This window comes from Parapedobacter sp. 2B3, assembly GCF_041925275.1.
Classification (GTDB): Bacteria; Bacteroidota; Bacteroidia; order Sphingobacteriales; family Sphingobacteriaceae; genus Parapedobacter; species Parapedobacter pyrenivorans_A.
Genome location: NZ_JBHEUZ010000005.1, coordinates 172009 through 229679, shown reverse-complemented (window position 1 = coordinate 229679; position 57671 = coordinate 172009). Strand labels below are relative to the sequence as shown.

The 57671-nt window shown below is 50.8% G+C and carries 51 protein-coding genes (2 of these 51 only partly in view); 34 read left to right on the top strand and 17 right to left on the bottom strand.

What is annotated here, in order from left to right; genetic code table 11:
• Both ACEVG1_RS08130 and dnaN read right to left on the bottom strand, forming a co-directional pair.
• Positions 1-243, bottom strand: partial view of a DedA family protein gene (locus ACEVG1_RS08130; RefSeq protein ID WP_374743137.1) — the 5' end (the start) only. 414 nt of this gene lie to the left of the window's left edge; only the first 243 of its 657 coding nucleotides appear in the window; it begins with the start codon at positions 241-243; its stop codon lies beyond the left edge, outside the window.
• 5 nt (positions 244-248) lie between these two features.
• Complete coding sequence (dnaN, locus tag ACEVG1_RS08125; RefSeq protein ID WP_374743136.1) at positions 249-1373, bottom strand: DNA polymerase III subunit beta; 1125 nt, start codon at positions 1371-1373, stop codon at positions 249-251.
• Between the two features lie 206 nt (positions 1374-1579).
• Here dnaN and ACEVG1_RS08120 point away from each other — a divergent pair, with 206 nt between their 5' ends.
• The 5 genes from ACEVG1_RS08120 (at position 1580) to ACEVG1_RS08100 (ending at position 3909) form a co-directional block, all read left to right on the top strand.
• Positions 1580-1780, top strand: a complete 201-nt coding sequence (locus ACEVG1_RS08120) for a hypothetical protein (RefSeq protein ID WP_374743135.1) — start codon at positions 1580-1582, stop codon at positions 1778-1780.
• Positions 1781-2045: 265 nt separating this feature from the next.
• The gene (locus tag ACEVG1_RS08115; RefSeq protein ID WP_374743134.1) at positions 2046-2408 is read left to right on the top strand and encodes a hypothetical protein; all 363 of its coding nucleotides are present in this window, start codon (positions 2046-2048) and stop codon (positions 2406-2408) included.
• Between the two features lie 18 nt (positions 2409-2426).
• Complete coding sequence (ruvX, locus tag ACEVG1_RS08110; RefSeq protein WP_374743133.1) at positions 2427-2846, top strand: Holliday junction resolvase RuvX; 420 nt, start codon at positions 2427-2429, stop codon at positions 2844-2846.
• Between the two features lie 33 nt (positions 2847-2879).
• Positions 2880-3317: an rRNA maturation RNase YbeY gene (gene ybeY, locus ACEVG1_RS08105; RefSeq protein WP_374743132.1), complete on the top strand. Its 438-nt coding sequence runs from the start codon at positions 2880-2882 to the stop codon at positions 3315-3317.
• 40 nt (positions 3318-3357) lie between these two features.
• A complete protein-coding gene (locus ACEVG1_RS08100; protein ID WP_374743131.1) occupies positions 3358-3909 on the top strand; it encodes a cupin domain-containing protein in 552 nt (183 codons plus the stop codon).
• A 25-nt stretch (positions 3910-3934) separates the two neighbouring features.
• Here ACEVG1_RS08100 and ACEVG1_RS08095 read toward each other — a convergent pair whose 3' ends face one another.
• Positions 3935-4357, bottom strand: coding sequence for a nucleoside-diphosphate kinase (locus ACEVG1_RS08095; protein ID WP_374743130.1), 423 nt, complete (start codon positions 4355-4357; stop codon positions 3935-3937).
• Positions 4358-4478: 121 nt separating this feature from the next.
• Positions 4479-4907, bottom strand: coding sequence for a hypothetical protein (locus ACEVG1_RS08090; protein WP_374743129.1), 429 nt, complete (start codon positions 4905-4907; stop codon positions 4479-4481).
• A gap of 124 nt (positions 4908-5031) precedes the next feature.
• On the opposite strand from ACEVG1_RS08090, the gene rmuC reads away from it, so the two are divergent.
• Positions 5032-6399, top strand: coding sequence for a DNA recombination protein RmuC (gene rmuC / locus ACEVG1_RS08085; RefSeq protein ID WP_374743128.1), 1368 nt, complete (start codon positions 5032-5034; stop codon positions 6397-6399).
• On the opposite strand, the gene fabF is transcribed toward rmuC, so the two are convergent.
• Positions 6396-7634 (bottom strand): beta-ketoacyl-ACP synthase II, encoded by a 1239-nt coding sequence (gene fabF, locus ACEVG1_RS08080; protein WP_374743127.1) that lies wholly within the window; start codon positions 7632-7634, stop codon positions 6396-6398. The genes rmuC and fabF overlap by 4 nt on opposite strands.
• A gap of 274 nt (positions 7635-7908) precedes the next feature.
• Here fabF and ACEVG1_RS08075 point away from each other — a divergent pair, with 274 nt between their 5' ends.
• Both ACEVG1_RS08075 and ACEVG1_RS08070 read left to right on the top strand, forming a co-directional pair.
• The gene (locus ACEVG1_RS08075; protein WP_374743126.1) at positions 7909-9006 is read left to right on the top strand and encodes a VWA domain-containing protein; all 1098 of its coding nucleotides are present in this window, start codon (positions 7909-7911) and stop codon (positions 9004-9006) included.
• Between the two features lie 136 nt (positions 9007-9142).
• On the top strand, positions 9143-10621 hold the full coding sequence (locus tag ACEVG1_RS08070; RefSeq protein WP_374743125.1) for a sigma 54-interacting transcriptional regulator: 1479 nt from the start codon (positions 9143-9145) through the stop codon (positions 10619-10621).
• A 77-nt stretch (positions 10622-10698) separates the two neighbouring features.
• On the opposite strand, the gene ACEVG1_RS08065 is transcribed toward ACEVG1_RS08070, so the two are convergent.
• Positions 10699-11175 carry a DUF6702 family protein gene (locus ACEVG1_RS08065; protein ID WP_374743124.1) on the bottom strand — a complete coding sequence of 159 codons (477 nt, stop codon included), beginning with the start codon at positions 11173-11175 and terminating at the stop codon, positions 10699-10701.
• A gap of 213 nt (positions 11176-11388) precedes the next feature.
• Between ACEVG1_RS08065 and ACEVG1_RS08060 the strand changes: the two genes are divergently transcribed.
• Positions 11389-11964: a HupE/UreJ family protein gene (locus ACEVG1_RS08060; RefSeq protein WP_374743123.1), complete on the top strand. Its 576-nt coding sequence runs from the start codon at positions 11389-11391 to the stop codon at positions 11962-11964.
• Positions 11965-11974: 10 nt separating this feature from the next.
• On the opposite strand, the gene ACEVG1_RS08055 is transcribed toward ACEVG1_RS08060, so the two are convergent.
• Positions 11975-12745, bottom strand: a complete 771-nt coding sequence (locus tag ACEVG1_RS08055) for a LytR/AlgR family response regulator transcription factor (RefSeq protein WP_374743122.1) — start codon at positions 12743-12745, stop codon at positions 11975-11977.
• A gap of 13 nt (positions 12746-12758) precedes the next feature.
• Positions 12759-14195, bottom strand: a complete 1437-nt coding sequence (locus ACEVG1_RS08050; RefSeq protein ID WP_374743204.1) for a sensor histidine kinase — start codon at positions 14193-14195, stop codon at positions 12759-12761.
• Between the two features lie 141 nt (positions 14196-14336).
• On the opposite strand from ACEVG1_RS08050, the gene ACEVG1_RS08045 reads away from it, so the two are divergent.
• Both ACEVG1_RS08045 and ACEVG1_RS08040 read left to right on the top strand, forming a co-directional pair.
• Positions 14337-18293, top strand: coding sequence for a two-component regulator propeller domain-containing protein (locus ACEVG1_RS08045; protein ID WP_374743121.1), 3957 nt, complete (start codon positions 14337-14339; stop codon positions 18291-18293).
• 117 nt (positions 18294-18410) lie between these two features.
• A complete protein-coding gene (locus ACEVG1_RS08040) occupies positions 18411-20681 on the top strand; it encodes a response regulator (protein WP_374743120.1) in 2271 nt (756 codons plus the stop codon).
• A 7-nt stretch (positions 20682-20688) separates the two neighbouring features.
• Here the strand turns inward: ACEVG1_RS08040 and ACEVG1_RS08035 are convergent, their stop codons facing one another.
• Positions 20689-20928: a hypothetical protein gene (locus ACEVG1_RS08035; protein ID WP_374743119.1), complete on the bottom strand. Its 240-nt coding sequence runs from the start codon at positions 20926-20928 to the stop codon at positions 20689-20691.
• 296 nt (positions 20929-21224) lie between these two features.
• Here ACEVG1_RS08035 and ACEVG1_RS08030 point away from each other — a divergent pair, with 296 nt between their 5' ends.
• The 14 genes from ACEVG1_RS08030 (at position 21225) to ACEVG1_RS07965 (ending at position 38376) form a co-directional block, all read left to right on the top strand.
• Entirely contained in the window at positions 21225-21746 is a 522-nt protein-coding gene (locus ACEVG1_RS08030; protein WP_374743118.1) for a hypothetical protein, read from the top strand.
• Between the two features lie 304 nt (positions 21747-22050).
• Complete coding sequence (locus ACEVG1_RS08025) at positions 22051-22569, top strand: hypothetical protein (RefSeq protein WP_374743117.1); 519 nt, start codon at positions 22051-22053, stop codon at positions 22567-22569.
• Positions 22570-23027: 458 nt separating this feature from the next.
• The gene (locus ACEVG1_RS08020) at positions 23028-23894 is read left to right on the top strand and encodes a DUF4412 domain-containing protein (RefSeq protein WP_374743116.1); all 867 of its coding nucleotides are present in this window, start codon (positions 23028-23030) and stop codon (positions 23892-23894) included.
• Between the two features lie 16 nt (positions 23895-23910).
• Positions 23911-24261 (top strand): hypothetical protein, encoded by a 351-nt coding sequence (locus tag ACEVG1_RS08015; protein ID WP_374743115.1) that lies wholly within the window; start codon positions 23911-23913, stop codon positions 24259-24261.
• A 113-nt stretch (positions 24262-24374) separates the two neighbouring features.
• Positions 24375-24620, top strand: a complete 246-nt coding sequence (locus tag ACEVG1_RS08010) for a hypothetical protein (protein WP_374743114.1) — start codon at positions 24375-24377, stop codon at positions 24618-24620.
• A gap of 46 nt (positions 24621-24666) precedes the next feature.
• On the top strand, positions 24667-25269 hold the full coding sequence (locus ACEVG1_RS08005; RefSeq protein ID WP_374743113.1) for a hypothetical protein: 603 nt from the start codon (positions 24667-24669) through the stop codon (positions 25267-25269).
• A gap of 38 nt (positions 25270-25307) precedes the next feature.
• Positions 25308-25844, top strand: a complete 537-nt coding sequence (locus ACEVG1_RS08000; protein ID WP_374743112.1) for a hypothetical protein — start codon at positions 25308-25310, stop codon at positions 25842-25844.
• Positions 25845-25890: 46 nt separating this feature from the next.
• Positions 25891-26487: a hypothetical protein gene (locus ACEVG1_RS07995; protein ID WP_374743110.1), complete on the top strand. Its 597-nt coding sequence runs from the start codon at positions 25891-25893 to the stop codon at positions 26485-26487.
• Between the two features lie 174 nt (positions 26488-26661).
• On the top strand, positions 26662-27210 hold the full coding sequence (locus ACEVG1_RS07990) for a hypothetical protein (RefSeq protein ID WP_374743109.1): 549 nt from the start codon (positions 26662-26664) through the stop codon (positions 27208-27210).
• 148 nt (positions 27211-27358) lie between these two features.
• A complete protein-coding gene (locus ACEVG1_RS07985; RefSeq protein ID WP_374743108.1) occupies positions 27359-27910 on the top strand; it encodes an outer membrane beta-barrel protein in 552 nt (183 codons plus the stop codon).
• Between the two features lie 45 nt (positions 27911-27955).
• Positions 27956-28504 (top strand): hypothetical protein, encoded by a 549-nt coding sequence (locus tag ACEVG1_RS07980; RefSeq protein WP_374743107.1) that lies wholly within the window; start codon positions 27956-27958, stop codon positions 28502-28504.
• A 164-nt stretch (positions 28505-28668) separates the two neighbouring features.
• Positions 28669-30384 carry a hypothetical protein gene (locus tag ACEVG1_RS07975; protein WP_374743106.1) on the top strand — a complete coding sequence of 572 codons (1716 nt, stop codon included), beginning with the start codon at positions 28669-28671 and terminating at the stop codon, positions 30382-30384.
• Positions 30381-36326 carry a carboxypeptidase regulatory-like domain-containing protein gene (locus tag ACEVG1_RS07970; RefSeq protein ID WP_374743105.1) on the top strand — a complete coding sequence of 1982 codons (5946 nt, stop codon included), beginning with the start codon at positions 30381-30383 and terminating at the stop codon, positions 36324-36326. The genes ACEVG1_RS07975 and ACEVG1_RS07970 overlap by 4 nt, the downstream gene beginning before the upstream one ends.
• Before the next feature lie 37 nt (positions 36327-36363).
• Positions 36364-38376, top strand: a complete 2013-nt coding sequence (locus ACEVG1_RS07965) for a fibronectin type III domain-containing protein (RefSeq protein ID WP_374743104.1) — start codon at positions 36364-36366, stop codon at positions 38374-38376.
• 19 nt (positions 38377-38395) lie between these two features.
• On the opposite strand, the gene ACEVG1_RS07960 is transcribed toward ACEVG1_RS07965, so the two are convergent.
• Positions 38396-39400, bottom strand: coding sequence for a virulence RhuM family protein (locus ACEVG1_RS07960; RefSeq protein ID WP_374743103.1), 1005 nt, complete (start codon positions 39398-39400; stop codon positions 38396-38398).
• Positions 39401-39735: 335 nt separating this feature from the next.
• Here ACEVG1_RS07960 and ACEVG1_RS07955 point away from each other — a divergent pair, with 335 nt between their 5' ends.
• The 5 genes from ACEVG1_RS07955 (at position 39736) to aat (ending at position 45196) form a co-directional block, all read left to right on the top strand.
• Complete coding sequence (locus ACEVG1_RS07955; protein ID WP_374743101.1) at positions 39736-42087, top strand: M1 family metallopeptidase; 2352 nt, start codon at positions 39736-39738, stop codon at positions 42085-42087.
• A 62-nt stretch (positions 42088-42149) separates the two neighbouring features.
• Complete coding sequence (locus ACEVG1_RS07950) at positions 42150-43250, top strand: Ldh family oxidoreductase (protein ID WP_374743100.1); 1101 nt, start codon at positions 42150-42152, stop codon at positions 43248-43250.
• Positions 43247-44077 carry a polysaccharide deacetylase family protein gene (locus ACEVG1_RS07945; protein WP_374743099.1) on the top strand — a complete coding sequence of 277 codons (831 nt, stop codon included), beginning with the start codon at positions 43247-43249 and terminating at the stop codon, positions 44075-44077. Before ACEVG1_RS07950 ends, ACEVG1_RS07945 begins: the two co-directional genes overlap by 4 nt.
• Before the next feature lie 96 nt (positions 44078-44173).
• Positions 44174-44545 carry a 30S ribosome-binding factor RbfA gene (gene rbfA / locus ACEVG1_RS07940; protein ID WP_374743098.1) on the top strand — a complete coding sequence of 124 codons (372 nt, stop codon included), beginning with the start codon at positions 44174-44176 and terminating at the stop codon, positions 44543-44545.
• 9 nt (positions 44546-44554) lie between these two features.
• Entirely contained in the window at positions 44555-45196 is a 642-nt protein-coding gene (gene aat / locus ACEVG1_RS07935) for a leucyl/phenylalanyl-tRNA--protein transferase (protein WP_374743097.1), read from the top strand.
• Here the strand turns inward: aat and ACEVG1_RS07930 are convergent.
• Positions 45180-45692 carry a DUF6252 family protein gene (locus ACEVG1_RS07930; RefSeq protein ID WP_374743096.1) on the bottom strand — a complete coding sequence of 171 codons (513 nt, stop codon included), beginning with the start codon at positions 45690-45692 and terminating at the stop codon, positions 45180-45182. The genes aat and ACEVG1_RS07930 overlap by 17 nt on opposite strands.
• 141 nt (positions 45693-45833) lie before the next feature.
• Complete coding sequence (locus tag ACEVG1_RS07925; protein WP_374743095.1) at positions 45834-47699, bottom strand: PQQ-binding-like beta-propeller repeat protein; 1866 nt, start codon at positions 47697-47699, stop codon at positions 45834-45836.
• Between the two features lie 207 nt (positions 47700-47906).
• Between ACEVG1_RS07925 and ACEVG1_RS07920 the strand changes: the two genes are divergently transcribed.
• Positions 47907-48434 carry an outer membrane beta-barrel protein gene (locus tag ACEVG1_RS07920; protein WP_374743093.1) on the top strand — a complete coding sequence of 176 codons (528 nt, stop codon included), beginning with the start codon at positions 47907-47909 and terminating at the stop codon, positions 48432-48434.
• 63 nt (positions 48435-48497) lie between these two features.
• Here ACEVG1_RS07920 and ACEVG1_RS07915 read toward each other — a convergent pair whose 3' ends face one another.
• On the bottom strand, positions 48498-49121 hold the full coding sequence (locus ACEVG1_RS07915) for a response regulator (protein ID WP_374743092.1): 624 nt from the start codon (positions 49119-49121) through the stop codon (positions 48498-48500).
• 108 nt (positions 49122-49229) lie between these two features.
• Between ACEVG1_RS07915 and ACEVG1_RS07910 the strand changes: the two genes are divergently transcribed.
• On the top strand, positions 49230-51188 hold the full coding sequence (locus ACEVG1_RS07910) for a tetratricopeptide repeat protein (RefSeq protein WP_374743091.1): 1959 nt from the start codon (positions 49230-49232) through the stop codon (positions 51186-51188).
• 20 nt (positions 51189-51208) lie between these two features.
• Here the strand turns inward: ACEVG1_RS07910 and ACEVG1_RS07905 are convergent, their stop codons facing one another.
• The 4 genes from ACEVG1_RS07905 to ACEVG1_RS07890 form a co-directional block, all read right to left on the bottom strand.
• Positions 51209-52531 carry a hypothetical protein gene (locus ACEVG1_RS07905; protein ID WP_374743090.1) on the bottom strand — a complete coding sequence of 441 codons (1323 nt, stop codon included), beginning with the start codon at positions 52529-52531 and terminating at the stop codon, positions 51209-51211.
• Between the two features lie 48 nt (positions 52532-52579).
• Positions 52580-54355, bottom strand: a complete 1776-nt coding sequence (locus ACEVG1_RS07900; RefSeq protein WP_374743089.1) for a tetratricopeptide repeat protein — start codon at positions 54353-54355, stop codon at positions 52580-52582.
• A gap of 31 nt (positions 54356-54386) precedes the next feature.
• Positions 54387-55205, bottom strand: coding sequence for a hypothetical protein (locus ACEVG1_RS07895; RefSeq protein ID WP_374743088.1), 819 nt, complete (start codon positions 55203-55205; stop codon positions 54387-54389).
• 139 nt (positions 55206-55344) lie between these two features.
• Entirely contained in the window at positions 55345-55974 is a 630-nt protein-coding gene (locus ACEVG1_RS07890) for a response regulator (RefSeq protein ID WP_374743087.1), read from the bottom strand.
• Positions 55975-56056: 82 nt separating this feature from the next.
• On the opposite strand from ACEVG1_RS07890, the gene ACEVG1_RS07885 reads away from it, so the two are divergent.
• Both ACEVG1_RS07885 and ACEVG1_RS07880 read left to right on the top strand, forming a co-directional pair.
• On the top strand, positions 56057-57340 hold the full coding sequence (locus tag ACEVG1_RS07885; RefSeq protein ID WP_374743086.1) for a tetratricopeptide repeat protein: 1284 nt from the start codon (positions 56057-56059) through the stop codon (positions 57338-57340).
• Positions 57291-57671: the 5' portion of a sensor histidine kinase gene (locus tag ACEVG1_RS07880; protein WP_374743085.1), read on the top strand. It continues 345 nt past the right edge of the window; only the first 381 of its 726 coding nucleotides appear in the window; the start codon lies at positions 57291-57293; its stop codon lies beyond the right edge, outside the window. Before ACEVG1_RS07885 ends, ACEVG1_RS07880 begins: the two co-directional genes overlap by 50 nt.

Genomic DNA, 57671 nt, shown 5'->3' with positions numbered 1-57671 from the left:
CGCGGCAATCAGTAACAAGATGATCATTACCCCCACATTTAGCTCATTGGGTTGAGCGGCAAGCATCCCTGCGGCAAACAGTAAGGAATCACCCGGAAGGAAAGGCATCACCACAATACCGGTCTCTATAAAGATAATGAGAAATAGGATTAAGTAGGTCCATGTTTGATACTCGTTTACAATTTCGACCAAGTGCTGGTCGATGTGGAGAACGAAATCAATCAGTGAGTAGATAAGGTCCAACGTCGTTAACCCAGGTTATTCAACATGACGGGCATAACCAGCATCAGGATGTCCTCGTCTTCTTCCGACACGGCAGGGATCAGCAGCCCCGCGCGGTTGGGGGTGCTCATTTCGATGACAACCTCTTCACTATCGAGGTTGGTCAGCATTTCCACCAAAAATTTGGCATTGAAGCCTATTTCCATGTCGTCGCCTTCAAATTGGCAGCTTAGGCGTTCATGTGCTTCGTTTGAAAAGTCAAGGTCTTCCGCAGAAATATGGAGCTCGCTGCCCGAAATCTTTAGCCGCACCTGGTGTGTGGTCTTGTTGGCAAAGATGACGACCCGGCGCAATGAGTTGAGGAACGTGTGCCGATCGAGGGTCAGCTTATTCGGGTTGACCTGTGGAATCACCGCTTCATAGTCGGGGTAGCGCTCGTCAATAAGCCGGCAGATGAGGTGTATATTGCCAAACTTGAAAAATGCGTTGGTGCTGTTGTATTCCACCGCTACGGCCGAGTCTTCGATGGGGAGTGATGATTTCAGCAGCGACAACGCTTTTTTCGGCAAAATCAGCGACGTGGGATTCTCGGTGCTGATATCCTTGCGCCGGTAGCGCACCAGCTTGTGTGCATCCGTTGCCACGAAAGTGGCGGACTGCGCGGCCAATTGTACCAATACGCCGGACATAGCGGGGCGTAACTCGTCGTTGCTGACAGCAAATATCGTCTTGTTGATGGCCTCGGCCAATATCGAAGCCGGAATGGACACGGAGGAGGCATTGTCTACCACGGGAATCTTCGGAAAATCATCCGCATTTTCACCGCTGAGCTTGTATTTTCCATCGCCGGCACTGATTTCGATGGCCAAAGTGGCCGTATCTACCGAAAATGCAACGGGTTGGTCGGGGAGTGTCTTGAGTGTCTCGATCAATATTTTGGACGGCATGGCCACGCGCCCCTCTTCCTTGGCCTCTATGGGAAGAGAAGTAACCATGCTGGTTTGCAGGTCGGTCGCTGAGATGGTCAGCACGTTGTCCTTGATCTCAAATAGGAAATTTTCCAATATCGGGAGTACAGTGCTACTGCTGGAGGCTCCGCTAATAGCTTGTAGTTGTTTTAATAAAATGGAAGTAGAAACAATGAATCTCATGTCCGAATAATATTACGTGCAATGATAAGGAAAAGATTTGGGATTCGGCAAATGAGATTGTGATTTGATGTGCTGGAAACAGGATGCGGATAGCAATGATTCAGTAGGTGGGTACGGATTTTAATCCAGGGCCGGTACCTGGTTTGGTAGGGCCAAACAATACCTTGTGGTCTTTGTTATATGGTAAGAACCAAAGGTTTTAAACGATGGAAACGCATAGCCACCGAACGGACAAGGACGGGAAGCCGCAGGCGGAAGAGAACTACGCCGCGCACCAGGAAGATCCGGCGCCCTCGCCGGAGGCCATCAATGAGCCGAACGACCGCCCCGCAAGCAACACGATTTGGGTAGCGGTAATCGTTGCGATTATCATCATGGCCCTTATCTATTTCTTTTTTATTTATTAGGAAACGGCTTTTTTAGTCCAAAGTTTCTAAAGTAACGTAGCGAGCTCCTACCTTCGGGTTTTTCCCCCGGAATGGCAACGGGCGTTCGCGTTGCTGCCTATTGCAAAATACCTATTTTGGTGTATTGCCGCTCTCTTTCGAACTTTCGATATTGGTCTACATAAAGGATGAACGTCTATGAAGACAGTCTTATTTGCCTGTGGTTTTTTCTGCTGCTCAGTGATGCCGATACGAGCGCAGGAGCTTGTCCGGCAGGTTGTGGCTAATGCGGGCCACAGTGCTGCGGTTGGTTATACGGTTTTCCAGTACTCTATCGGGGAGCCGTTGGTTGCCACGGTGGGGGTGGGTATATGCCACCAAACCGGGTGTGCTGCTCACCGAAGAAACGATCGATACGGACATTTCGGACAAAGTACCGATGGGTGTCGTCGGGGTCATTCCTACCAAGGTCTGCCTCGAAGGTGGCGCTATCAAACGCGGTGATTTGTTGGTTACCTCCTCCCGGCCCGGTGTGGCCATGAAGGCAGACCCCGACAAAGTGAAGGTTGGCCAGGTGATTGGCAAAGCCCTGCAGGAATATGGCAGTGACGGAGTAGGTAAAATAAAGGTGCTCGTGAATGTCAAATAGCGTACCTTTGCCGGTACGATGCGCATCCTAGCTTTTGATTACGGAACCAAAAGGGTTGGCATGGCTGTGACCGACCCGCTACAGCTTATCGCCACGGCACTGGACACGGTGCATGCCAAAGACGTACTGGACTATGTGAAAGCGTATCTCAACCGCGAGACGGTAAGCACGTTTGTGGTAGGCGAGCCCCGCCAGCTGGACGGTTCCGAATCCGAGTCGGCCCAGCACGTACGGGGTTTCATCCGGATGCTGCGGCGCACGTTCCCGGCCATTCCCGTGGAAACGGTCGATGAGCGTTTTACCTCCAAGATGGCATCGGCGAGCATTGCCCAGAGTGGCATGGCGAAGAAAAAACGGCAGGACAAAGCGCTTATCGACAGCGTTTCGGCGGTGCTCATCCTCCAGTCATACCTTGAAAGGCGCGACTTTCAGGGATAAACTTCCTACCTTTGACCGACAATCAAAAGCACCATGGGCTATATCCATTTTTTCGCGGAAGACACGACGTATCAAATCAAGCAGAAGTTAGTGCTGAAGCGCTGGATAAAAGCGACGATCGCTTCCGAGGGCTTCAAGGTTGGCGAAGTCAGTATTGTCCTCTGTAGTGACGCTTATCTGTTGGCAATCAATAGGCAGTACCTTCGCCACGACACCTACACGGATATCGTTACATTTGATAACAGTGGACGGGACGATACCATTGCGGGCGATATTTTCATCAGTATTGACCGGGTACAGGAGAATGCGTTGAAATTCGGTGTGGCTGAACGAGACGAACTCCATCGCGTCATCATCCACGGCATCCTGCACCTCTGTGGCTACGGAGATAAGAAGAAAGAGGAGAAAGCACGGATGACCGGGAAAGAGGATTTTTATTTGGGTAAAAGAAGGGCGTCGGACCTCGATTGAAACCAAAGTGAATATATATTAGTGGTAAAAATAAATCGCCATGCCAAGCAACGGACAATTGTTGACCAATTCGATAACGGGCGACACGTACGAGTACCTTGAAACGTCCAAGGACAGTGACGGAGCTCGCGTTGTGATTAAAGCAACGGTAAAAAGCCGTGGGCAGCTAGTCCCCAACCATTTCCATACGGTGCAAGATGAAACGTTTGAGGTTATCGATGGACAATTGACGGTTTGGGTGGACGGCGCTGCGAGGGTCCTTTCTGCGGGCGAACGGATAACGTTGCCTAAGAACAAGCCACACAACCATTACAATGGCCACAGTATACCGGTTACCTATCTCCATACCGTGACACCCGGCTTGGATTTCGACTACCTGATTGAAAATTTAGTTGGCTTGGCTACCGATGGAAAGAAAGGGGGTGGTGGCCTGCTTCAGCAGTTGGTTACACTTCGTTACCTCGACAGCAAATCGTTCCTCGCCGACATACCGTTAACTGTACAAAAAGTGCTGATGACAACCATCGCGCCTATTGCACGGCTGTTGGGCTATCGGGCGATTTACAAAAGATACTCGGGCGTGGAAAAATAGCCGATTACCGAAAAAGGCCTCCGGTTTAGAACCGCTCGAACTGCGAGAAGAAGAAATTGCCTTCTATTTCAGCATTTTCGTCCGAATCGGACCCATGGATAGCGTTCGCGTCGATGGATTTCGCATATTTGTTGCGGATGGTTCCCGGCTCCGCCTTGCTCGGGTCGGTGGCACCGATCAATGTACGGAACTCCTCAACAGCGCCGTCTTTTTCGAGGATCGCCGCTACGATGGGGCCGGAAGTCATGAACTCGACCAGCTCGCCGTAAAAGGGACGCTCATTATGCACGGCGTAAAACGCACCGGCAGTTTCTTTGCTCAAACGTGTGTACTTCATTGCCACCAGTTTGAATCCGCCGGCTAGGATGTCGTTGAGTATAGCACCCGTGTGGCCATTACGCACGGCATCGGGCTTAATCATGGTGAATGTTCTATTCGTTGTAGCCATTTTGAAAATTTTGCGCAAACATAGGTAAAGTTGTCTGGTTGTGCAAATGGCAAAAGGTTGTAGGAGATGATTGTATTTGAGTATCTGCGAAAGAATACGACGCACCAATTAATCAGGTAGGTTAATCGATACGGTAGACATAGTCAAACCGGTGTTTTTTAGCGGCATTAATAAAATCCTTAATGGGAATGTGTTTCCCAGCATAGGAAATTTGCAGGATGTGATCTACATACGCCTTATTGGCCGTGCTTTCTATCTTAGCGGTTGACGACGGTGGGATGAAAAAACTTAATGTGGAGTCCGAGCGGTGCGTTATCTTGAGTGTCTTTTTTCGCTCGTCCTCGCGGTATTGTTTTGGATTGCAGATTCGCTGCACGTATTCCATGTGGTTTGTCTTTACCGCGAAATCAGCTGCGGGGATTTTATAGGTAACCGTGACGAATATGCTTTTTGTTTTAGAGCGGTTTTGGATAAAAAGTTGGGACAGAAATGAACAACCCGAAAGCATCAGGCTTATCGCCAAGATTATAAGGTATTTGATGACGGTCATCGTTTTACCCGTTGATACACTTTTTGCACGATTGGTAACCCTAATTATCGGCCTGAACGACGAAAAGGCTGCGAGGGGGAATAAAAATTAAGGAAATCAATAATTTATTTAAGTTTGTCTAACCATGGAAATTTACGTTGTAGCCATTGCGCTGGTCGTTCTCCTTATCGCGGTAGTCATCCTGTTCGCTCGGCGCCCACGGGCGGGATACGATACGCAAGAATTGGCACGATTGCGCGCGGAAAAAGAAGCCATAAGCATTGAGTTGGCCCGTGCACAGCAGCAAGCCGAGAGCGTAGTCGCCGAAAAAGACCGCGTGACGGCCCTGTTCAAAGAAGAGCAGCAGCGCCTGCGGGATGAACTGCAGCAGACACGACAGCAATTGGCAGAGGCGGATAAGTCGATCGAAAGCGGGCGCGCGTATTACCAATCGCAGCAGCAGCAGCTCGAAGCGCAGAAAGAAGAGATCGAGGCTATCAAAAAACAGTTCAATACGGAGTTCCAGGTCATCGCTAACAAGATTCTCGAAGAGAAGACCCAAAAATTTACTGAAATTAATAGTAAGTCACTCGACCAAATACTAACGCCACTCAAAGACAAAATCAAGACGTTTGAAGAGAAGGTAGAAAAGACCTATCAGCATGAAGCCGCTGAGCGCAACTCCCTGAAGGGGGTGGTGCAGCAGTTGATGGAACAGAGCCTACGCATCAAAGACGAAGCCAACAGCCTGACACGTGCGTTGCGCGGCGACAGCAAGAAGCAGGGCAACTGGGGCGAGGTGATTCTTGAACGGGTACTGGAGCGCTCGGGATTGGTGAAGGACCGCGAATACCGCCTGCAGGCCTCGATGACGGATGAAGACGGGCGGCGCCTACAGCCCGACGCCATCATTGACCTACCCGATGAGAAGCACCTTGTGGTCGATGCCAAGGTTTCGCTGGTGGCTTACGAACGTTGGGTCAACGCCGATACGGACGAGGAGCGTGAGCTTGCTGCCAAGCAGCATGTACAGTCCGTGGAGAACCACGTGAAAGGGTTATCGGCCAAGAACTACCATGACCTCTACCAAATCAATTCGCCCGATTTCGTATTGCTGTTCATGCCCATCGAATCGGCGCTCAGTATGTCCATTACTTACAAGGCCGACCTGTTCAGCGATGCATGGGACCGCAGGGTGGTCATCGTAAGTCCATCCACCCTGCTGGCCACCTTGCGTACCATCGCCAGCATGTGGAAACAGGAGCGGCAAACGCGCAATGTGCTTGAAATAGCCCAAGAGGCAGGGGCGCTGTATGATAAGTTCGTAGGCTTCCTGCAAGAGATGGATAAGGTGGGCGAACAGCTCAACAGGGCCGTACGCGCGCATGAAGACGCCACCAAAAAACTTGGAACGGGTCCCGGAAACGTGATCCGTAAAGTGGAAAAACTCAAAAAACTCGGCGCCCGCGCGAGCAAGCAGATCGGCGGCAATCGGCTGGATGAGGGCGACTAGACCCCGCGGAACACAACGGTGGCGTTATGTCCCCCGAAACCGAACGCATTGCTCATCGCAATGTTGACCTTTCGTTCAAGCGCTTCCCCGACCACGATATGCATGCCCTGCGGGATAGCCCCGTCCAATGTAACGGTATTGATTGTTGGGGGCACCACCTGATGATTGATGGCCTTCACCGCCAGGATAGCCTCAATGGCTCCGGCGGCACCGAGTAGGTGGCCCGTCATGGATTTCGTGCCGCTGATACTGAGGTTTTCGGTATTTCTGAACGCCTTACTCACCGCGTTCAGCTCGCTGATGTCGCCAACGGGCGTGGACGTGGCATGTGGGTTGAGGTAGTCCACGTCCGTCGCATTGATCTTTGCTTCTTTCAACGCGAGCTCCATTGCCTTCGAAGCACCACGCCCTTCAGGATGGGGAGCCGTGAGGTGGTATGCATCGGCGGTCATGGCCGCACCTACTACTTCGGCATAAATATGGGCGCCGCGCTTTTTTGCATGCTCATACTCTTCCAGCAGCAACGCCCCGGATCCCTCCCCCATCACAAACCCATCCCGGTCGGCATCAAACGGGCGGCTGGCATGCTGCGGATCGTCGTTACGCGAAGACATCGCTTTCATTGCCGAAAACCCGCCGATGGAAGCGGGGGTGATGGGTGCCTCAGACCCCCCTGTGATAAATGCTTTGGCCTTGCCCATCCGGATGTAGTTAAAGGCATCCATGATGGCCGTATTGGCTGTGGCACAGGCGGAAACCGTGGTATAATTGATGCCCTGCAATCCATATTTCATCGAAATGAGACCCGAGGCCATATTGATGATGAGGCGCGGAACGAAAAACGGGCTGAAACGGGGAACGTACTGGCCCTCCACGTATTGCGTAACTTCATGTTCGAACGTTTCCATGCCTCCTTGGCCCACGCCCCAAATGACACCCACATCAAACGGGTCCATGGTGGATAGGTCCAATCCGGCATCTTCCATCGCTTCTGAAGCAGCATATAGCCCATATTGGGTAAAAAGATCGCTGCGTTTTATCTCGTTCCTATCCAGGTACTTTTCCGGAGCGAATCCCTTCACCTCACATGCAATCTGGGTGCGGAACTGACTGGCATCGAACCGCGTAATTACACCAGCCCCGCTCACGCCGTCGACCGCATGCTGCCAAAACGCCTTTACATCGTTTCCCAGCGGCGTAACGGCACCCATTCCGGTAATAACCACTCTAGTCATATCGTTCATTTGATTGTTTTCTTTCCATTTATCCAATGATGCCGGCAGCACCACGATCCTGTGAACCCGTCCTTAGACAGGCTCCGGTTCGGGAACAAAGATAGCAAGGATAAATCGATTGGTATACTTTTGTTTCGGCTGCGGCCAAGTTTACATAAGCGTAATGTAAAAAAGCGGCCAGCGGGCCCTACCAGTCGCGGAAAAACAACTACCTTAGACGAGCTGTTCCAAATTGGGGCAGCCTGTCGAATCGACGGAAAGGAATTACAGCACAATGCGCGGCTATCATTTTTCGAAATATATACCGAACACGTTGCCTAGAGGCGGCTTCGACGAACTGTTGAAGCTTTTCATGCAGTTGCTGCAATATACGGCTGGCGATGCGGCGGAAGCATTGGCATGGCTCAATGAGCTGGATAGGCAATACGGGCTCACGGATGACGGCTACGGCATCGGCGATTTTATCCAGGAACTCAAAGACAAGGGCTACCTCAGTGACGACCCAGGCACGGGTGAGGTACGGATTACTGCAAAAAGTGAGCAAGCCATCCGCCAGTCGGCCTTGGAAGAGATTTTCGGAAAATTGCGTAAAAGCGGCCGTGGCAATCACAACAGCAACCTATCGGGCTTGGGCGAGGAGAAAAATGCGGACCGGCGCGAGTTTCAATACGGGGACAGCCTTGACCAGATTGATATGACCACCTCTATCCACAATGCGCAGGTAAACCATGGCATTGGTAATTTCATGCTCACCGAGCGTGATCTCGAAGTAGAGGAACGTGACTACAAAACCCTGACGTCGACCGTGCTAATGATCGATATATCGCATAGCATGATCCTTTATGGCGAAGACCGCATCACGCCGGCCAAGAAGGTGGCCATGGCGTTGGCTGAGCTCATCCGAACGCGCTACCCGAAAGATACATTGGATATCGTGGTATTTGGCAACGATGCGTGGCCTATCAGCATCAAGGACCTTCCCTATCTGCAGGTAGGCCCCTATCATACCAATACGCTGGCCGGATTGGAACTGGCAACGGATTTGCTGCGCAGACGCAAAACACACAACAAACAGATTTTTATGATTACGGATGGTAAGCCGACCTGTCTGAAAGAGAACGGCCGCTATTATAAAAACAGTGTGGGCCTGGACCGTAAGGTTGTTAACAAAACACTGAACATGGCCGCGCAATGTAAGCGGCTCAACATCCCCATCACGACGTTCATGATCGCGCGTGATCCTTACCTGCAGCAATTCGTCCGCCAGTTTACCGAAACGAATGGTGGGAAGGCGTTTTACAGCTCCCTCCAAGGCTTGGGGGAGTATATCTTTGAGGATTATGTGCGTAATAGGCGGCGGACGGTGAGGTAATGGTTTTGCTGGCTCCCCACCACGACTGGGTACTGCGTACCCTAGGCCGTGTTTGTGGGACCAGCAAAACAGTGGTAGTGTAGGGAGGGAAAACATAAGAGCAAATAGCAAATAGCAAAGAAGCAAAACAGCATAAATGAATAACATCCACACATTAGGCGAACTCAAAAAATCGGGATACAAGGACCGTAGCGTAAAAGACGAGCTGCGGGCCAATTTGATTAAGCGGTTGCAGGAACATGATGCCGGATTCGAGGGTATTGTAGGGTACGATGAGACGGTTATTCCCGAGTTGCAGACTGCCATTTTATCGCGCCACAACATCCTCTTGCTGGGGTTGCGCGGGCAAGCCAAAACCCGGATTGCAAGGCTGATGGTTTCGCTGCTTGACGAATACGTGCCGTATGTGGCCGGAAGCGAATTGTTTGATGATCCCCTAAATCCCATTTCGTGGTACGCTCGCAACGAAATCCAAGCAAAGGGTGACAATACGCCGATTGCCTGGTTGCATCGGTCCGAACGGTACACCGAAAAGCTGGCTACGCCCGATGTAACCGTGGCCGATCTGGTCGGCGACGTTGACCCCATCAAAGCGGCCACGTTGAAACTTACTTATAACGATGAACGGGTTATCCACTTCGGCTTGATTCCCCGTGCCCACCGCGGTATTTTCGTCATCAATGAGCTCCCCGACCTTCAGGCGCGGATACAAGTTGCCCTTTTCAACATGCTGCAGGAGAAAGACATCCAAATTCGGGGGTTCAAACTGCGGCTACCACTCGATATCCAGTTTGTATTTACCGCCAACCCCGAAGACTACACCAATCGTGGAGCGATTGTCACGCCGCTCAAAGACCGTATTGAAAGCCAGATACTGACCCACTATCCAAAAACCATTGATATATCGCGTAAAATCACCTTTCAGGAAGCCCGCCTCACGCCCGAGCAACAGTCGGCCATTGAGGTTGATGGACTCTTGAAGGACCTGGTGGAGCAAGTGGCTTTTGAGGCGCGGGAGAGTGAGTACATTGACCAGAAGTCGGGTGTATCTGCCCGACTGACTATTTCAGCATACGAAAACTTGGTGAGTGCTGCCGAGCGGCGGATGCTGGTTTCCGGCCAACAGGCTACCGTAGCTCGTATATCGGATTTCGTCGGCGTTATTCCGGCGATTACCGGTAAGATCGAACTGGTGTACGAAGGCGAATTGGAAGGTCCTGTCCACGTAGCACACCGCCTGATTGGTGGAGCTATAAAGACGCTATTTACGCCGTATTTCCCTCATCCGGAGAAGGCCAAGAAAGGGAAGGCTGAAAACCCCTATGCGCCCATCATCGACTGGTTTACAGCTGGAAATAGACTGGAGCTAACAGACAACCTGTCGGATAGCCAGTATAAAAAAGCCATGACACAAGTGCCCGGCCTATACGCCCTCGTTAAAAAACTGCACCCCAAGCTTATGGAAAGCCAAAAGGTGCTGCTCATGGAGTTCGTGCTCCACGCGCTGGCCGAATATTCACAGCTCAACAAGAACTATCTCGATGGTGGAGTGGCATTTGCCGATATGTTGGGGAGCCTTTTCGACGGCGATTGGTCGGTGGGCGGTGACGAATGATCGGTAGGGGACGGTCTGTAAATCGTACGGAATCTGCGGTTATCCGTGAAATCCGCGTATTCCGTGTTCCATCGGCATCACCATTCAAAAACAGCTGTTTGTTCGGGATTATCCAGTTTGGTGCTTTGCCGTTTGCCGTAAACGGTCGCGTGCAGGATATTGCTCTGTTTAGGAAAATGGTCGAAAAGGATACGGTTATCTATGCGTAGCTGCTCCACATGATCGATGTTTACTACCTCCAGAAAGCACCAAGCTACATCCTCGTCGATTTGATAACCCACGTAGCGCACCGATACAGGTTTGCCATTCACCGAAAACCGCAAATGATTGCCAAAATAGGTGGAAAGCAGGCTGTCTGTCGCTGATTTATCTGCTGGATTGATAAGGTCTATTTTCAGGTTGCGCCCATCTTTAAGGGCGGCTTCTAAGTCGTCATAAAAAATCCGGGAGCTTATCTCCACACGGTGCGCTTGCGCATTGTAATCTACGGATGTAATACTCACGTAAAATGGGTGCAAAACCAATAAAAGCGCGTTGAGGATGCTGTTTATCATCGCGTGTTTGATACTATTGAGCGCTGCGGGCCGTTATTTTTTATGGCTATTGATTGTGTTTTCGCAGCAATAAACGTAATATTGCTACGAACTTAGCTAAATTCTCGTTTATACGCAATATCATTGCTTTACGTATGAAGGACAATTTACGGCAAGCTCCGCTACCAGTGAAAAAGCGGCTTGTAGGGAAAACATAGGCACAAAACAACGATCATGCAAGATTTTGGGATTTATTTTGCGTTGGGCTTGCAGCACATCTTGGACCTTTCGGGCTATGACCACATTCTTTTTGTCATCGCATTGTGTTGTACCTATTTTATTAAGGATTGGCGTAAGGTTATTATACTGGTCACCGCATTCACGATAGGGCACTCACTCACGTTGGCGTTGAGCGTATTCAACCTCATCCGCGTTGATACCGTGTTGATTGAGTTCCTCATTCCGGTAACCATCCTGGTCACCGCATTCAGCAATGTGGCGAAGCGACGCCGGCGGCACACGCGGACCGACTGGCTTAGTTATAGTTATGCCTTATTTTTCGGCCTTATCCACGGGCTTGGGTTTTCTAATTACCTCCGGTCGCTATTGGGCAAGGAGAGCAGCATCGCCGGGCCACTTTTTGCATTTAACCTGGGGCTGGAACTCGGCCAGCTGGTTATTGTGTTTTTTGTACTGTTGGTATCATTTGTTGCTACCGGCATTTTTGCAGTAAACCGCCGCGACTGGACATTTTTCCTCTCGGCGGCCGTATTTGGTATTGCGTTCGTTATGGCACTACAGCGACTGTAGCGTGGTGATGTCAGGGGGTAGCCCCGGTGCTGCCCCAAAGATTCACAACATGTGTATGCAGTTGCTTCGACACCGGGATATGTTTGCCATTGCTGAGGAGTAGGTAATGTTCCACGCGGTGGTATTCCTTGATTTTATGGAGGTTTACGATGTAGCTTTTGTGCGCACGGAGAAACTGGTCTTGTGGTAACTGTAGGCCGACGGCTTTCAATTGCCGGGTGAGGAAGAGGGTTTTCCCGCTTTCGAGGTAAATGCGGCAGTAGTTGCCATCACTTTCGCAGTATATGATGTCATCCGGCTCAACGAACAGGATTTTCCGGTCAACCTCAAACCGAATGCGTGGGTCGCTCGCTCTGATTGGCGGCGTGTCCGGCAGCGCGGATTGTTCGGTTGCGCCACTGTGCCCCCGCCGCGTGGCCAGCCGCTCCAGCGCGGACCGTAGTTCGTCGCGGTCGATGGGTTTGACCAAGTAATCAAAGGTACCTTTCCGGATGGCTTCGATGGCATATTGGCTATGCGCCGTGGTGAAGATTACATCAAAGGTACGCTCCGGAAAAGCATCCAGAAAAGTGAAACCGTCCAGGTCGGGCATCTCGATATCGAGGAAAACGACGTCAACCCTGGTGCCCGCAGGAGACGATAGGTAATCCCGTGCATCCTGGGCCCGGGTGAACGACGCGAGTAGCTCCGTTTCGGGCAGCGCTATGCGCTGGATTTCGTAGGCCAAGGCCGTAATCGCCTTGGATTCGTCATCTATCAGGATACATTGGAGTGTAGGCATGTCACAAATATAATTATCCTAACGTATTTTCAGTGATGGTAAACGCTACACAAGTTCCACCGCCAGGGCGGTCGCTGATTTCGAAGCCGAGCTGTTGGCTGTGGCCGGCGTTGAAGCGCTTTAGTTGTTCGCGCACGATGCGCAGGCCATACGATTTGGCAAACACCTTGGTCTCGGCCGCCTGTGTATTGGCGTAGCCAAGACCGTTGTCCTCGACGGTCACAAGTACACCGTACTGCGTTTTTGCCACGCTTATCCATAGGTTTTTATCGGACTGTGCGGATTTGTTGAGCCCGTGCCAGATGGCGTTTTCGACAAACGGTTGCAACGCCATTGCGGGCAGATGGAACATGTCCAAGTCCACCCGTTCGTCGATTTCACTCGTGATGGTAACGGTGTTGGAAAGGCGCATGTTTTCGATGTCGGCGTAAAGCAGTACCGTTTTTAGCTCTTCCCGGAGCGAATTGGTCTCCTGGCTGCTGCCTTCCAGGATGCCCCGCATGAACTTCGAAAATTTTCCCAAGTAGTCCGTGGCTTCTTCCACCTCCTTCTCGATGATGAAGGCTTTGATAGAGTTCAATACATTAAATACGAAATGCGAGTTGAGCTGCCCGCGTAGGATCTTGATTTCCATTTCGCGCTCCGTTTCGCGAAGCAGGGCTTGTAACTCGCGCTTCTCCTGTAAATGGTCGTTGATCTGTTTGCCCAGTCCGACGGCAAAAAGCGTACATTCGACCACAATGGCGATAAAAAAATACACGATGGGCTGGATACCGAACCAGGCGAAGGGAGTCGGCATGGTGAGCGCGAACGTGGAGATTAAGGCAAATGTAATATAGAAGAGTGAGCCCCACAGGAAGTATTGCATGTGGGGCTCGGGGCTCTTGACCGATTTGTAGATGATTAGCCCGGCCAATGACACGTGCACCGGCAGAAAGAGGTAGTAGAAGAACGGCTCCCCATAAGTATAGGGTATCAGCCCGGCGAACATCAGCCCAAAGAACACCGCGCCAAGGATAGCGGTAACGGCGGTATAGGTGAATACCCGCTTTGTAAATACCGGGGCGTGTTTATCCAGTTTAAGGAACAGCATGCCGAAGCGGAAGTAAATACAGAGGTAGAAAACCTGAATTAAGAACCCGAACGCACGGATAGGCACCGTACCGAACCGCTCGAAGAAACCCACCCCATAGGAATTACGGGTGAGGATGAAGACCAGCAGCAGACCCGCATAGAGCTGGTAATAACGGTATAGCGTATTGCGGTTGTTGTGATAGACAATCTGCGCCAAAATAATGGCGACCAGCAAGTAGACTACCACCACATGCCAACCGAAGAATGTGAGCTTGGCCGTACCGGGGAATTCCACGAGAAAGGGAGGAAGGTTTTCCTCATACCAAATACCGGATTGTTGCATAGAAAACGATTGGATCAATGCGGTTAGTGTCATCACGAACGAAGGTAAGCAATTCGGTCGTTATATGGTAGCGTTTTCGCCGTTTACAGGCCGAGGCGCACCGTTGGTACAGCAATCAAGCGCATTCGTACAAAAAGGGTTGCCATCCAGCATGACGTGACCCATCTTTGAGTTGTGTATCACACCTTCCGTTTCATAACCAGTGTCGTTATTGGGGTAGCGGCTTCTCACCCTACGCCTGCACAGCAGGTACCGCAGCAAGTTTCTTTCAGTAACCTGACGGTAGCGCATGGGCTGTCGCAAAGCAGCGTTATCAGTATGGCGCAGGATACGACCGGTTACCTGTGGCTCGCTACACAAGATGGCCTCAACCGGTACGACGGCCGTACGTTTACCTATTATCAAGAACTGTTTGAAGACGTCACCCGGCAGAGCTACAGTCGGCTGGGAAAAGTGTATGTGGACCGGGAAGGTGGTTTGTGGATTGTGGCAATGCAAGGAAGGTTGAAGCGTTTCGATGCGGAAAGCAACCGTTTTGAGCCTGTTTCGGCGTTCAAAAACGTCAGTACGGTATACCAAGCCCGGGGCTTCGATTTCTACATTGGCACCTACGATAACGGGCTATACCGCATTGACCATGCCGACGCCGATACCGTACAGGTATTTGACCCGGCCGACCGTACGCATGCCGTGTACGACTTCCTGTCTTTTGGACAACAGCTGTTGGTGGCCACAGCGATGGGTGTTGTGTCGGTGACGGACGATGGGTATGAACGCATGGATGCGCCCGACGGTGTCAGCTTCAGTTCCTTGACCGTATCGCCCGATGGCAACGCGTTGTTTGCCGGCAGTTATCGAAATGGAGTATTCGTATTCAACAACGAGCAGCAACGGTGGGAGTCGTTCGATGGACTGGGCGAAACAGAAGAAGAGAAGTTGCCAACCGATTTGACGGTGGAAGACATTTGTTATGAAGGGCAAGGCCGGCTATGGGTGGCTACCTATGGAAAAGGCCTGTACCTCGTCGACTTCGGCAACCGTACCATCCAGCAGTTCACTTACCGCAAGCACAACCCGCAATCGATCAGCTACAACGACATCCTTTGTTTGTTCAGGGATCACTCCGGGACGATGTGGTTTGGTACCGACGGAGGTGGGGTAAGCTATTATGATGAGCATTTGTTTAAATTCAACGGCTTGCTCGATGCCCACTTGCCCGAGGACAAGTATGTCGACGTGGTCCGTTCCATTTCAACAGATGATGGCGGGAATATCTGGGTGGGGACTTCCGGCAACGGACTGACGGTCATCAACCAACAGGAAGAACGGGTCTATACGTATACGACAACCAACTCGGGCCTTCCGTCCAACCGGATCATGAGTTTGCTCGCCGATGACCAAAGGCTTTGGATTGGCACGCAGGGAAACGGCTTGTGCATACGAAACCAACAGGGACACATTACCACTTTTGGACCACAAACCCACCCACGACTGGAAGCGAACACCATATGGAGCATGCTGCGCGATTCGCAGGGCCGGGTGTGGTTGGGAACGCGAAACCATGGTGTGGTTTGGTTCGATTCCCACCACGGAGTGAAAGCTGAATACCTATCCGACGACCACCATTGGCCATTACAGAACGTGCGGGCAATGGTTGAGGGCGAGCCCGGTGTGCTGTGGATCGGAACAGACGAGCTGGGGCTTTTTCGGTTGGTCGTCGAAACCGGGAGCGTAGAACGGGTCATCGTCGACGGTATCGACAAAATCAAATCGTTATATTACCAAACCGACGCGCGTAAACTTTGGATCGGTACCAATGGCAGTGGATTGAAGTGTTACGCTGTAGACAGCGGGCATTTGACAACCTACGATACGGGGAATGGCCTTTCGAATGATGTGGTATACGGCATATTGCCCGACGATGATGGTAACCTTTGGCTCAGTACCAACCGTGGCATCAATCGGCTTCGTGTGTCGACATCCGAAATCAGTAACTTCAGCAATTACGACGGCCTGCAGTCGCAGGAGTTCAATACCGGCGCGTATTTCAAGGATCGCCACGGCACCCTATATTTCGGTGGCATCCGGGGCCTCAATTGGTTCGACCCGCGCGCACTGTCCGTTAACCCGGTAAAACCCCGTACGGTGATTTCACAGTTAACACTGTTTGGTAAGCCGGTCCCATTGGTCGATGGACAGGCATTCAGTGCGAATGAAAACACCTTCCTGTTCACTTTTTCGGCACTGCATTTCTCGCAGCCCGAACGCAACCTGTTCCGTTACAAGCTGGAGGGGTACGATGCCGATTGGTCGGCGGCCGGCAACGGCAATACCGCGCAGTATGCCAATCTGCCGCCCGGACAGTATACCTTCCAAGTGATATCGAGCAACTATGACGGCGTATGGAATACTTTCCCCCAAACGTACACCTTCACCATCCGGAAACCGTGGTACCGCTCCGATCTGGCATGGTTGCTATACCTGCTGTTTGCCGCGGCGGTTATCTTAGCGATTTACCGCTACTTCAAATGGCGCTGGCAGATCCAGCTTCGACTCCGGCTTGAGTCGCAGGAGAAACGGCGGCTCAAACACCTGAACGAGCTGCGGACGAAGCTGTATAACAACATCGCGCACGAATTCCGTACGCCATTGACCTTGATCAGCGGACCGGTGGAGCGTCAGCTTAGCAGGGGGGGGACGACCGACCAGGACCAGCTGGAACTGGGCCTGATTAAACGGAGTGCTAACCGGTTACTCCGTTTGGTTGGCCAAATGATGGACTTATCGAAGCTGGAAAAGGGACACGTGAGCCTGGCGGTTGCCGAGGGTAATCTTTCCATATTACTGCAGCAGTTGGCCGATGCCTATGCATTTAAAATGGAGAAAAAAGAGTTGGCGTTTTCCTGCCGTATCGCCGACCTCACGAATGTATGGTTTGACCGGGATGTGGTGGAGAAAATTGCCACCAACCTATTGGAAAATGCCGTGAAATATACGCCGGAATTGGGCATTGTTCACTTTGAGGCGACCCGGAGCGGGGCGTACGTGAAGATGGCTGTCCGCAACACCAACCATGCACTGACCGATGCGGAGCTGAAAAAACTCTTCGAGTGGTATTACCAGGTCCGGGAGAACAGCGGAGGTCTGGGGGTTGGGCTGGCCTTGGTGCGGGAGCTGGCCCTGCTGGCACACGGACGGGTATACGTTGTACGGCCGCAGCCGGACGAGGTTCAGTTTGCCGTGGAATTGCCCGTGGAGCGCATCGCCTTCCGTGATGAAGAATTGCTATCCGTAGTAGATGTACCCGGCGCGGGACTGACCGATGCGGAAGGAACCAGCCCGTTGGTAAACCACGCGGATGTTGCGGGGCGAAGTAAACCGCGGATATTGGTGGTTGATGACGACGAGGACATGCGTGTCTTCATCCGGTCGATACTGGGCGTTGACTATACGGTGCTGGAGGCAAAAGACGGAAAAGCGGGGCTGGCGATTGCTACCCGCGAGATACCGGACATGGTGGTCAGCGATGTGATGATGCCGGTAATGACCGGTACGGTGCTGTGCGGCAAACTGAAGGCGGCCGAGGAGACCAGCCATATCCCTGTGATCCTATTAACGGCCAAGTCATCTGAAGCGGATGAGGCCGACGGCCTCGAAACCGGAGCCGATGGGTACATTGCCAAGCCGTTCCGCACGGAAATATTGAAGCTGCGTATCCGTAACCTGCTGGCCTACCGCGACCAGTTGCAGCAGCGCTTTTCCCAGACATTCACCATCCAACCGGAGCTCGCGGCGACATCGGCCGAGTCGACATTCCTTGGCCGGTTAAAAACGGCGTGTGAAACCCACATCACCGATGCGGAACTGACGGCGGAGAACCTCGCGGAACTCATGAACATGAGCCGCACCCAGCTGCACCGGAAACTGCACGCAGTATTCGGATTGTCTACCACCGCCTTTATCCGTACGCAACGCGTCAAACTGGCCTGTGAGCTACTGACCAAATCGGAACTTACGGTGGCAGAGATTGCTTACGAGGTGGGGTTCGGTACGGTGTCGTATTTCAATAAATGCTTTAAGGAGCAGATGGGGTGTGCGCCGAATGACTTCGTAAACGGCCTTGCTGGTTAAAGCAAAACGCGTGCCGCAACATTTGTGGTAGAAGTTGGAACATATAAATCGTCTTCCGGATGATAGAGGGAGTACTTTCGCCGCAAAGGCGGTTATTAGATTTTTAGGGCCTCGCATATGGACCAATTCATACAGGATCATCCTTCGGTAATTACAGCCATCCTGACCACATTCATTTTTCAGGGTACATACCTTGCCATGGGGGTGTACATGCTGTTAGTGTACGTGCAGGCAAAGAAAAAGGATTATTTGCTGTATGGAATTTACCTCATGCTATTCGCGGGGTATTTCGTTGTACGAATTGACCAGGTTTTCGAAACAGGATGGGTGGTCGATGATGAAGACGGTGCTTTTTACTTCACGGCGCCGCTGCTTTTCTTTATTACCGGTATTTACATCGATTTCATCAACACATTCGCTGAAATCAATAAATACAGTAAACAATTTTCGCGCGAAGTATCACTTTTTTCGAAAACAATGTACGTCATCACCGCCTTAGTGGCAGGCTATCTGTTGATTTCAGGCGATGTGGAAACAATACGGGTGTACCTCAGACCCGTATTTACCGTTGTGCATCTGTACGCGGTATATTCGGTAATCCGGGCATTCTTGGTCATCAAGTCGGCCTTGCGTTATTACGTGTTGGCCAGCAACCTGTTCCTGATCAGCTTCACGGCCGTAGGGTTGAACGCCTCGGCAGCAGTTGAATTCCACGAAGGGATTTATTCCAATACATTATGGGGATTCTATCCGGTCAATGCCTCGCAATTGGGTATTTTTTTGGAAATGATCTGTTTTTCCCTGGGACTGGGATATAAGTTTAACCAAATCGAGCTCGAAAAGGAAAAAATACAAAAGTTGGACGCTTTAAAAACCCATTTGTACACCAATATTTCACATGAAATACGGACGCCACTGACACTGATTTCCGGGCCGATAGACAACCAATTGGCCAAACCGGGGTTAGCGAAGGAAGACCAGCGAGAATTGCTATTGGTGAAAACGAATACGGACCGTTTGTTGGAATTGGTCAATCAAATGCTCGACCTGTCCGTTGTTGAATCCGGCCAACGCATGTTGCAGGTAAGCCGGGGAAATATGGCCGTGATATGGAAACAGCTTGTTGGCGCTTTCCAATATCAAGCCAATACCCGCGATATTCGTATCGACGCCACCATTTCGGGGCTGGATGACGTGTGGTTTGATCCCGACGTATTGGAAAAAGTGGGTGCGAACCTGTTGTCTAATGCCACGAAGTATGCCGTTGGCGGTAGCACCATCGTGGTGGAAGCCCTGGAGGAAGGTGGTTATGCAAAGCTGTCGGTAACCAATGTGGCCAAGCAACAGCTTGTTACCGACTTGAATCAGTTGTTTACACGGTTCTATCAGGAAAACGAGGCCGCTGCTGGCGTTGGGGTGGGGTTGGCGCTGGTTAAGGAACTGGTCGATTTGGCCAAAGGGAATGTAAACGTGCAGCAACTGGGCGGCCACCGCATCCGCTTTACCGTGGCCTTGCCCGTTGAACAGGAAGCGTTCAAAACAGATGAATGCGTGTATATCGACCCAAAAACAGATGCAGTGACGGTTGGCGAATATCTAAATAACGCAGCGAATCGCGTAACGGTGCTGATTGTCGAAGACGATGATGACATCCGTTTATTTACGGCATCACTGTTTCATCAGCAATATGAAGTGCTCACGGCGTGCAATGGGAAAGAAGGGCTGGAAATAGCCCTTCAAACCCTGCCAGACGTTGTTATAACGGATATCTTGATGCCTATAATGGATGGCATTGAGCTGTGCCGATTATTGAAAACGAACGTGATGACTTCCCACATCCCGGTGCTGATGCTGACAGCGCGTGTCGGTGAATCGTTCGTGTTGGAAGGTTATGAAACCGGTGCAGACACGTACCTAACCAAACCGTTTAAACCTGGTGTTTTACGGCTCAAAATCCGAAACCTGCTGAACGATCGGGAGCGCTTTAAACAATATTATAGCGAGTCGTTTTCCATCAACCCATCGTTAGCCGTCACTCCGGCGGAACATCATTTCTTGGAGCAGCTGAAGGCGGTTTGTGACGACCATATCGCAGACCCGGAATTGACCGCAGAACGATTGGCAGCACATATGAATATGAGCCGTACACAATTGCACAGGAAGCTGCACGCCGTGTTCGGCACGTCGACAACGGCATTCATTCGCGCACAGCGCATCAACCTCGCCAGTGAGATGCTCGCTGGCGGCCATAAAAATACCGTAGCCGAAATTGCCTATCACGTAGGTTTCAGTACGGTGTCTTACTTCAATAAGTGTTTTAAGGAGCAAAAGGGTTGTACACCCCATGAATACCTACAGAAAAAGGCGAATATGCCCAAAGAAGTGTAGTAAGCGATCAGGAGAAGAGTTTCCGTTGGATGATCGTGAAAGGGAAATCGTATGAGACTACATCCATCGGCATAAACAACGCCACCACCATCCGCGTAGATTGGCTGTTCACCGAATTGTCAAGTGGTTTCTCCATGCGGCTGCTGTACTCGTCACGATGGCAGTGGGGCATTTCTTTTTTGAGAAAGTACGAAACAGCAAAGAACAGACATGTGTTGCAACAGAAGTGCTGCCAAGAGGTAACCATGCTACGCTTACTTTGGCCAATGGCCGGACGGTAGATTTGAGTGAAGCTTGAAACCGGCCCGAAGCGCATCATCTTCAATCCGGGCACGGAAAATCCAGAACTGGAGGCGCTGGCCAAGCAACACGGCATGGAGAACATACGCGTTGATGTAGCGTATTGACTTTTAAAGGGGCTAAAAACATCGTTGGAACATGTGTGTCAGGATTTGCAACATATGCGGTATACGGAACGGTAGGCCCGACACTACCTTTACGGCATTCGTCAACTAACATATAAAAAACGATAAACATATAAAAATGAATGTATTTAAATTAGGTGTGGCAGCGATCGTTATCGCTTTCATTTCGTGCAGCAAAGACGGGGATGTTGATGAAAATATCGACCTGAATGCAGCCATTGTATTCACCGTTGATGGCAAAACAAGAACCATTAGTGCCAAAGACCTGGAAAAGGACATTCCTTATTTTGAGGATTCGCCAATAATATATGCGTTTAGAAAAAAACTTGCCAAGAACGAAAAGCCCGAATTTGATGTCGCCTTTGCTTTCGACGATAAGGAAAACTTGGGAGATTTACCCAAAACCTATGATCTTACCGAAGACCCTTATTTAATATGGAAGACAAGCCTTAATTTTTTTGATTACGAAAGAAAAGTGGAAAAAGACATGAGAAAGAGGCTCGTCTTCGACAAGGGAACCATAACTGTTTATGAACTGAACGAAAACAAAATCCGTTTCGATTTTGACGGCGAAGTTAATGAATTGAATAATTTAGAAGGCCGCTCTAAAGTTTCGGGAAGTGTGAATGTAACCTATTAATTTATCTAAGAAGTGATTTAAACTTTTTCCATTTGCTAAAAAATTGCTTTTTTTTGTCGATTTTTCGCCTTTTTTCCTTCCGTAGCCCTGCTATGCAACTCAAAAAAGTCTTCAGCGGACTGTCTTAGGGCGCTGTCGAGGATGACCCAAATCCAGTTGCAATTAGACAGTCCCAACTTGCCCAATGCAGAAAAGAGAAAGCTAATTGAAGAGTTTTCAAAAATTGAAGGTTGGGCCGAAAGCAACTGTGGAGAGTAAACTGCGGTTTTTAGGGTTCATTCAATAAAACTACAAACTTACAATCATGAACAAAACAACTATCTTTTTTGTAACCGTGTTTCTTTCCACGCTCGTTTCATGCAATAAAGACCGAGGCGATAATGGTAATGAGGTCGACCCCAATGCAGCTATCGTACTTATCGTCGACGGCAAAACACGGACCATCAGTGCGGCTGAGCGAGAAGCGGATGGCATTGATTTCGAGGGATACCCGATAAAAACGCTATTCCGGAAAAAAGGCGACGGAGACCAGTTCGAAGTCAACCTGAACTTCTACGAGCGTGGCGTACTGGAAAAAATCCCCATCACGTACACATTGCCTGAAGATCACCAGGATCAAGTAAAAATCGACCTCAATTTTTTTGATTTTGAAAGGGACGTTGAAAAAAATATACATCGAAGGCTCGTTTTCGACAAAGGGGTTATCAAGATATATAAACTCAGCGAGGATAACATTCATTTCGATTTTGAGGGCGAGGTATACGAATTGACGAATGATGAAAGCCGATCGTCGGTTTCGGGACGTGTGGATGTGCGCTATTGATGGGGGATGGTGCCGGCCGATAGTAAAGTAGTGCCTGTATAAAGAGATAGATTGTATGAGCAGCATTTGGAATGTAAATTATAGCAAGGTTATGAAAACAATTAAACATCACTGCGCTTGACATTAGCGGTAGTGCGCAGCAGGCACGTTTACCGGATTTTTTTACCGAAATAACTTGGTCGAGGCAGACGTGCACGAGATCAGTGGTTCATTTGACATTAACTGATGGTATACACTGTTGATATACCGCATGTTTATAAAAAAACCGCCAGGGAAGATACCGGTGGGAACATTTGTGCTAGCTATTGCAACATAAGAAGCATACCCTCCAGGCTGGTTGAGACTACCTTTACACCAAGTAAAAACGTGTATTAAATCAGCGCGATACTTGGTACGATCCGACTATGTATGTATTGCTGTTTAACACGCATTGAGGGTTATTTAAGCGAAAGGACGTTATGAGAAAGATAACTGGTATCATCGGGCTTCTGGTGTTTCTGTCTATATCGGCAGACGCGCAGTTGTTGAAAAAATTAGGCGAGCGTGCTGAAAAGGCCGCAGAACGGACGATCTTGAATCGTACCGATAAGGAGGTTTCCAAAGGCACGGACAAGGCCATCGACGGTGTGTTGAAAGGCGACAAAAAGAAAAAGAAGGCTGAAAGTCAAGCCGAAGAAGAGCCTGCAAAAAAACAGTCAATATTGCCTTCGTTTTTGGGCGGTAACCTCGACGATGTTCCAGATGCATACACCTTTTCGTATCGGGCGACAATGAAGATTATTTCCCACAAGGACGAAATGGACATGCTGTACTGGCTGGAGCCGGAGGCCCCTTATTTCGGCAGCCAGTTGCTGAACGACAATGGAAACCAAATCACCGTGATGGATATGGAAAATCAGGGTATGGTGGTGTTCATGGACAATGGGAAGCAAAAGATGGCCATGCGCATGAAAGGGAACCAGCAACTGATTGAAAAGTATATACAGCAAGCCGCGGATGAAGAGTCGGCCGACGAGATGCAGTTGGAAGCCATCGGAAGTAAAGAAATACTCGGCTATACCTGCAAGGGCTATCAGGTAGAGACGGCGGATGGTATTGCTAAAATATGGGTTACCGATGAAGCTCCCGTAGGGTCGATTGCTGGCCTATTGGATGCTAAACATATGCCCGACGGCGCGATACCATTTGGTTCAGAAGCGCTGTTCATGGAAATGGAGTACATACCCAAAAAGAAGAAGAAAGACCAGTTCCGCATGGAATGTACCGAACTGAAGGCAGTGGCGCTCACCATCAAAAAAGCGGATTATCAGTCGATGGGGCAATAGGCGGCACGGTTTCGAAATGGAATGGATAGCACATACGGAGGTTGGTGGCCGGTTGGTGGAATTACCGCTTGTCCTTGCCGGCCTGATGAAAACACGGCAATGTGAGGTACCCGGGTTCCGGGCCGCCCTCGCCGATTATGCGGCAGGGGGTACGCTTGCTTTACGCATTGTCATCATGGATTTTTCCGGTGCGGTTACCGGTCCCAATGCGGAAGCCGGGCCTCGGTGCATCGGCCGGCCCGAATCGCCGTTTTGCAAAGTGACCTTTTGTACAGGCAACCGGTATGTGGTTCGCTTGCGATGCAAAACGGCAGATAAATCAGTTATCAGACGGGTGGTCCAAGAACTGTATTGGTTGTTGGCTTAGTGAGTGACCAAGTAGTATTCCGCTAAAATTGAATACAGCATCTGGACGAAAGATGAGACATGGAGAGGAGAACGGTCCCATGTGCGATAAACTTTATAAAACAGCATAACGATATGAAACGGAAAATATGTGTAGCCATATACCTGGTAATGGGCAGTATGATGATGTCATGCTCGATAGATCAGGTTATAGAGGAACTTGAAGAGGCGGTGCCAATGGACTGTCTTACGGCGCTGTCGAGGATGACCCAAATCCAGTTGCAATTAGACAATCCCAACTTGCCCGATGCAGAAAAGAGAAAGCTAATTGAAGAGTATTCGCAAATTGAAGGTTGGGCCGAAAGAAACTGCGGAGAGTAATCTGCGCTTTTTAGGGTTCATTCAATAAAACGACAAACTTACAATCATGAAAACACATCTCTTTCTTTTGTTTTTGCTGCCTTTGGCCCTGACGGTATGCTGCCTGCTGATGCTCGGTTGCAACAACAGTACATCCCACAGTCAGGGCGAAGATACGGATACCGATATGCCCGAAAAACTTTTCAAAGAATTCACACATCCCGATTTGAGTGAATTAACACCACTCACCATGGAAGAACTCGAAGCTTGGTTGCCTGCTGAGCTTGGCGGGTTACCGCTACACAGTGTTCATCCCGGGTCTATGAGTCGCTCGGGTGTTAACGGCATTGCAGGTCGCTATATAAATAATGGAGATAAGGAGATCATCCTAACGGTGACCGATGGAGCAGGACCTACTGCCGCACCGATTGCCGGTGGAATGTTTGGACAAGTGGAAAAAGCGATAAATGGAAAACTTCCACTAAACAAGGGGGAAGAAATCGTCACGATAGGTGGTATTCGAGCCATACAATCTTATAACGACTACTCCTACCATCATTCATTTGTGCATCAAGGCCGTCTGCTCATCAGTGTCGATGCTTCCCGACTTAGTAAGGACGAAGCGGAGCAAGTCATAGAAGCTTTGCCAATGGACAAACTCATAAAATAATAATTAAAAATAGGGCGATAGCTATAAAAATTAGTCTCGTGAAAAAAACCGCCACAGTTCCCCTACTTATTTTTGCATTGCTCATGGTATTCGGTTCCTGCGGAAAAAAAGAAGAGGACACCCCCACGCTACCCAGAAACTACGTGAAATTTGCTGTACATGGTACTCGCTTTAACGGCAATTACCAGATGGAAAAGAAAGAGTACGCTGGCGATGTAACCATTTCGGCTGTCCATTTTCCAGAGGGCAGCGGAGATCTAGTAGCACTGGGTATATTAGATTTTAGCCAACGCATAGGCTTTTCTTTAGTCGCACCGGCAAGTGAAAAATTGACCGAAATCATTCAGGACAACCCCTTTGACTTTGATCTGGGGCTCATGTTTGAAGAAGGAGAACTGGAAGCAAAAACGGTATCGCTGAACATGACCAGTCTGAATGTGGATCGCGAAAGTGTCGTCGTGAAACGCCTGAAAGGCAATTTTGAAGGTGTGGCAGTTTACATATTTACCGAAGACGGCATCAAAAAAGAGGAAGCACACACCGTAAAAGGTGAATTTGAATTTAACGCACTATAAAATATCAGGCAAATAGCGCTCGCATTAACAAAAGAATAGAGAGTATATGAAAACATTGAAACCCATCATTTATACCATCAGCCTGTTGCTGTTCCTGGGAGGAACGGTGGCCTGCGATAGCAAGGACAAAAAGACAAGCAAGGACAAAGAAATGAACTTGGCAACCAAAAGTGTTCAAGGGATGGTCAAACGATCCCTAAACCTTAGGAACACGGAGCCTATCAGCAAAGAAGACCTGGAGAAATGGTTTCCACAGGACCTATCCGGGATGAGACTGGATACGTACACAGAAAGTGCACTGGCTTTCCGGAATGTTGTAGGGGCAACGGCCACCTACAAAGGAGAAGGAACAAAAAAAACCGAAGTGTATATCGCCGATGGAGCAGGGAAAGGTTCTAACACAGTCCTCGCCATGTTCTCAACCCTGGACCACATTACACCGGAAGATACCGATAGCCGGTCGCTGAAGATACTGGACGACGAAAACATGCAGGGTACCGAAATTTATGAAAAGAATACGAACATAACAAAATTGAGTTTTCTGTACAAAGGCCGTTTCGCGGTCAGTGTCAACGGCTACGATATGGACACCAAAGCGACCTGGAAAGTGACAGAAAAACTAAAACTGGATAAATTATTTTAATCCTGCTTGCCGTTGGTTGCAGTAGTGGTAGCTCAAAACAGGCTGAATCGGAAATTACAACAGACGCAATAGCAGCACATTCGTTTTATGATTTGCAACATGCAAGAAAAAGAACCGAACTAGAAGTGGCCACCTTTGGCTTATCGATAATTATTCAAGAACAAATTTACAACCATGAAAACACATCTCTTTCTTTTGTTTTTGCTGCCGTTGGCCTTGATGACAGGCTGTAGCAAGGACGACGACAAAAAAACCGACGAAGACCCACAAGGTGCGGTGACTGCGTATGTGAAATTCAAAATCTCGGGCCCCGAGACGAACGGTGATTTTGAGTACAGGGCGACCGACGGCAATGGTTTCAAGAAACATGGTTTAATAGGCTATGCCGATGAGTCCCTCACGCAACCGGTAGCCGCCTTGTTTTCGGTATATAAATCACTGACCGAATCACGGTTTTCTCTCACCTTTCCTTCGAAAACCGGCAATTATACGCTTCCTTTTCACGACAGCGGCACGGACGAATACTATGAAATAGATTTGATGTTCAACAGGGAAGAAAGCTATGTCGGGAAGGCTGTCGACGTGAAGGTTTCCACCCTTGAGTATGATAAGCTGCATATGAAAAAATGTAAAGGAACCTTTTCGGGAGCATTTGATTTAGAAGATCAGACCGGGCAAAATCTGGGGACACATCAAATAACGGGTGAGTTTGAACTCAACTAAACAAGCTGTAAAAGAATATTTTACGCACGGAATTTCTAGTTGGAACATTTGTTTCATCATTTGCAACATGCGAGCAATAGGCGTAGGGAGCCACCGGCTACTTTTGCGTCGTTATCAAATTCAATTTATCACTTAAAGTAAAAAAACCATGAAAAAAGTTTTGGCAGTAGTTGTGGTTTGTGCGGCAGTTGTATTCAGCGCACATGCCCAGAAAGGACAGATTACCGTTAGTCCGGGATTGGAAATAGGCCTCCCCATCGGTGATTTCGGCGAAGCCGCAAATCTTGGCTTCGGCGTGACGGCCAAGGGGCTGTATGGCATCAATGACGAGAGCGACGTGACCTTTACATTGGGTTTTATCCGTTTCGGCGCCAAAGGGATTGACGGCGAAGACGGCGTAAAGGCTTCCACTTCGTTGATTCCGTTGATGCCGGGCTACCGCTACAAGTTCAACGAGCAGTTTTACGGCGAAGGGCAGTTAGGACTGACCATCGTGCGTAGTAAAGTAAGCGTTGGCGGATTGGCGGGAAGTATTGTTGGAGGCGCATTCAATGCATCCACAACGAACTTCGGGTATGCGGTAGGCGTAGGCTATTTATTAGGAAAGATCGACCTCGGTCTGCGGTATCAAGGTGTATCGGCTTCCGGAGGTTCGCTATCGCTGATCGGCATCCGCGCAGCGTATAACATCGCGCTTTAGCCGTAAGGGTAGCGGATATATGTCGAACAGATAAAAGGAGAAATTATGAAGAGCGTAAGTTATTTTTTGACGGTATGCTGCCTGCTGATGCTCGGCTGCAACAAAGACAACAACACGCCGGAAGGCGAAGAAGAAACGAACGGTAAGGGAACGTACTTTGAGGCGACCATTGATGGACCGGTGGTAAAAGGTGATTTCAAGTGGGATGGCAGTAACACATTGGCCATGGAAGAGCAAGGCGACGGCATTGGGCGTGCTGTTAACGTCTTTGGCTACTCTTTGGGTGAGGTACGGAAGCTATGGGGCGGAATCACCATACCGCCCGGCACCGGTACGTATAAGGTGGCATTCGACGATGGCGAAGTATCGGTCTTTGAGGTTGAAGCTAACGGCGTCGCGTTTATCCAACAGGATATGACCGTTAAGGTAACCGACTATAAAGTGGTGGAAGGAGGAACGGCGGTACTTCGCCAAATTGAACGCATATATGGGACGTTCGAGGGAACGGTACAAACGCTTGCACAGACCGCAGACCAAGAATCGGGAATAGTTCATACTGTGAAAGGGAAGTTTGGCTATAAAATCATGGATTAGCAAAACGTGCGGGGGCTATTTCTAATACCGAAAACTTCCGGCTGGGATGATACACGTTTCGTCAATTTGAAATTTCATGGTGCCTGGTCGGATAAGCCGCCTTGCGTACGCAAGGCGGCCTTTTAAAGGATTTCGCATAACGACGATTTTAAACTTTTTAGCACGTGACGGTCATCAAAATCGGTTCCATTGGTTTAATTTGGGCTATTGGCACGTTCGGTGCGGTAGCACAAAATTTAGCAACCATTAACCAGCAGAAACCTGTGGGGTTAGTCGGCGGAATGGAACTTCGGGGTATCCAGTACAATGCCACGGGTATCGCCAACCGCAGGGATCCGTTCACGTATTTCCTGAACGGGAGCCCTACGTTGACCGTGTATGGGGTTCAAATCCCGTTTCAGTTCACGATCAGCAAACAGGAACAATCGTTCCGGCAACCATTCAACCGGTTTGGCCTAAGCCCGCATTACAAGTGGATTACGGTGCACGGTGGGCACCGGAACGTCACGTTTTCGCCCTATACGCTCGCCGGACACACGATGCTTGGCGGCGGCGTTGAACTGACACCGGGCAAGTTGCGGGTGGGGGCGATGTATGGACGGTTGAACCGGGCTACGGTAGTGGATACGTTGACGCAGACGCTCACTCCTTTTTCGTTTGACCGGACGGGGTTTGCCGCGAAGCTCGGCTACGGTACGCATTCGAATTTCTTCGACCTGCATGTACTGAAGGCGAAAGACGATAGCACCAGTGCGTTACAGCCACCGATGGATGTCGCCCCACAACGGCGCGCAACCCCCGCGGCCAACACTGTGGTGGCCTACGGTACCAAGTTGACATTCTTTAACAAGCTTACGCTGGAAAGCGACGGGGCTATCAGCCTGTATACCCGGGATATCCAATCGGAATTGACGTTGGACGATGTGGACGATCCCTTGTTGACCACACTTAAAGGTATACATCCCGTAAACGGTTCTACGGAGTGGTACACGGCACTTAAGGTTGGGGTGGGGTACATAGCCAATAACTATGGTATCCAGTTGGGGTATCACCGTGTCGATCCCGAATTCAAAAGCATGGGTGCTTATTTCTTCGCCAATGATGTGGAGAATTACACCATTGCCCCCCGGTTTTCACTGCCGGACGGGCGGCTGCACTTCAACGGGAGCCTGGGTATCGAGCGCGACAACGTAAACCGGCAAAAGCAATCCACCAGTAAGCGGGTAATCGGCTCGGCCAGCGTCAATGCGACCATCACGAAACGGCTGGGGCTGGATGTCAACTACAGCAATTACTCCAATAACCAGCGGCCAAATACGCTGGTCGTGGCCGATTCGCTGAAGATTGTACAAACCACCCAGACCCTGAGCATCATGCCCCGTTACCAACTATTGGGCGAGCGGTTAAGCCATGTCGTGTTCGCTTCCTTCAACTTCAATGGCATGAGCGATTTCAACACCTATTTCGGTGCGGATGCCCCCAGCAGGAATGTGTCGACCAAGCAATACATGCTGAATTATACGGTGTCGGTGCCCAGGCGGATGCTAACCGTATTTACCAGCTTAAGTTATACCGATATGGTCGCCGCCGGCCAAAACACCACCTATAAGGGCGGTACGCTTGGTGGAAATTACAGTTTTGCCAAGCAGCGGATGCGGGCCGGCGTAAACGCGAGCATCATGCAAGGGAATACGGCGGGAAACACGTCATTGATCTTCAATGGTTCGGCCAATGTCAACATCCGGATTGACAGGCTCCAGTCCATCGGGCTATCCTTTTTTGCCGTTAAGAACAATCCCGGTAGCGCCATTACAGGTGCCAGCCATCGATTTACAGAAACCCGCGGTGAATTAGCCTACCAACTAACATTCGGATTATGAAGAACCATTTACAACGCAAATTTAGGTTATTGCTGGTTGTGCCGTTTTTGGCGTGTCTGTGTAGTATCGCTTATGCACAAATCAATGTCAACGTCCAGGTTTCCCCTCCTTACCAATCCCGAATCAGTGAGTATGCTTCGCGTCCGGACCTGATGCACGTCATGATCACCAACACATCGATGCAAACCCACGAGGTGCAGCTCACCGCTACGCTAGAAGGAGATAACGGGATCCGTGCGCATATCCAGCCGGGTTACCGGAGCCCACAACCCATTGTGGTCAGTCCGGGGGCTGTGGTGACCTTAAGCGGCTTTGAAATCGCCAATCTGTTCAGTAGCGACCATGTCGAATATTCAGGCATTACTTACGCGGAATTGACCCGCGGCATTGGTTTGCGGGAGGGCAGGTATCAGCTCTGTGTACGTGCATTGGATTACAACACGCATGAACCGCTCAGCCCCGAGCAGCCCATTGGGTGTACGTCGATTGTCATCACGAATGCCGAACCGCCCAGGATACTGATGCCGATGAACGACCAAGTGGTCAACGCCGGCGGCGGGGAACAACAGGTGTTTCCCCTGTCGTGGAGCACACCGCCCGGCTCGTCGCCGATAACGCAGTACAAGGTGAAGATTGTGGAGGTATTGGATGGACGAAATCCAAACGATGCGATGGATGCGGCCCCGTATCCGGCTTTTTTCGAAGAAACCGTATCCACCAATTCATTGGTCTACGGCCCCGCCCATCCACAGCTGACACCGGGCAGGCAATACGCCATGATGGTACAGGCCATCGATCCCCAGCAGGCTGTTTTTTTCCGGAATGAGGGGAAGAGCGAGGTTATCCGGTTTACCTACATGCAACCGGCGGTCGACAATGAAACGGCAGAGCAAACGACAGCATCCGGTTTGGGACGCGCTGATTTTGCCAAAGAAAATGCAACCAATACGATTTCGGGGCAATTTTTATGGGCATTTAAAGCAGGCGAAGAGCAATATACGGCGCCGGTTGGGGCAACACCTGGTATGGGTACGCCCCCGGCCTTGGCAACGCAACAAACGACATTGGTAAACGATTTTCTGGGCTTTAGTCCGTTACAGGTCGCCAACAGCACGGCTTTGGCCCAACAAGACCCTACTTTACAACCGCAAGCCCTTTTGGGGTACGTCGCTAACTTGGGCACGGCTGAGGCGGCTGAGGGGTCGAAGTCGCCTTCAGAATTGATCAGTGCCAACACGGCATCGTCATTGGATTACGTGTACCACACTACAAATGCCACCCCGGCAAACAACCGTTATCCCCTGGTAAACGCCACGGTACTCATCCGGGGCGTGAATAAAGCCGGCAACCTGTCGGTGTCCAACACGGGCAGCGCAACCATTGCCAGTGGGACAACGGACGACGAAGGGAAATTCAACATCGCATTTCTGCACCCGGATTACGCCGCACTCGCTGATTATGATCGAATGGTCCTTTCGGTAAGCGCACCGGGATTGGAGCGGTATGAACAGGAAATCAGTATCGCCGACCTGTTTGGCACCAAACCGATTGCTATCGGCCAACACACACTGACCGCGCGCACGTACCGGATGGTACTCCGGATCACCGGAGCCGACGGCAATACGGCGGCTGTCAGGGCGGGCGGTGCCCGTATCCGCTGGCTGCGAAAAGCCAGTACGATAGACCAATACCCCTACTTACGCTATGAGGGGGACCACCAGAACACATCCGCGGAAGAAGTGTCTGTTCACGGAAGACGATATACCACCGTGGCCACTAAAGATATACCTGCGGGGCAGACAGGCTCTGGCCCGATGACTGTTGGCATCAGCAAGCTTTTTTTCCAGGATGAGTTACTGGTTCAAATCCAGCCAAACGCCGATGGATTTGCAGACCATACCGCTACTGTACGCATTACTGACCCGTATCTGGCTCCTTCGCAGGTGCTGGAAGCCTCACTCTCCTATGCATTGGAACTGGTCTCGCCCCAGGTGGGCGGAGAAGTGCTCCTGCAGGCGGGCGATCAGGCATTGCCTGTTAAGGGTGCCGTGGTGCAGGTTGATTTCGCCCGGGAAGATGTCGTCGCCCATGCCGCAGAGGCGACCGTTAGCATCTATACCAACCCCACACTTTATTACGATACACCCGGTTTGGAAATGGCTGCCACTAGTGGTTCCACGCCGCCCGTGGTCATGGTTTCGGGCAACGGAACGAACGCCGGTGCGGTCGTGCCCGAACTCCTGCCCATTGCCGGCGGCCCAACCGAAGAAGCGGCACCACCGAGTTATGATGGCCCCTATACCGTTACGACAGACAGTACCGGTAATTTCTTGGTGGGCGATTTACCGATATTGCGGGAAGGAGCCTCCTATTCATTGAAATTGTTGCATGTTCCGGCGGCTTACCGGGATTTGCCGACTATTCCCGAAGACCGGAATATTTCGTTTACGGTATCCAAAGGCGAAGTCGTACGCCACTCCTTCCATATCCAGGCAGATGCCGTGCAACTGGTCGGGCGGGTGGTGGATGCCGATGGGCGTCCGGTGTCCACCGCCCGATTGCATTTCGAAGGTAGCGGCACTTATTTTGAGACCGGAGCCTCGGGCCTGTTCCAGACGAGCCATTATCCGGGTACGCATACGCTGGTGATTGAGAAAAACGGATACCTCACCAGGGAAGTGCCGGTGAAAGTCGAAGAGCAGCGCCATGCCAATCCAGCATCGGAAGTGTCCGGTAATCCGGTACTGATCCAGGAAAGCCTGGCAAGCACCACCACGGTAACCCATGCGGTGCAAGCAGGTTATACCGTCACGCCCGAGCTGTTCGGCTGGGCAAGCTCAACTAGCCAAACCGCTAATGCTTCCGCAGCTTTTCAGGGCGTATTCGAGAGTGGTATAAACTATAATTCCGAGGCTGCGGTCGGTGAAGACATACAAGACCTCGGCGATCTGGGGCCGTTGGAAAGGCGGGTGGGCAAAGTGCGGTTTGAAGTTGTCGACGGAGAAACCAACACCCCCCTGGCCGGTGTGGCTGTGCAGTTGTTTGATACCACCCACATAACCAATAGCGACGGCCGGTGGGACTATGAAGGCTTCGGAGGGAACACAACCGTTACGTTCACACCCGCATCCGGTACACCGTATTACGCCATACAGCGATCGGTCAATATACCCGAGAGCGGCACGCTTACCACCGTATCCATCCAGCTTGAGGAGGGGGTACGGGTACATGGCACGGTCACTTCAGCCAGCACACCCGTTGCCGATGCCACCATTTCGGTTGAAGGAACCACCCTTTTCCGGTCCCAGACCGATGAAAGCGGCAGCTACGAAATCATGCTTCCTGCCGGTGAACACACCGTCCGCGCGGCGAAAACCGGATATATAGGCGACAACGAAACCAAAGAACTCGATCAACAGACGGAAATCCAGTTGGATTTTGACCTGAAATCCGGTGACGGGAAAAACATCAGTACACTACTCGGCTTTGAAATCGAACTGGATGAAGCCGTTCCCAGCGGCGATGGCGAGATGTGGAGCGGTAGATTCGTCAATCTCCAGCCGGCAGCAGAATTATTTGCCGACGATAAAACGCACGAACTCGCTTTCTCGGATGTAAAGGTGACCTTTGATACCGAAGGGAATGCCATACCGGAAAACAACGAGGTAACCACCGACGAAACGTATCTCCGTTTCAAGCTATTCGGCTATTTACCCGTGGTGATGAGTGATATCGATGGTAAAAACAAGCCCATCAAAGTAAGGCAGCAACAGCTCGGATTCGGAACCATCCGGGGTGAACTCAGTTTCGATTACCGGACCATTTTTGGTGCCGGTGGTATCCGTTTCCCCGATGCCGATGAATTATTCATCCGTTTCCAGGACAGTATCGAGGTTGCTGATTACGGGTTGGAAATATTCCGTCCGGACCATGCCTCGCTTGCTACGGAAGTCGCCTTCCGGCTACTCAAGGCACAGGGAGACAGTGTTTCCGTTAAATTGTTCGGCTTTGATGTGAACATAGACCTGACAGCCAGCCGGGTCACCTCGCAGGGCTTGGAGCTATCGGGCACATTGTATACGCCAGAGCGGGGCCCTGTCGATGCCATGGCCATCGGGGTGGAGTCGCTCCGCATCAACAAACAGTTTGACGTAACCGAGGTGCTATTGGCGTCTGACGATATCCCCCAACTGAAAATAGGCTATTTCAGTGCGCAACTTTCGTCGGTGCTGTTCAACGAAAACGGCTTTAAATTGGGTGGGAAGCTGGTAACGGAACTTCCGTCGATGGAAGCGTCTGAAATCGAATTTTCAAACCTCAGGCTGGCCAACGACGCCCTGTTCGGCGGTGAGTTTACATTTCCTTCGCAAGGCATCGATGTGTTTCAGGTAGCCACCATCACACCCGGTGATGCGCCACTGAGTTTTGGACGTGTAGGCAACACATCGGTGTACAGTGTCTCCGGAAGTGCGAAGATTGAATTCGACAAATTGTTTCAGAACGCCATCGACATACAATCTTTCGCGATCCGGTCTGACGGGGAATTTGATTTGATGGCCGCTACGGATTTTGAAGCGTCGCTGCCTTTTGCAAAAATGAACATCGAATCGGTATCGGTGGGTTACGGGGCGGGCAATTCGCCGTATGTGGCGGTGAAAGGCGGGCTGAAGCTTAGCGTGCAGATGGTGGAGCTCGAAGCGTCGACCATCACCTTCCGCCCCGGCAGCGGTGGAGGTTCCACCTTTTCAACCGGTACCATCATCGGGCGGGTCAACGCACCCATCGTTACCATCGGCTTGAAAGTGGGCATTTCCGATGAGGGCATTGAGGGCGGTGGTGAATTGGCGATTCCCGGCACGGAAATCGGAGCCACGGTCGATTTCCACTACCGGAAGCTGGCCGGCGGATTTGATATTGGCGCCAACTTTACCACCAGTGCGAAAATTGTGTTGGGGGTCGTCGAGATCAATGAATTAGGCGGCGGGTTCACCTACAATTCGGCTAATAGTAAATTCAGCGGTACCATTCAGGGCAACGCATCCATCACGGGGATGAGTGCCGCAGTGAGCCTGGAACCCGTCAAGCTTACGGTCACCGACGGCCCGGTGGTGATGGGAACCGCCGATTTGGTGGTTGCCGAGAAACTGGATGTCGCCGAAGCGGCGATTACTCTTGATTTCCGCGAAAAATTCTTTTCCGTAGCTATCAAATCGCAGATCGAACCGCTGGAAGGTGTGGCATCGGCGATGCTACAGGGGCTGCTGCGCATCAAATGGGCGCCGCAGGAGTCGTACGTATTTCTGGGGACCTCGATTTCCGTAAAGATGGCTGGATTTGCAAACGCTTCGGGAACGTACGTACTGGCTGTTAACGTGAAGAACCCCAAGACACGGAATGACGACTTAGCAAGTTACTTTGCGTTGCTGGACGACGAAACGTACGGCAGCGGTACAGCAACGACGTTTTCGGGAATATACATTCACTTTGCGCACAACGTGGGTGTTCCTAAAAATCAAGCCAAATCAATTAATCTGGTCGTTGTTCAGGCAAAAGCCTGGTTCAATGCTTCAGCCGAAGCGATGCTGTTGCTAAATTTCGGGGCGAACGATTACCGGTTCAGGCTTGCCGGTTCGTTAAGTGCCGGGGTGGAGGGCTGTGTCCTCTCCAAACTCTGCATCGGAGCCGAGTTCAATGCCTGTTTTGCGTTTGAAGGGGGCTATAACCAGCCCAGGGGTTGGTTCCTGAGCGGAAAAGCCGCGGGTGAGTTCGCGGCACATATCGGCTGCCGGGCCGATTGCAATAAATTCGGATGGGCAGGCCCGATTCCCTGTGGTGTCCGCATTTGCGTAGGGGCCCATGCGTCGTTTAACGTGAGTACCCGCGGACAGAACAACTTCAGTGTGGGCTTGGGTGCGAATGCCGACGGCAACCTTTGCTTATAATCTGGTATGGTGGACAACTTAAAGTGAAACAAGTGATATGAAAAATTCATGGGTAGGATTTATCACCGTTATAATTGTCGGCTTTGCACACCACGTGGCAGGGCAGGAAACGGATACACCTTTTGCAGTGGTAGGACCCCACAAAACGTTGATCTATTTTGAAAAGAGTTATTCGGAAGGTTCCGTTTTGCCCGCTTCGCGCATGATTTACAAAAGCGATGGAGCGGGAAAGAAGTTCCGGCGGATCGGCGAAACCCGCTTCCCTGAAAATGCGCGGGCGTTGGAACGGCAATTGGAGCGGCGGGCACTTACCCATGCCGTGTTTGGCCATCTTGGCGTCAATTCCACCGATGCCGCCTACCGTATCCTGTTAGAACACGGCACGGACACCCTGGGACTACTTTTGCTCGACCCGGATTTGAGTTCCACCCTAGGCCTTATGTTCGTCGACGAATACAGGGCGGCATCCGAGGACGTTACGTATCGGATTGATCTGTTGGATAAAGGCAATAGTGTGGTCAGGTCGGTGACGATCAGGCCCACGCAGGGGGCAATGTGGGAGAGCGGGGCGCTGACGGTGGATAACCGAGAGGCCCGTGACAGCTCGGTCTCCCTTGCATGGCGGGCTAGAGGGATTTACAATCCCCATCAAATCCCCCTGGTGGCTACCGTATATAAACGGCGTGGGCATACGGGCGAATTTGCCCTCCAGCAAACGTTATTAATGTTGTCGGACGCAGAGTCGGGCGAGGGCCGGGTCTATTATACGGATGATGCCGAACCCGGACAACACGTGGCTTATTACGCCGTACTTGAAGACCTTGCCGGCAACGTTGGGCGGCTGTCAGACACGGTTTCGATGCTGCCGTATAACCTCTCTTCCTTGCAGCACCTGTCAAATTTGGCCGTGACCGACACCTCGCAAGGGTTGTTGCTAACCTGGGATGCGTTGCCGGCGGATGCGATTTATGGCGCCATCGAAATCCAAAAGTCCCGTCAATTGGGGTCGGGTTACGTCGTGGTCGATACCGTCCCGGCAAACAGCATTTCCTATTTGGATCGGCGCGTTATTCCTTCCACCGCATACTATTACCGGCTAAGGCCATTGGTTTATGAATTGAGCAGCCGCATGCCCACCATCAATTATTCGGAAGCTGTCGGTTACCGGAGCGGGGCGAACGAGGAGCCTCCCTTAGCACCTGCCCGGTTGGCCGTGGATGCCCATACAGAGGGGGTAAAGGTAACGTGGGCACACGGAAGTGAACTGAACCTCTTTGGCTACTACGTCATGCGGGGCCCGAGCAGGCAAAGCATGTCCGTCATATCCCCGGTCATAAAGGATACGGTGTTCATTGATTCGTTGATTCCCCGGTATTTCACCGGACAGATGCACTACGCCATCCAATCGATGGATATGGCTCAGCAATTAAGTGACACCTCGGCGGTGGCGTCGATTTTTATCCGGCAGTCGGTTTTGCTGATCGCTCCGTCAGGCATACACGCTGCCCGGGTATCCGATGGTGTGGCATTGGAGTGGGAGGACGCTGCTCGGCGGGATGAAAAGATCTACGGATACCATCTTTACCGGAAACCCGTTGGAGAAACGCATTATGAACGGTTGAATGACAACGCGTTGAAAGCGGTATATTACACGGATCAGTCGGCGGTGGGTTCCATGGCCTACGAGTATGCGGTAACGTCTACGGATGTTTGGGGCAACGAAAGCGTTTTATCCGCAACGTCACGGGTTGGCACCGATGAACGGGCAACTGCCACAAACCCGCCTTCCGATATCATCCTGCGTAACTTATCGGCGGGGATTGAAGTTTCGTGGCCTATTCCCGTGGACGTTGCCCCGGGGACTTCCTACGTTATTTATCGCAAAGCGCTATCCGACGTGTCATTTGAAGCCATTGCAACCGTAGATCCTGCCGCCACTTACGTTGATGAAGCAGTGAAGCCAGGCTTCCGCTATCAATACGCCGTTGGGGTTAAATCGGAAAGTGGCGTAGGGGAACCGGCATTATCAAGCATGGTAAAGCGTAAATAGCGAGCCAACCCCCCTGGCATCATTTCTTCTTTACTTTTTTTAGTAATTCTTCAATGGCTTTTTGGTCTTCTAAATCGGCTTGCAAAGCTTCGGCTTTTTTGCGTTCGCTATCAAAAATCAAATATTGCTTTTCGGCAAAATCCTTGGCTTTTTCGTGGCTCACTTTTCCTTTATCCAGCAAAAGTGGTTTCCGGCTAAACTGAATAACGCCGTCTGCCTCTTGTTTCCAAAAATCAATACTTAACGGTATCTGCTCTTTTACCCGCAGTTCGGCTGTGTCCAAAAACAATGTTACCATTCGGTTGAGCGTATCTATTTCGTCTTCGGACAAATAATTTTTAGCAATGATTACATCTTCTTTGCGTACACGGCTGCCTTTCCACGAAGTCAAACCCATATTAAGTTCTTCGGCTTTGGCACGTTGCATAATAATCTCGGCTGCCGTATGTTGAGTTGTGGCAAAGAGCAATTTGTTTTGAACTTCGGCAAAAAACAGTTCGGTTTTTTTATCGGTTTTGTCGTAATCATCGCTCAACATAAACAAATCACGGATTTTTTGATAAAAGCGTTTCTCGGAGGCTCGAATATCCCTGATACGAGCCAATAACTCGTCAAAATGGTCTTTACCAAAATCTTTGCCTTGTTTCAACCGCTCATCATCTAACACAAAGCCTTTGGTAATAAACTCTTTGAGTGTTTGGGTAGCCCAAATGCGGAACTGTGTTGCTTGCTTGCTGTTTACCCGATAGCCTACGGCGATAATGGCATCGAGGTTGTAGAACTCCACTTTTCGAGTTACTTTTCGGGAACCTTCTTGTTGAACTATTTCCAAAATGGAAACAGTTGCCTTTTGCATCAATTCGCCTGATTCAAAGATGTTTGCAAGATGTTTGCTTATTGCTGGAACTTCCACACCAAACAATTCCGCCATTGCTTTTTGTGTAAGCCAAAATGTTTCGTCCTCAAACCGAACCGAAACTGATATCTTGCCCTGTGGTGTTTCGTAAAGTATAATATTGCTCATGTTGTTGCTCATTTTATCTTCTCGGGATTTTTAATTTTTCCTCCCTCTTTTCGGCTCGACGCTCCGCTTGTCCGTTGATTTCCTCTTAAATTAAAAACATAAAGTGAGCTGAATCCTGTTTCTAATGAAATGCCCCACAAGATAAAAAAAACTCGGTCATCATCTCACTTTGTGAGGTATATTTTATTGGTATTTGCTAGGATTCATGGTGCCCGGTCGGTTAAGCCACCATGTATTTGCAGGGCGGCCCTTTTAACACATCTGTTTATCGAAAGCCACATTTGAATAATACGCGGATTCCGGTTATCTTTGATGCGGTTACTAACCGTAACGAGATGAAGCGAATATATTTCCAACTGCTTGCACACGCCTTTGTGCTCTTGTATATCGGCGGGGCAAGCGCACAACAGCAAAACAACCCCACCTCCAACCATGGGAATAAGTTTGAACAGTTAGGTACCCTATTGAGCGATCCAAACGTATATCGTACAGCTTCAGGGGCGCCGGGCCACCAATACTGGCAGCAAAAAGCGGATTACGTGATCGATGTGGAGGTCGATGATGAAAACCAACGGGTAACGGGGTCGGAGACGATCACCTACACGAACAACTCGCCCGACCCGCTCAACTACCTGTGGTTGCAACTGGACGAAAACGAACACAAGGCCGATGCAGAGAGCAAGCGATTTGATGAGAGTTCCCTCACCGGACAGATAACCACCCGGCAGTTGCGCCAATTTATCAATAGCGACAAGGATCTCGGCATTACCATACGCAAGGTTGCCGACCGCTTGGGCAATGCCCTTACCTATACGATCAACTATACCATGATGCGGGTGGAGCTACCTACGCCCCTGAAGCCCGGTGCTAAATTTGTGTTGCAGATAGACTGGCAATACAACATCAGTGACCGGATGGCCGAAGGAGGGCGCGGAGGCTACGAATATTTTGCAGACGATGGCAATTACCTGTATACCATCACGCAATGGTACCCACGCATGGCGGTTTATTCCGACTTCGAAGGCTGGCAGAACAAGCAGTTCACCGGCCGCGGCGAGTTCGCACAGGTATTCGGCGACTTCAAGGTAAATATCACGGTGCCTGCTGACCATGTGGTGGGTGCTACCGGCGAATGCCAAAATTACGGCAGCGTGCTGACGGCCACCCAATTGGAACGGTGGAAGCAAGCGCAGCAGGCGGAGGAGCCGGTCGAAATCGTAACGCTCGATGAGGCCAAGCAGGCAATGCAGGGGAGGGCAACAGCAAAGAAGACGTGGGTTTATGAAGCCAAGGACGTGCGTGACTTCGCATTTGTCGCATCCCGCCGCTTGGTGTGGGATGCCATGCGTGTAAAGGCGGGGATTGAAGGCAATACACCCATGGCCATGTCGTATTACGGCCCCGAGGCCTACCCGCTTTACAACCCCTACTCCACTAAAGTGGTGGCACACACGCTTAAGGTCTATTCCAAGCATACCATCCCGTACCCGTACCCAGTGGCCATCTCGGTGGAGGCGGCCAACGGCATGGAATACCCGATGATCTGTTTCAACTATGGGCGGGCAGATAAGGACGGCACCTATTCCGAGGCCACGAAATACGGTATGATTGGCGTAATTATCCACGAGGTTGGTCATAACTTTTTCCCCATGATCGTTAATTCGGACGAACGGCAGTGGACATGGATGGACGAGGGGCTCAACACCTTCTGCCAGTTCCTCGCCGAACAGGAGTGGGATAAGGACTTTCCCTCGCGGCGGGGCCCCGCCCATAAAATCACCGACTACATGAAGCTCCCCCCAGACCAGCTGGAACCGATTATGACCAACTCGGAAAATATCGTGCAATTCGGGCCCAATGCTTATGCCAAACCGGCAACAGCCCTCAATATCCTGCGCGAAACGATCATGGGAAGGGAGTTGTTTGATTATGCTTTCAAAGAATACGCGCGTCGTTGGGCATTCAAGCATCCCACGCCGGCCGACTTCTTCCGTACCATGGAAGATGCGTCGGCGGTCGACCTCGACTGGTTTTGGCGGGGGTGGTTTTTTGGTATCGATCCGGTAGATATTTCGCTGGACGATGTACAGCATTTCCAACCCATAGGTAACCTCGAAGACGCACAGGAAACGGCAAGGGCCGCTTACGAAAGGGATTTGAATACGCTGGGCCGGCAACGCAATATCGATGCGGGCGTGGATTTCGCTGTAGAGGCCGATACGTCCCTTCAGGATTTTTACAACAAGTGGGACCGCTTTGCCGTCTCCGAAGCGGACAAACGCGCTTTCGAACAGTATTACCAGTCGCTCTCGGCTGAAGAAAAGGAACTTTACGGGGGCAAGTACCATTTCTACCAGCTCAAGTTCAGCAACAAGGGCGGGTTGGTGATGCCTATTGTCCTGCAATGGACGTTTGAAGATGGAACCACGGAGATGGAGCGTATCCCGGCGTACATCTGGCGGAAGAATGAAAGCGAGGTGACAAAAGTCTTCGCAAAAACCAAAGCCGTAGCATCGGTATGGGTAGACCCCCTGCGGGAAACCGCGGATATTGACGAGGATAATAATGCTTGGCCGCGCCGGCATACGCCGACCCGTTTCGAACTGTTCAAACAAGGGGATGGCCCTGCAAGGGGCGTGTCTTCAGGACCGAACCCCATGCAGCGGGCGCAGGGCAGTAGGCAATAGGCACTACACGGTACGCAATGGCACGAAATAGGGCACAACACCTACGGCATAAAGCATAAACGATGACAATACCCGAGCAGCGCTTGCGCGCATTTACACACAGTATCTTCAAATCCATCGGGTGCCCGGATGCGGACGCGGCATTGGCCACGGATGTGCTCGTGACCGCAGATTTGCGTGGAGTCGACTCCCACGGCGTTGCCCGCTTGAGCGGCTATGTGCGGCTGTGGGAGACGGGGCGGTTAAATGCGGCTCCCCAACCCCGCGTGGTACACGAAACTCCCACCACGGCGACCGTAGATGGCGATGGGGGGCTGGGCCTTGTGGTTGCCCCATATGCGATGGACATCGCCATCGAGAAAGCCAAGCAGTACGGTTCGGGATGGGTCGCCATCCGCCATTCTAACCATTTTGGGATTGCAGGTTACCACGCGCTGAAAGCGGTGGCGCAGGACATGATTGGTTATGCACTGACCAATGCAAGCCCATTGGTAGCCCCCACGTTTTCAGCCGAGCGGTTGCTGGGCACCAACCCGATATGCTACGCTTTCCCGGCAGGGAAATACCCACCCGTGGTGGTCGATATGGCTACCTCTGCTGCCGCAAACGGCAAGCTGGAAGTTGCCGCCCGTGCGGGGAAGACCATTCCCGAAGGATGGGCGCTGACTACCCATGGCCATCCGACCACCGATGCCGCTGCGGTGAAAAACGGGGGGGCGCTCCTCCCGCTGGGGAGCGATCGATCTCACGGCAGCCATAAGGGATTTGGCTTGTCGGCTACCGTTGATATCCTCTCCGGCGTCCTTTCCGGAGCTAATTACGGTCCGTGGGTGCCACCCTTTGTAGCTTATTTGCAGCCCCTGGCCGATCAACCTGGTGAAGGAATCGGCCATTTCGTGGGAGCGATGCGCGTGGATGGCTTCCGCCCTGTGGCTGATTTCAAGGCAAACATGGACCAGTGGATTGCGCGATTCAAGGATGCAAAACGCGTGGACGAACGGCAACCGGTAATCATTCCGGGTGAACCGGAATACGAAGCCACACATGTGTACCGGGAGAAGGGGATACCGCTGGTGGAAGCGGTATGGGACGATCTGCAACAATTGGCGGCCAAGTTGGGTGTAGCTCCGCTGATGGCGGAAGGGATGGCGCAAAACCGATGAAACAGCTAACCCATACCTTGCTTGGCCTCTTGTTCTTGGTAAACCCATTAATTGGCAATTCCCGCGGTTTGTTGCCAGCCCCTACGGTTGAACAGCCTAGCGGTGGAGACGTTACCGAGTTTCTCGGAGCCATCGTCCGTGGCGATCGGTCCACCAAGAAAATCGCACTGGTATTTACCGGGGATGAATTTGGGGATGGCCTCTCCGCCATTATCCGCACGTTGAAGGCGGAGCAATTGCGGGCATCTTTTTTCCTGACCGGCAATTTCTATCGGAATAGGGATTTCAGAATACAGATCGCCGAACTGCGGGATCTCGGCAACTACCTTGGCTCCCACTCCGATAAGCACCTTTTGTACTGCGACTGGACAAATCGGGATAGCTTACTCGTTACCCGGGCCGCATTTGAGAAAGATTTGAACGATTCGTACAAGGCGCTGAAGAAGTTTGGGGTGGATAGAAAACAAGCCCGCTATTTTATACCCCCTTATGAATGGTACAATGAAACCATCGCGTCGTGGACGGATGCTATGGGCCTGCAATTGGTCAACTTTACACCGGGTACCCGTTCTACGGCGGACTATACCTACCCGGAGATGGATAAACGGTACGTCGATAACCAAACCATCATGAAATCCATCATGGAGTACGAGCAGGACAACGAATACGGACTGAACGGCTTTATCCTGCTGAGCCATGTCGGTACAGACCCCCGGCGCCAGGAAAAATTTTACCATGAACTGCCCTCATTGATCCGTACCCTAAAAAGTAAGGGTTATCAGTTTGTACGTATAGACGAACTACTCGAACCGGCACCGAGCCGCTAACCGGGGGAAACAAAAAATCATTACCTTTGCTGTTGGTATAACGTGCGCCACGCGGGGCGTTGGAACCGCGGCTAGAATAAATTTAATACCTTCACCATGAACACGGAAAGCAAAAGGCAGCAACGGTTTGCTGGGGTAATCCAGCAGGATTTGGGCGCACTCTTCCAACGGGAGGGCGGTGCGTGGGCACCGGGGGCTTTCATTACCATCACCCGCGTGCGAATGACGCCGGACCTCGCAATTGCCCGGGTCTACCTGAGCTTTCTCGACACGAAGAAGGCAAAAGACGACCTAGCCAATATCCGGTCGCACGCCAACGAGATACGCTATAAACTGGGCGCGCGCATCAAGAATCAAGCGCGTATTGTCCCGGAGCTGGAGTTTTTCCTGGATGATACGAATGAATACGTTGAGCACATGGATAGGCTTTTTGATGAGATCAGCAAAGAGCCCCGGCAACCGGAATAACCTTCCGGGATGATCTTCCAACTGGATCCGTATACCCTTCAGTTCCCCGACCCGGCACGGGCCGAGCCGGACGGGCTTTTAGCCATTGGCGGTGATCTGCGGCCCGAGCGGCTCATGGCGGCTTACCAGCAAGGCATATTCCCTTGGTACGATGACCATACACCTATCCTATGGTATTCACCGCATGAACGTTTCGTGCTTTATCCCCAAATGTTGAAAATAAGCAAAACCATGCGACGGGTTTTGCGTGCCGGGCATTTCCATGTTACCTATGACCAGGCATTTGCCGAGGTGATAGCGGCATGTGCTACCCATCCGCGCGCCGGGCAAGACGGCACGTGGATAACCAAAGATATGCAACAGGCATATATAACGTTGCACGATTTGGGCCATGCGCATTCCATTGAAGTCTGGTTGGCAGATAAGCTGGTGGGCGGACTCTATGGTGTTTCCGTTGGGCGGTTATTTTGTGGCGAAAGCATGTTCAGCAGGGAAGCCAACGCCTCCAAAGTGGCATTGGCTTCGCTCTGTCTATCGGGAAACTACGACCTGATCGATTGCCAGGTGTATACCGACCACCTGGCTTCGCTTGGGGCGGTGATGGTGCCCCGGGACGAATACATGGATCGGCTTGTTAAAAGTTCAGGTTGAATGAACCGTTGGTTACTTCTTTTACGGAGCCGTCGCTGTTATTTTTGGCGGTGAATGAGAACGTACCTTTGATAACCTTGTCGGTGAGTTCGGCGATTTTGATTTCGCCCGCAACGGAAGAGTCAAAGGGTGCCTGCCAGATCTTGGTAGCTGTAGGATTGCTGATGTTCACCTCGGTATAGCTGGCACTTATGGAGATGTTCGCGCCACCACCGATTTGATATGTGCCGGCCCCATCTACCCCATTTATGACCATCACAATAGCTTTGCCCGAGGTTTCGTTGCCTTGTACGGTAATGACGGATGACCCACCTACATTCACCCGGTTGGCCATGGTTGTCATCTTAAGCGATTTGAACGACGATCCACCAATCTTAGCCTCAATGGTGCCCGGAGCGGCATTGCCTCCCGGACCGCCGTCTTCATTTTTTTTGCATGCTGCCATCGCAATGGCACAGGCTAGGATAAACAGCATTAGGTAGCCAGGTTGCTTCATTTTTGTTGTGTTAATTTTCATTTCGATACGTATTAGTTGTTAATGATGAGTACATGTTGGTTGGCTCGCAGACCCGGTGAGGCATACCGCGCGTAAGCGCGGTACACACAAACCAGGCACCATGAAAAGTGTGTGCCTCATCTAGAGGCTGAAAGCCGATATTTCATTCGCTTTGGATTTGTAGTACAGTGTTCCGCCCATTTCATCAACCTGGTATTCGGGCTTCTTGTCCCGCAGCACGATTTCCCTTTCCTCTTCGCCGGTATCCTTCCCCACGCGTACGAGCCCCACACCACCGTCGAGGTCGGTAAGGATAAACTGCGCATTCTCCGTTGCCGCTGTTGCCCGGAACCGTTTGTTCATCTCGGCAAAGGAAGCAGAGGCGATGTTGGCAAACCCTTCTTGGTAGGCTTTCATTTCTTCACCATAGCTATTTAACTGATTGCTTCCTGCATAGTGGCCATACCGGCCGCCTTGGTAGGCGGCCGCCGCCGACATGGCCATCGAAGCTACCGCCAGCACCCCTGTGGCAGCTTTGATGAAGCCGCTTTGCCCTGGGGATTTATGGTAGGAGTGAAATAGGTCCTTCCCCTCGAAGTCTACCATCATGAGGTTCTGGCTAGAGGCAAGCAGGATTCCGCTGTTTCTCACCGTCATGGAGGTCGGAGCCTCTTTTTCCTTGAATGCAATCGAAGTAAAGGTGCTGATATCACCGGTACGCTCATCGATTGCCATGATCTCGTCGCCCGTACTGATCAGGTAGCGCTGGTGCGCCTTGTCGTACGTGCTGGCCACGGCCTTCGCTTTCTTGTACTTGATGGGTTTGCTCCAAATGGACTCCCCAGTAGTGAGGTTGATGATATCCGCATCGGTATCGGTGATGTAAATCAGCCCCTGGGGGGTAAGTGCCATGGTTTGGATGTTTTCTCCCGTATTGAGCGGCTTCTTGAATAAGGCGTTGCCGTCAAAGGAAATCTTGTTGATACCGCCTTCATATATCCTGAAGAGGATACCATCATCCATGATGTAAAAATGCTGTACATAACCTTTGGTCTTGGGTGCCTTTTCCCAAAGGTCTTCACCGTTAGCCGCGCTCAGGAAACTGATTTTAGACTCCGAGGCCCCTGCCAATTTGCCTGCGATTCCTTTTTTATCCGAATTGTCGACATCGCTTACCACGGCCAGTCCCTGTGGCAAAATTTCGAAGCGGGTAACTTTTCCCTTGATTTTGCGTTCTTTCTCCCAAAGTTGCTGGCCGGTATTGCTTACCTTGTGAATGCGTGTGTCACCGTTGGGGCGCTCCTCGAATCCGTAAATCTCGCTGCCCGACTTATCCGCCACCAGCCAGGTAACCTTATCCAAATCGGCTTCCCAAAGGATTTGGCCGTTTGTGAAATCCGCACAGACTAGGTTTTTTGTGGTGGGTACCAATACTTGGTTGCCGGTAAGGTACGGTTCGCCCGAACTCAACGGCACACTATTGCCCATCCGCACCTTCCCCACTCCGGCATCCAACGAAGAAAACCCTTCCTGCTTGCCTGTGGCCAGGTCATAAATACCGACGGCAAGCATATCCTTTTCGGCTCGTGTACGGTTTCCTACCACAACCAGCTTGTTTTGGGGAAGAAAGACCCGGGCTTTGGCCACCAGTTTCCATCCGTTTTCTTCCGTAGCAAACAGCATCTTGCCCGATACGACGTCGATCACCGTCTTTTTTGACCCGAGCAAGCCTCCCTGATTGACGATCACGTATGGTGACATCGGTACAAATTCGAGTTCTTCCTGCTTTACTTTGCCATATTCTTTAAAAGTGAAATGGGGGGTTTGGGATCCCGCTTTGATGCCGGCAAGCCCGCCGCTGCCGGCTACCACCAATACGCCCGCATCGGTGAGGGTCATAAATTCAATCTTTCCGCCGAGGTCGTACGTTACATCCGGTTGCTCGGCCTTTTGTGCGTGAGTGGTCAGTGTCCATACCGCCAACAAAAGGAATAATGTTTTTTTCATGGTTTATCATATTTTGTTTGACGGAGGTAAAGGTAGTGCGATGCAATATGGCACGGTATCCGGGCCATTGCGTATTTAACCTACGGGTTTATACGTAGTTAAAATGGGTAGTATTCCGTATAGGCTAGGTAGGGCACCGGCGGTACTTTTGCATTGTTCGATGTAATCCATAATCAATTTAATCAATTAATCTAAAAACAAAGAGCAATGAAAACAACAATTAAACACGTATCGCTATTTGCCGTAATGATGGCTTTGGGCACCCTGTTTTCCTTCGGCCAGGCGTATGAGCAGGGCGACAAACTGCTCAACATCGGTGTGGGGCTTGGAAGCCAGTTCATGGCGTCGGGGGCCAAAGGCACACCGCCTGTGGGCTTAAGCTTGGAGTTCGGTGTGAGCGACAAGATCAGTGTGGGTGCATACGGTGGCTATGCCGGTGCCAAGGTAGAAACCGGGATGGGCGACTGGAAATACAATTACATCATTGTAGGCGGAAGAGGGTCGTATCATTTCGATTTTGGCGTAGAAAACCTGGATCCGTATGCAGGGGTGTTGTTGGGTTACAACATTGCATCGGTGAGCACCGATACGAATCTACCCACGGCCTCGGCAGGCGGGTTTATTTGGGGTGCACATGCGGGTGCGCGGTATTTCTTCAGCCCGAAATTCGGTGCCTTTGCGGAGCTTGGTTACGGGATCGCTTGGCTGAATGTGGGCGTCGCGCTAAAGTTCTAGTATGTCCGGAATCGGACGTACTTCGGTTGGGTACGCTGCGGTATTCATAGCTGCCGCAGCGTCTCAAACCAAGTTATGCGCAAACGCGTACTTGATTAGACCGACGGTATTGGTACATTTGATTTTACGCATCAGGTTTTTGCGGTGTACTTCAACCGTACGGTCGCTGATAAACAACCGGGCAGCAATCTCTTTATTGGTAAGCTCTTTGATAATCAGCCGCAGCACCTCGACTTCGCGGTCGGTCAGCGGATCATCGGATTCAGGTTGCTTTGCCAGTTGGAACAATTTCTGGCCGGCTTCGGCGCTTAGGTAAGGCTTGCCCTTCATGACAGACTCCATGGCAATGGCCAGTTCTTCTAGGGCACATTTCTTCAACACGTAGCCATCGGCTCCGGCGGCGATGACGTCTTTAATGATTGCGGCTTCGTCGTGCATAGTTAATGCGATGATCTTAAGAAGGGGATGCTGCCGTTTAGCTTGCCGAATAAGGTCAAGGCCGTTCATATCGGGCATGGAATAATCCGTTACCATCAAATCAATCGGCTTTGCTTTCAGTAATGCCAATGCGTAAACACCTGAATGTGTCGATGCCACGATATCGAATGTCGCGTCATCCCGGAAAACCATTTTCAGTCCTTCTGTAAGGATGGGGTGATCATCAACCAATAAAATGCTATGCTTCATTCCGCGGGGGGCACAAAAAAATTTAGTTTAGAAGCAAAGTTAAATTTTTTTGCGACTTTTATTTCAACATTCAACTAAATTATGACTACAACCAACTCCCGAACGAATATGAAAACCTCTCGCGCAATTCTCCTTGTGTTATTCGTTAGCAGTTTAACGTTTCCCTGCGGTGCACAATCCTCCGCGGGGCAGCGGATCGATAGCTTGAAAAAGGAACTTGAGAACGATTTAACCAAGGTTCAAAAAGCCAAGGTGTATGGAGATCTATCGTGGTACTATAATTCTGTATCACTCGATTCAGCCCTTCGATATGGCGACGAGGCGCTAAGAATAGCCCGTGAAATCCACGATCGAAAACTGATTGCCCAGTCTTTAAGCGATTTGGGCGCGATTTATTTTATAAAAGGAGAAATAGATAAATCACTCGAATTATATAATCAATCGCTTGACATACGGAAGAAAGAAAATGACGAGGAAGGCATCGCGTCTCTCAACTTCAAGATTGGGAATAATTATTTTAAAAAAGCCGAGTTGGAAAAGGCGATGTCATTTTACCTAGAAGCGCTACATTATTACGAAAACACCCAAAACGAATATGTAGTTGCCAATCTACATAGTAACATCGCCGTCGTATACACGTCGCTGCGTAATTATCCCAAAGCGCTAAGCTACCTGAAGAAGGCAGAAATTTATTTCCAACGACAGAGCTTATACGCACCCCTTGCAAACGTAACGCTCTCGATGGGCAACGTCTATTACGCATTGTTAGATACTGCTAAAGCGCAAGACAGTTACGAGAAAACCATTGCCATCGCAAAAAAAGGGCAGAGTTTTTCTGCCGAAGCATCTGCATACAACAATTTGGGACAAATCTATACGGATCTTGGGCAAAACAAACGAGCCGTCGACTATATCCAAAAATCATTGGTAATCCGTACCCGAGAGAAATTGGATTCCGACGTGGCGAGCAGCAATGTTACCTTAGCCATAAATTACGCTAAACTGCGTAACTTCAGCAAATCAAAATCGTTGCTTTTGACCAGCTTAAACTATTTCCAACAAACCGGAGGTGCCGAGAAAATAACGCTAATTTACTACCAGTTAATCGAATCTTATGCAGGGTTGGGTGAAGTCGATAGTGTATTCCACTATATGAATCTTTATAAACAAAGCCAATCGGCCGAACTGGACAACAAAGTAATCGAAGTGAGCAACGAGTTGGAAACGAAATATCAAACAGAGAAAAAAGAGCAACAAATCGAAATCCTTAACCAGGAAACGGCTATCCAAAAGTTACGGCTGCGACAACGAGGCCTACTGCTGCTGGCCGCTATGGTGGTATTGGTGAGTGGGGGCATCTTGGTCTTTTTCGTTTTCAAACAGCGTCGATTGAAAGCGGAGGCGCGCTTACAACAGGAAATAAACACACAACAGGAAAAAGCCACGCGCGATGTGCTGAACGCCGAAGAACGCGAGCGCCGCCGTATCGCCAGCGATCTGCACGACGGCGTAGGGCAAACCCTATCTGCCGCGCTACTCAACCTCAATTACCTGTACAAAAGCATCACCGACGGAAAAACGCCTGAGCCACAGGTGATGGATAATGCGTTAGGTTTAGTGAAAGACAGCTACCAAGAGATGCGCAGCATCTCCCACCAAATGATGCCCAATGCCTTGCTGAAAGCGGGCCTGGCAACCTCCATCAAGGAATTCCTGGATGCCATAGACGGCAAGGACATTAAAGTGCACCTCAGTGTATCCGGCTTGGCCGACCGGCTGGATCAGCAATTGGAAACCGTGCTGTACCGCGCGGTGCAGGAGGCCGTGAATAACGTTGTCAAACACGCGCGCGCATCTCGGTTGACCATTCAGCTGATGAAAGACGACGAAGGGGTATCGGTGACGATAGAAGACAACGGGGTGGGCTTCGACGCGTCACGGCTCGATGAAGTAGCTGGCATCGGGCTGAAGAACATCCGGTCGCGTGTTGCCCTGTTGCAGGGAAGTGTGGAAGTAGATACCGCTATGGGAAGGGGAACGGTGGTCGTTATCTTTATCCCCGCTTGAATGTACTTTAAAAACACCCCTCATCGCCATTCACATACTCCCAAGCTCCTTAGAGACGCCTGAACCGATGTTTTCAGTAAATCGAGCGGCTGCAATGTACCGTTGTAACTGTCTATCGTACCGCTATAGGTTTGCATGGCACGGATATCGGGCGTGGGCGTTGCGACGTCTACCTTCGTTGGCCTGTCGCTTTGCTGCACTGCACAGGCGGCTTTCAAGCTTCCGGCAAGCAGCGTGCCTTCCACGAATGCAATCACCCGGGACTGTTCGCTGACGTAGCTGTTGCGTGCTAGCCCTTTGGTATAAAAAAAGTTGCCTGCAAGCGGGGTTTCTGGATTGGCTTCCGCATCAATGTACATTCCGTATTCCCAGGGTTCGTACTGTCCCCCATTGGTGTAAATCCAACCCGGTACATGCGCCCAAAGTTTGCCGTTTCCGGCACGCCCAACCGCTATCGGGCGGATGGAATGCGATGCGTGGGCAGGCACGACATTCGGACCATTGTAGGTTTTGTTGAATAGGATATTGCCCTCACTGTCTATCTTCCATATGCCCCTGATTTTTGCCCCTGACGGACTCTCTAGCCTCACATAGGGCAACAGTGCCTGCCTGGCGTCCAGGCTGAAAGGCTCACCAAAAGCAAAATCGGAACGGGGGCCTTCCGCAGCTTCTTTGCTCCAAAGCAAGTTGCCCTCCCAGTCGAGTTTTTTGATGGTCAGCACGTTTGTTGCCTCCCTTTTGCCAACAACGAGGATACCACCATCGAGCAGTATGGCTTGGGAAGCGCCGCCACTGCTTGCTTTGCGTTGCCACAGCAACTGCCCGTCGGTGGTTACCAGCGACACCACCGCGCCCGAGCAGTGCACCAACCGGCCGTTGTAAACGTTGGAGATGTTGGGTGTTTCGTGGTCGTAGGCACCCCCGTTGTACACCGGGTCTTTTGCCCTGTCGAACGCTTTGCTCCAGACCACGCTGCCCGAGCGGTCAAACTTTGCCAGCACCACGTAATAATCCACACGTGCCGCCGCGTAGATGCCTCCCTGTCCGTCGGCGACCACACCATCGTAGGTAATCGCCCGGTTACCGGGCGCGGTATAGCGGTATGCAAACAGCAATGTGCTGTCATTCCGCATGGCTGATACATAATTGCCAAACCAATATACCGTGCCGTTGTCCATCAACGAGCCACCGCCGAGTACATTCTGCGTACCGTCTTTCACATCGTAGTAAAAAAATGTATCTCCCTTTTTTCCCGGGCTGTCATCGTCCTCGGGATTACCGGTTTTCTTGCTGCAACCTGCCAGCCCGATCAGGCAAGCAAATAGGATATAATAGGTCTTCATATTCATTTCGTTAAAAGTGACTGTTCTTTTATTTCTTGCCCAAGGTTCTTACTTCCCGTCCAGCAGCGCTATTTGCTCCCGGGCAACAAAGCTTAGGTTAGGCGTTTCGGCGGCTTTCGTAAGATCTGCTCGGGCAAGCTCCTTATTACCTTTTTTGGCATAAAGCAGTCCGCGGTCAAAATGCGCGGCGTAGTGCTCGGGGTTGGCCGTTATCACGTTGTCCAGCTCCGCTATTGCTTCATCCAGTTTACCCAGTTTTCCAAGTACCGCTGCTCGCCCTATGTGAGCCGGGTGCTTTTTGCTTTTTTCACTATCGGGCAGCGGCATGGTGAGGATGTGGTCGTATGTCGAAATCGCTTTTTGGAACTGTCCGGACTCGTTATAACAGGCAGCAAGCGCCTCCAGTGTATAAATTTCATCGGGTTTCAACTGGAGGGCTTCTGTATAGTCGGCGATGGCGGCATCCCAGTTTTTAATCGCTTTATAGCAACCTCCGCGGCCATTATAGGTGTACCAATCCATCGGGCTGAATGTCCGGGCGGCTTTGGTCATGAGTCCCTTATAAATGACTTCGTTTTCTGCCGTTTTCTTTTGGGATTTGGCAAGTGCTTCCCCCTCAGCGGTAGCCTCGTAATGCTTTGAGTTGGCGATGGAAACACCGATATCCAGTGCAAGGAGCTGCAAATCGGGCGCATACTGATTCCTGTTCCTGATAATGGTCTCTGTTAGGTTTTTAAGGGACGGGTATTTCTGGTAATCCGGGTTTAACGCGGTCACTTTCTGATAGTCTTTCATGGCAGGCCCCCAATCATTTTCCATCCTGTAAACCTCTGCACGGGAATAATAGGCTATGTAATTCGTGGGATCCAAACGTATGACCTCGCTAAAATCGGCAATGGCATGTGTGCTGTTTTCGCTTTTCGGCGGTGCTTCATCTGGTTTCAGGCCGGCGTAGATTCTGGCTTCTTCCTGATAGCTCCTTGCGGGCTCCCTCGATCTTTTTTCTTTATAAGACAGGCCACGGTTGAGGTACGCTGCGCTGTTTCGGCTGATGGCCAGGTATTCGGTGTAATCACGGATGGCGTCATCAAAATTTCCTGCCCTTAAGTTGTCAACGCCACGTTTGAAAATGGCATCCGCTCTTTCCTTATTGTCCGGTCCGTTGCTGTTGTTTACAGCTACGGAAGTGCTGCTACCACCCTGAAAAACGTTGTTTACAAATTGTCCTTCTTCCACGTTTCCGTTGGCATAGGTGTATCTGCCTGCCCCATGCCGTTGGCCGAAATTCCAATCTCCTTCGTATCTGTCGCCATTTGTCCAGGCGATGGTTCCCTTTCCGTGGCGTAAGCCGTATTGGGCTGTGTTCCCACCGGGCGACAGGTCCGCTGTCAGTTCGCCATTGTAGGTGGCACCGTTGGTGTAGTTTTGCTTTCCGGTTTGGGTAATGATTTGACCCTTTTTATTTATATAGCAATGAATTGTCTTCGCTTTATCTTTGACAAGAAGTGCTTTGTCGCCTTCGAAAACGGTTGCTTTATAAAATTCACTTCCGAGCTTGATTACTTCCTGGCCTGTGCTGTCTATATATGACCAATTACCGCCTTCATAACCAAAGCCGGCTTTTGTACCGCCAATATTCACAAGCGCGAGCCCACAGGTTGGGTAAATTTGTGCGTAATCGTATTTGGGTTCCACGACGATCTGGCCTTGCTCGTTTTTATAGCCATATTTCCCGTTCGCATCCTGGTAGTGCTTGATATAGCGCTGCTGTGCAAAAGCTGCTTGCACGGAAAGAATCAGTAATGTCGTAAATATTGCTCTCATTTTTGCCGCAACAACAATGGAAATCAGTTTGTCAAAGTATATAACCGAAGGATAGGTCAATCCTGTTACCTTTATCTTTATTGCTGCCGGCGTCCAACATACCCATATACCGAAACGCACCATAGAGCCGTTGGGTCGTAGAAACCTCTACACCGATGGTAAGCAACGTAGGCAAAGGGTAATCTGGATTCTCGGTATAATCTTTTGTCGGGTTGGCCACTTTGACCAGCGTAAAGTCGTAATTGACAAAACCATCCAGCCAAATCTTATCCGTAAGCAACAAGCTGGTCTTTACAGACGGCCCGGCATAGAAATAATAGCCCGCCGGATCGGTGACCTGTGAACCGGTCTGACCGTTGGTAGCCCGTTTAGTGGCAATCGTATAGTCTCCAACGCTGATGCCTGGCGCCACCAGCAACCTGCTTTGGGCCACAGCATTGACGTTGAATTGATGTGCGCCTACCCAGCCGCTGCTGATGGTTTGTTCGGAACGGTCTGTCGTTACCCTTGTTTTGCCCTCGTTTGCCCGTTTGAAACCCCTTACGATGGTATAAAGTCCATCCCCCAACAACATGTTTTCGAAACGGTAATGCCCGCCCCATTTATGGTAGCGGTAACTTCGCAGCATCACGTTGATTGTTGCAGCGGTAAGTCCCTCCGTGTACTTGCCCGACAGGTGCGTGCCACGAACCACCAGCGCTCCCCAGCGGTCGGTAAACGGGTTTTTTCCTTTGTTGTCGCGAAGCGCTTCGAACGATTGTGCGTGGCAGACGGTTGTCAAAAGGCATGCAGCGGCGAGGGCCATCAATGGTTTAGTGGCTTTGATTCTCTCTATTTTATCTTTCATCATAGCTAAAAAATTTCAGCCAAGATCGTTTGTCGGGGTTGGGTTGGTTATCCCTAATTATACGGATTTATTATCCGTGGAAATACGGACAGGAAGCGGACGGAGAAAATGTAGCTTTGTAGCTATAGAAGATGTTCTTTCGTTACAATAGCTTGTGTTGGTAGGCATACTTTATCAGGCCAATGGTATTGTTGCTGCCCGTCTTCCGCAGGAGATTTTTGCGATGCGTTTCGACGGTACGATCACTGATAAATAGCTGGTCTGCGATCTGCTTGCTGGTCTGTTCCTGTACGATCAGCCTTAGTACCTCCAATTCGCGGTCGGTAAGATCTACAGCAATATTGCCGGTATCAATGTTGTGCGCATGCAGCAATGCTTTGGTTACCTCTTGGCTCCAATACTGACGCCCGGAAACGACCGCATCAATGGCATGAAAGAGTTCTTGCCGGGCATATTTTTTGAGTACGTAGGCGTCTACGCCTGCGGCCATTACACTACGAATGATGGGTGTCTCATCGTGCATGGTCAGTACGATGATTTTCAACAGGGGTCTCAACGCTTTAGCACGTTGAACCAACGTGAGCCCGTCCATATCGGGCATGGAATAGTCGGTAATGAGTAGATCGAAAGGCTCTTTGGTCAGATAGGCGAGCGCAAAATTGGCCGAAGACGTTACGGCAGCCACCTCGACATCCGGCTTGGACTGAAGCAACGACGTAAGGCCATCAATCAGGATGACGTGGTCATCTACCAACAAAATCTTGGAGCGCATGAAGCTGCCGAATTTTGAGTTTATTGGGGTTAAAAGTAAGAAAAAATTGAGATAAATTAGTGCCGCTTAATAACTAACCTTTATGGATCGCTATCCCCTCCTTCTTTTCGCTTTTATTGGATATTTGCTTTTCGCGATACTCCCGCCATCGTTCGCTCAACAAGACACCCTATGGCAGGCGTTTAGCCGTATAGCCGATGCTGAACAGGAGGGACGTGACAAAGTTGACAGCCTCAACGCATTCGCCCACCAGGTGCTGGAGATTGATGGTACCCTAGCCGATAGCGTATTGGTACTTGCGCGGCAATTGGCACGCCGACAGGCCTATGTACACGGAGAGGCGGTTTCGCTTTACCTGCGGTCACATTGTGAAGAGGCACACGGCAGCATCAAGGACGCTGAGGCGGCCATTTTGGCCGCTATTTCCCTGTTTGAAAAAGAACCCCCCCAACCCGTGTCGATAAGAGCCTACCTGCACGCCGGGTGGTTGTACCGCAGGCTCCTTGAACGTGGAAAAGCCATGGAATACGGGATGAAGGGGTTAAAACTCGCCGAGCAAACCCGTGATACGGCAAATATAGGAAACGGCTACAACCAGCTTGCGATCCTTTATGTAGACATAGAGGACTATGAAAAGGCACTCGAATATCACCAAAAAGCATTACACTGGCGGCAGCTGGACGGCAATGCGGTTTCGATTGCGCTGAGCCTTGGTAATATCGGTATTGTAAACATGCGGCTTGGGCATTACGACGCGGCCTTGGCCGCGCATAAACGGGGGCTTCAAACCGTCATCGAAGCTGGCGACCGTTCCGAAGAAGCGTTTTTTTACAACGATATCGGTTCAACCTACCTGTACAAAGGCGATGCCGATAGCGCCATCCACTACCTCAAAAAGAGTATCGCCATGCGTGAAGCCATGCAGGAAACCAATGAAATTGCCTATACCTACAACTACTTGGGTGAAGCATATGAAAAAGCGGGAGACATCCGCGGGGCTGAACGTTGGATCAAAAAAGCACTCCAAACCGCAATCGACATCGATAATACCAAGCAACATCAAGAAGCGCTAGAAAGTCTCTCCGGTTTCTATGCACGTAGCCAACAGTATGATTCCGCATATACGTATCTGTACAAGCACAAAGTATACAGCGATTCGATTGCACAGTCCGACCGGGAAAAACTGATCGATGAACTGGCGGCGCAATACGAAACCGGGAAAAAAGAACAGCAGATCGAAATCCTCCACCAGCAGACGGCGCTGCAAAAGCTCCGGTTACGCCAACGGGGGGGGGCTCCTCATAGCAGCCATCGTATTGCTATCGGCATTGGCCGGCCTCATTTACTTTGTTCAAAACAAGCGTAAGCTCCAAACCGAGGCCCGTCTGCAAAAACGGCTCAGCGAGCAGCAGCAGCAAGCAGCCAGGGATGTACTGCAAGCGGAAGAACGGGAGCGCCGCCGCATCGCAACCGACCTGCACGACGGGGTGGGCCAGCTGATGTCTGCGGCCCTGCTCAGTCTCCATGAGGTTGCCAACGATACCAGCGTATCCACTTCCTTTCGCCCCCTACTTGAACGAGCCACGGCACTAGTAAGTGAGGGCTATGATGAAATGCGGAGCATCTCCCATCAGATGATGCCCAATGCGCTTTTGAAAGCGGGTTTGGCGTCGTCTATCAAAGAGTTCCTCGAAAAA

Excerpts from the sequence above, each read along its gene's own strand:
- dnaN (WP_374743136.1), bottom strand. The coding sequence starts at position 1,373 with ATGAGATTCATTGTTTCTACTTCCATTTTATTAAAACAACTACAAGCT.
- ACEVG1_RS08120 (WP_374743135.1), top strand. The coding sequence starts at position 1,580 with ATGGAAACGCATAGCCACCGAACGGACAAGGACGGGAAGCCGCAGGCG.
- ACEVG1_RS08115 (WP_374743134.1), top strand. The coding sequence starts at position 2,046 with ATGCGGGCCACAGTGCTGCGGTTGGTTATACGGTTTTCCAGTACTCTA.
- ruvX (WP_374743133.1), top strand. The coding sequence starts at position 2,427 with ATGCGCATCCTAGCTTTTGATTACGGAACCAAAAGGGTTGGCATGGCT.
- ybeY (WP_374743132.1), top strand. The coding sequence starts at position 2,880 with ATGGGCTATATCCATTTTTTCGCGGAAGACACGACGTATCAAATCAAG.
- ACEVG1_RS08100 (WP_374743131.1), top strand. The coding sequence starts at position 3,358 with ATGCCAAGCAACGGACAATTGTTGACCAATTCGATAACGGGCGACACG.
- ACEVG1_RS08095 (WP_374743130.1), bottom strand. The coding sequence starts at position 4,357 with ATGGCTACAACGAATAGAACATTCACCATGATTAAGCCCGATGCCGTG.
- ACEVG1_RS08090 (WP_374743129.1), bottom strand. The coding sequence starts at position 4,907 with ATGACCGTCATCAAATACCTTATAATCTTGGCGATAAGCCTGATGCTT.
- rmuC (WP_374743128.1), top strand. The coding sequence starts at position 5,032 with ATGGAAATTTACGTTGTAGCCATTGCGCTGGTCGTTCTCCTTATCGCG.
- fabF (WP_374743127.1), bottom strand. The coding sequence starts at position 7,634 with ATGACTAGAGTGGTTATTACCGGAATGGGTGCCGTTACGCCGCTGGGA.
- ACEVG1_RS08075 (WP_374743126.1), top strand. The coding sequence starts at position 7,909 with ATGCGCGGCTATCATTTTTCGAAATATATACCGAACACGTTGCCTAGA.
- ACEVG1_RS08070 (WP_374743125.1), top strand. The coding sequence starts at position 9,143 with ATGAATAACATCCACACATTAGGCGAACTCAAAAAATCGGGATACAAG.
- ACEVG1_RS08065 (WP_374743124.1), bottom strand. The coding sequence starts at position 11,175 with ATGATAAACAGCATCCTCAACGCGCTTTTATTGGTTTTGCACCCATTT.
- ACEVG1_RS08060 (WP_374743123.1), top strand. The coding sequence starts at position 11,389 with ATGCAAGATTTTGGGATTTATTTTGCGTTGGGCTTGCAGCACATCTTG.
- ACEVG1_RS08055 (WP_374743122.1), bottom strand. The coding sequence starts at position 12,745 with ATGCCTACACTCCAATGTATCCTGATAGATGACGAATCCAAGGCGATT.
- ACEVG1_RS08050 (WP_374743204.1), bottom strand. The coding sequence starts at position 14,195 with ATGACACTAACCGCATTGATCCAATCGTTTTCTATGCAACAATCCGGT.
- ACEVG1_RS08040 (WP_374743120.1), top strand. The coding sequence starts at position 18,411 with ATGGACCAATTCATACAGGATCATCCTTCGGTAATTACAGCCATCCTG.
- ACEVG1_RS08035 (WP_374743119.1), bottom strand. The coding sequence starts at position 20,928 with ATGGTTACCTCTTGGCAGCACTTCTGTTGCAACACATGTCTGTTCTTT.
- ACEVG1_RS08030 (WP_374743118.1), top strand. The coding sequence starts at position 21,225 with ATGAATGTATTTAAATTAGGTGTGGCAGCGATCGTTATCGCTTTCATT.
- ACEVG1_RS08025 (WP_374743117.1), top strand. The coding sequence starts at position 22,051 with ATGAACAAAACAACTATCTTTTTTGTAACCGTGTTTCTTTCCACGCTC.
- ACEVG1_RS08020 (WP_374743116.1), top strand. The coding sequence starts at position 23,028 with ATGAGAAAGATAACTGGTATCATCGGGCTTCTGGTGTTTCTGTCTATA.
- ACEVG1_RS08015 (WP_374743115.1), top strand. The coding sequence starts at position 23,911 with ATGGAATGGATAGCACATACGGAGGTTGGTGGCCGGTTGGTGGAATTA.
- ACEVG1_RS08010 (WP_374743114.1), top strand. The coding sequence starts at position 24,375 with ATGAAACGGAAAATATGTGTAGCCATATACCTGGTAATGGGCAGTATG.
- ACEVG1_RS08005 (WP_374743113.1), top strand. The coding sequence starts at position 24,667 with ATGAAAACACATCTCTTTCTTTTGTTTTTGCTGCCTTTGGCCCTGACG.
- ACEVG1_RS07995 (WP_374743110.1), top strand. The coding sequence starts at position 25,891 with ATGAAAACATTGAAACCCATCATTTATACCATCAGCCTGTTGCTGTTC.
- ACEVG1_RS07990 (WP_374743109.1), top strand. The coding sequence starts at position 26,662 with ATGAAAACACATCTCTTTCTTTTGTTTTTGCTGCCGTTGGCCTTGATG.
- ACEVG1_RS07985 (WP_374743108.1), top strand. The coding sequence starts at position 27,359 with ATGAAAAAAGTTTTGGCAGTAGTTGTGGTTTGTGCGGCAGTTGTATTC.
- ACEVG1_RS07980 (WP_374743107.1), top strand. The coding sequence starts at position 27,956 with ATGAAGAGCGTAAGTTATTTTTTGACGGTATGCTGCCTGCTGATGCTC.
- ACEVG1_RS07970 (WP_374743105.1), top strand. The coding sequence starts at position 30,381 with ATGAAGAACCATTTACAACGCAAATTTAGGTTATTGCTGGTTGTGCCG.
- ACEVG1_RS07965 (WP_374743104.1), top strand. The coding sequence starts at position 36,364 with ATGAAAAATTCATGGGTAGGATTTATCACCGTTATAATTGTCGGCTTT.
- ACEVG1_RS07960 (WP_374743103.1), bottom strand. The coding sequence starts at position 39,400 with ATGAGCAATATTATACTTTACGAAACACCACAGGGCAAGATATCAGTT.
- ACEVG1_RS07955 (WP_374743101.1), top strand. The coding sequence starts at position 39,736 with ATGAAGCGAATATATTTCCAACTGCTTGCACACGCCTTTGTGCTCTTG.
- ACEVG1_RS07950 (WP_374743100.1), top strand. The coding sequence starts at position 42,150 with ATGACAATACCCGAGCAGCGCTTGCGCGCATTTACACACAGTATCTTC.
- ACEVG1_RS07945 (WP_374743099.1), top strand. The coding sequence starts at position 43,247 with ATGAAACAGCTAACCCATACCTTGCTTGGCCTCTTGTTCTTGGTAAAC.
- rbfA (WP_374743098.1), top strand. The coding sequence starts at position 44,174 with ATGAACACGGAAAGCAAAAGGCAGCAACGGTTTGCTGGGGTAATCCAG.
- aat (WP_374743097.1), top strand. The coding sequence starts at position 44,555 with ATGATCTTCCAACTGGATCCGTATACCCTTCAGTTCCCCGACCCGGCA.
- ACEVG1_RS07930 (WP_374743096.1), bottom strand. The coding sequence starts at position 45,692 with ATGAAGCAACCTGGCTACCTAATGCTGTTTATCCTAGCCTGTGCCATT.
- ACEVG1_RS07925 (WP_374743095.1), bottom strand. The coding sequence starts at position 47,699 with ATGAAAAAAACATTATTCCTTTTGTTGGCGGTATGGACACTGACCACT.
- ACEVG1_RS07920 (WP_374743093.1), top strand. The coding sequence starts at position 47,907 with ATGAAAACAACAATTAAACACGTATCGCTATTTGCCGTAATGATGGCT.
- ACEVG1_RS07915 (WP_374743092.1), bottom strand. The coding sequence starts at position 49,121 with ATGAAGCATAGCATTTTATTGGTTGATGATCACCCCATCCTTACAGAA.
- ACEVG1_RS07910 (WP_374743091.1), top strand. The coding sequence starts at position 49,230 with ATGAAAACCTCTCGCGCAATTCTCCTTGTGTTATTCGTTAGCAGTTTA.
- ACEVG1_RS07905 (WP_374743090.1), bottom strand. The coding sequence starts at position 52,531 with ATGAAGACCTATTATATCCTATTTGCTTGCCTGATCGGGCTGGCAGGT.
- ACEVG1_RS07900 (WP_374743089.1), bottom strand. The coding sequence starts at position 54,355 with ATGAGAGCAATATTTACGACATTACTGATTCTTTCCGTGCAAGCAGCT.
- ACEVG1_RS07895 (WP_374743088.1), bottom strand. The coding sequence starts at position 55,205 with ATGATGAAAGATAAAATAGAGAGAATCAAAGCCACTAAACCATTGATG.
- ACEVG1_RS07890 (WP_374743087.1), bottom strand. The coding sequence starts at position 55,974 with ATGCGCTCCAAGATTTTGTTGGTAGATGACCACGTCATCCTGATTGAT.
- ACEVG1_RS07885 (WP_374743086.1), top strand. The coding sequence starts at position 56,057 with ATGGATCGCTATCCCCTCCTTCTTTTCGCTTTTATTGGATATTTGCTT.